The sequence below is a fragment of the Aestuariispira insulae genome, assembly GCF_003385955.1.
GTDB lineage: Bacteria > Pseudomonadota > Alphaproteobacteria > UBA8366 > Aestuariispiraceae > Aestuariispira > Aestuariispira insulae.
This window is the reverse complement of record NZ_QRDW01000005.1, coordinates 114368-172038: the sequence shown is the minus strand read 5'-3', so window position 1 is coordinate 172038 and position 57671 is coordinate 114368. Positions and strand designations below refer to the sequence as shown.

General features: G+C 55.4%; 60 protein-coding genes and 1 other RNA gene (1 of these 61 cut by a window edge). 29 read left to right on the top strand and 32 right to left on the bottom strand.

Annotated features, from left to right (window positions below):
- Positions 1–865 carry the 3' portion of a LysR substrate-binding domain-containing protein gene (locus DFP90_RS13610; RefSeq protein ID WP_181905350.1) on the top strand. The gene continues 56 nt to the left of window position 1, outside the view, so only the last 865 of its 921 coding nucleotides appear in the window; its start codon lies off the left edge, out of view; the stop codon is at positions 863–865.
- A gap of 54 nt (positions 866–919) precedes the next feature.
- On the opposite strand, the gene ftsH is transcribed toward DFP90_RS13610, so the two are convergent.
- From ftsH to DFP90_RS13540, 13 genes are all read right to left on the bottom strand, one after another.
- The gene (ftsH, locus tag DFP90_RS13605) at positions 920–2830 is read right to left on the bottom strand and encodes an ATP-dependent zinc metalloprotease FtsH (protein WP_115937043.1); all 1911 of its coding nucleotides are present in this window, start codon (positions 2828–2830) and stop codon (positions 920–922) included.
- 78 nt (positions 2831–2908) lie between these two features.
- Positions 2909–4258 (bottom strand): tRNA lysidine(34) synthetase TilS, encoded by a 1350-nt coding sequence (gene tilS, locus DFP90_RS13600; protein ID WP_115937042.1) that lies wholly within the window; start codon positions 4256–4258, stop codon positions 2909–2911.
- A 28-nt stretch (positions 4259–4286) separates the two neighbouring features.
- Complete coding sequence (locus tag DFP90_RS13595; protein ID WP_181905349.1) at positions 4287–5441, bottom strand: YbgF trimerization domain-containing protein; 1155 nt, start codon at positions 5439–5441, stop codon at positions 4287–4289.
- 146 nt (positions 5442–5587) lie between these two features.
- Entirely contained in the window at positions 5588–6118 is a 531-nt protein-coding gene (gene pal, locus DFP90_RS13590) for a peptidoglycan-associated lipoprotein Pal (RefSeq protein ID WP_115937040.1), read from the bottom strand.
- Between the two features lie 220 nt (positions 6119–6338).
- The gene (gene tolB, locus DFP90_RS13585) at positions 6339–7670 is read right to left on the bottom strand and encodes a Tol-Pal system beta propeller repeat protein TolB (RefSeq protein ID WP_115937218.1); all 1332 of its coding nucleotides are present in this window, start codon (positions 7668–7670) and stop codon (positions 6339–6341) included.
- A gap of 195 nt (positions 7671–7865) precedes the next feature.
- A complete protein-coding gene (locus DFP90_RS22900) occupies positions 7866–8804 on the bottom strand; it encodes an energy transducer TonB family protein (protein ID WP_181905348.1) in 939 nt (312 codons plus the stop codon).
- A 21-nt stretch (positions 8805–8825) separates the two neighbouring features.
- Positions 8826–9269, bottom strand: coding sequence for a protein TolR (gene tolR / locus DFP90_RS13570; protein ID WP_115937038.1), 444 nt, complete (start codon positions 9267–9269; stop codon positions 8826–8828).
- 3 nt (positions 9270–9272) lie between these two features.
- Positions 9273–9998: a protein TolQ gene (gene tolQ / locus DFP90_RS13565; RefSeq protein ID WP_115937037.1), complete on the bottom strand. Its 726-nt coding sequence runs from the start codon at positions 9996–9998 to the stop codon at positions 9273–9275.
- Between the two features lie 27 nt (positions 9999–10025).
- Complete coding sequence (gene ybgC / locus DFP90_RS13560) at positions 10026–10457, bottom strand: tol-pal system-associated acyl-CoA thioesterase (RefSeq protein ID WP_115937036.1); 432 nt, start codon at positions 10455–10457, stop codon at positions 10026–10028.
- Positions 10450–11484, bottom strand: coding sequence for a Holliday junction branch migration DNA helicase RuvB (ruvB, locus tag DFP90_RS13555; RefSeq protein ID WP_115937217.1), 1035 nt, complete (start codon positions 11482–11484; stop codon positions 10450–10452). The genes ybgC and ruvB overlap by 8 nt, the downstream gene beginning before the upstream one ends.
- 29 nt (positions 11485–11513) lie before the next feature.
- Complete coding sequence (gene ruvA / locus DFP90_RS13550; RefSeq protein ID WP_115937035.1) at positions 11514–12137, bottom strand: Holliday junction branch migration protein RuvA; 624 nt, start codon at positions 12135–12137, stop codon at positions 11514–11516.
- Positions 12138–12140: 3 nt separating this feature from the next.
- On the bottom strand, positions 12141–12662 hold the full coding sequence (ruvC, locus tag DFP90_RS13545; protein ID WP_115937034.1) for a crossover junction endodeoxyribonuclease RuvC: 522 nt from the start codon (positions 12660–12662) through the stop codon (positions 12141–12143).
- Positions 12663–12680: 18 nt separating this feature from the next.
- Positions 12681–13433: a YebC/PmpR family DNA-binding transcriptional regulator gene (locus DFP90_RS13540; protein WP_115937033.1), complete on the bottom strand. Its 753-nt coding sequence runs from the start codon at positions 13431–13433 to the stop codon at positions 12681–12683.
- Positions 13434–13739: 306 nt separating this feature from the next.
- On the opposite strand from DFP90_RS13540, the gene DFP90_RS13535 reads away from it, so the two are divergent.
- The 5 genes from DFP90_RS13535 (at position 13740) to DFP90_RS13515 (ending at position 18610) form a co-directional block, all read left to right on the top strand.
- Positions 13740–14618, top strand: coding sequence for a LysR family transcriptional regulator (locus DFP90_RS13535; protein ID WP_115937032.1), 879 nt, complete (start codon positions 13740–13742; stop codon positions 14616–14618).
- Between the two features lie 171 nt (positions 14619–14789).
- Positions 14790–15554 carry a putative hydro-lyase gene (locus DFP90_RS13530; RefSeq protein ID WP_245957074.1) on the top strand — a complete coding sequence of 255 codons (765 nt, stop codon included), beginning with the start codon at positions 14790–14792 and terminating at the stop codon, positions 15552–15554.
- Between the two features lie 33 nt (positions 15555–15587).
- Positions 15588–16664, top strand: a complete 1077-nt coding sequence (locus DFP90_RS13525) for a TRAP transporter substrate-binding protein (RefSeq protein ID WP_115937031.1) — start codon at positions 15588–15590, stop codon at positions 16662–16664.
- A 52-nt stretch (positions 16665–16716) separates the two neighbouring features.
- Entirely contained in the window at positions 16717–17313 is a 597-nt protein-coding gene (locus DFP90_RS13520; protein ID WP_181905347.1) for a TRAP transporter small permease subunit, read from the top strand.
- Positions 17276–18610: a TRAP transporter large permease gene (locus DFP90_RS13515; RefSeq protein ID WP_245957073.1), complete on the top strand. Its 1335-nt coding sequence runs from the start codon at positions 17276–17278 to the stop codon at positions 18608–18610. Before DFP90_RS13520 ends, DFP90_RS13515 begins: the two co-directional genes overlap by 38 nt.
- A 102-nt stretch (positions 18611–18712) precedes the next feature.
- Here the strand turns inward: DFP90_RS13515 and DFP90_RS13510 are convergent, their stop codons facing one another.
- The 5 genes from DFP90_RS13510 to DFP90_RS13490 all read right to left on the bottom strand — a co-directional run bounded on the left by DFP90_RS13510 (position 18713) and on the right by DFP90_RS13490 (position 20933).
- Complete coding sequence (locus DFP90_RS13510; protein WP_115937028.1) at positions 18713–19534, bottom strand: TIGR00282 family metallophosphoesterase; 822 nt, start codon at positions 19532–19534, stop codon at positions 18713–18715.
- The gene (locus tag DFP90_RS13505) at positions 19531–20103 is read right to left on the bottom strand and encodes a 5-formyltetrahydrofolate cyclo-ligase (RefSeq protein WP_115937027.1); all 573 of its coding nucleotides are present in this window, start codon (positions 20101–20103) and stop codon (positions 19531–19533) included. Before DFP90_RS13505 ends, DFP90_RS13510 begins: the two co-directional genes overlap by 4 nt.
- A 70-nt stretch (positions 20104–20173) precedes the next feature.
- Positions 20174–20330: non-coding RNA, 6S RNA (gene ssrS / locus DFP90_RS13500), on the bottom strand.
- 13 nt (positions 20331–20343) lie between these two features.
- The gene (locus DFP90_RS13495; RefSeq protein WP_115937026.1) at positions 20344–20685 is read right to left on the bottom strand and encodes a cell division protein ZapA; all 342 of its coding nucleotides are present in this window, start codon (positions 20683–20685) and stop codon (positions 20344–20346) included.
- Entirely contained in the window at positions 20682–20933 is a 252-nt protein-coding gene (locus DFP90_RS13490) for a hypothetical protein (RefSeq protein WP_115937025.1), read from the bottom strand. The genes DFP90_RS13495 and DFP90_RS13490 overlap by 4 nt, the downstream gene beginning before the upstream one ends.
- A 351-nt stretch (positions 20934–21284) precedes the next feature.
- On the opposite strand from DFP90_RS13490, the gene tkt reads away from it, so the two are divergent.
- Both tkt and gap read left to right on the top strand, forming a co-directional pair.
- Positions 21285–23261, top strand: coding sequence for a transketolase (gene tkt, locus DFP90_RS13485; protein WP_115937024.1), 1977 nt, complete (start codon positions 21285–21287; stop codon positions 23259–23261).
- Between the two features lie 85 nt (positions 23262–23346).
- Positions 23347–24354: a type I glyceraldehyde-3-phosphate dehydrogenase gene (gap, locus tag DFP90_RS13480; RefSeq protein WP_115937215.1), complete on the top strand. Its 1008-nt coding sequence runs from the start codon at positions 23347–23349 to the stop codon at positions 24352–24354.
- Positions 24355–24426: 72 nt separating this feature from the next.
- Here gap and DFP90_RS13475 read toward each other — a convergent pair whose 3' ends face one another.
- Complete coding sequence (locus DFP90_RS13475) at positions 24427–25203, bottom strand: substrate-binding periplasmic protein (protein WP_181905346.1); 777 nt, start codon at positions 25201–25203, stop codon at positions 24427–24429.
- Positions 25204–25495: 292 nt separating this feature from the next.
- Here DFP90_RS13475 and DFP90_RS13470 point away from each other — a divergent pair, with 292 nt between their 5' ends.
- The 18 genes from DFP90_RS13470 (at position 25496) to DFP90_RS13385 (ending at position 41334) form a co-directional block, all read left to right on the top strand.
- Positions 25496–26569, top strand: a complete 1074-nt coding sequence (locus DFP90_RS13470) for a hypothetical protein (protein ID WP_115937022.1) — start codon at positions 25496–25498, stop codon at positions 26567–26569.
- Between the two features lie 99 nt (positions 26570–26668).
- A complete protein-coding gene (locus DFP90_RS13465) occupies positions 26669–27325 on the top strand; it encodes a thiamine phosphate synthase (RefSeq protein ID WP_115937021.1) in 657 nt (218 codons plus the stop codon).
- Between the two features lie 122 nt (positions 27326–27447).
- Positions 27448–28017, top strand: a complete 570-nt coding sequence (efp, locus tag DFP90_RS13460; protein WP_115937020.1) for an elongation factor P — start codon at positions 27448–27450, stop codon at positions 28015–28017.
- Between the two features lie 71 nt (positions 28018–28088).
- Entirely contained in the window at positions 28089–28892 is an 804-nt protein-coding gene (locus DFP90_RS13455; RefSeq protein ID WP_115937019.1) for an inositol monophosphatase family protein, read from the top strand.
- Between the two features lie 194 nt (positions 28893–29086).
- Positions 29087–30325: an OmpA family protein gene (locus tag DFP90_RS13450; RefSeq protein WP_115937018.1), complete on the top strand. Its 1239-nt coding sequence runs from the start codon at positions 29087–29089 to the stop codon at positions 30323–30325.
- A 62-nt stretch (positions 30326–30387) separates the two neighbouring features.
- Positions 30388–31533 carry a flagellar motor protein MotA gene (locus DFP90_RS13445; RefSeq protein WP_115937017.1) on the top strand — a complete coding sequence of 382 codons (1146 nt, stop codon included), beginning with the start codon at positions 30388–30390 and terminating at the stop codon, positions 31531–31533.
- Positions 31534–31536: 3 nt separating this feature from the next.
- Positions 31537–32790 (top strand): peptidoglycan -binding protein, encoded by a 1254-nt coding sequence (locus DFP90_RS13440; protein WP_115937016.1) that lies wholly within the window; start codon positions 31537–31539, stop codon positions 32788–32790.
- A 129-nt stretch (positions 32791–32919) separates the two neighbouring features.
- Positions 32920–33138, top strand: a complete 219-nt coding sequence (gene rpmE, locus DFP90_RS13435; protein WP_115937015.1) for a 50S ribosomal protein L31 — start codon at positions 32920–32922, stop codon at positions 33136–33138.
- Between the two features lie 241 nt (positions 33139–33379).
- Complete coding sequence (locus tag DFP90_RS13430; protein WP_115937014.1) at positions 33380–35524, top strand: methyl-accepting chemotaxis protein; 2145 nt, start codon at positions 33380–33382, stop codon at positions 35522–35524.
- Positions 35525–35710: 186 nt separating this feature from the next.
- Positions 35711–36169 carry an Hsp20 family protein gene (locus tag DFP90_RS13425; RefSeq protein ID WP_115937013.1) on the top strand — a complete coding sequence of 153 codons (459 nt, stop codon included), beginning with the start codon at positions 35711–35713 and terminating at the stop codon, positions 36167–36169.
- Between the two features lie 188 nt (positions 36170–36357).
- Positions 36358–37002 carry an arylformamidase gene (kynB, locus tag DFP90_RS13420; protein ID WP_115937012.1) on the top strand — a complete coding sequence of 215 codons (645 nt, stop codon included), beginning with the start codon at positions 36358–36360 and terminating at the stop codon, positions 37000–37002.
- Positions 36995–37843 carry a tryptophan 2,3-dioxygenase gene (kynA, locus tag DFP90_RS13415; RefSeq protein ID WP_115937011.1) on the top strand — a complete coding sequence of 283 codons (849 nt, stop codon included), beginning with the start codon at positions 36995–36997 and terminating at the stop codon, positions 37841–37843. Before kynB ends, kynA begins: the two co-directional genes overlap by 8 nt.
- 299 nt (positions 37844–38142) lie before the next feature.
- A complete protein-coding gene (grxC, locus tag DFP90_RS13410; RefSeq protein ID WP_245957071.1) occupies positions 38143–38394 on the top strand; it encodes a glutaredoxin 3 in 252 nt (83 codons plus the stop codon).
- A 72-nt stretch (positions 38395–38466) separates the two neighbouring features.
- On the top strand, positions 38467–39018 hold the full coding sequence (locus DFP90_RS13405; protein ID WP_115937009.1) for a peroxiredoxin: 552 nt from the start codon (positions 38467–38469) through the stop codon (positions 39016–39018).
- 179 nt (positions 39019–39197) lie between these two features.
- On the top strand, positions 39198–39734 hold the full coding sequence (ahpD, locus tag DFP90_RS13400; protein WP_115937008.1) for an alkylhydroperoxidase, AhpD family: 537 nt from the start codon (positions 39198–39200) through the stop codon (positions 39732–39734).
- A gap of 102 nt (positions 39735–39836) precedes the next feature.
- Complete coding sequence (locus DFP90_RS13395) at positions 39837–40424, top strand: hypothetical protein (RefSeq protein WP_147301008.1); 588 nt, start codon at positions 39837–39839, stop codon at positions 40422–40424.
- Positions 40425–40451: 27 nt separating this feature from the next.
- A complete protein-coding gene (locus DFP90_RS13390; RefSeq protein WP_115937006.1) occupies positions 40452–40907 on the top strand; it encodes a metallophosphoesterase family protein in 456 nt (151 codons plus the stop codon).
- 52 nt (positions 40908–40959) lie between these two features.
- Entirely contained in the window at positions 40960–41334 is a 375-nt protein-coding gene (locus tag DFP90_RS13385) for a hypothetical protein (protein ID WP_115937005.1), read from the top strand.
- A 15-nt stretch (positions 41335–41349) separates the two neighbouring features.
- On the opposite strand, the gene DFP90_RS13380 is transcribed toward DFP90_RS13385, so the two are convergent.
- The 3 genes from DFP90_RS13380 to DFP90_RS13370 form a co-directional block, all read right to left on the bottom strand.
- Complete coding sequence (locus DFP90_RS13380; RefSeq protein ID WP_181905345.1) at positions 41350–42081, bottom strand: substrate-binding periplasmic protein; 732 nt, start codon at positions 42079–42081, stop codon at positions 41350–41352.
- A gap of 78 nt (positions 42082–42159) precedes the next feature.
- The gene (locus DFP90_RS13375) at positions 42160–42903 is read right to left on the bottom strand and encodes a substrate-binding periplasmic protein (RefSeq protein ID WP_218044674.1); all 744 of its coding nucleotides are present in this window, start codon (positions 42901–42903) and stop codon (positions 42160–42162) included.
- A gap of 170 nt (positions 42904–43073) precedes the next feature.
- Complete coding sequence (locus tag DFP90_RS13370; protein ID WP_218044673.1) at positions 43074–44045, bottom strand: GlxA family transcriptional regulator; 972 nt, start codon at positions 44043–44045, stop codon at positions 43074–43076.
- Between the two features lie 97 nt (positions 44046–44142).
- Between DFP90_RS13370 and DFP90_RS13365 the strand changes: the two genes are divergently transcribed.
- Complete coding sequence (locus tag DFP90_RS13365) at positions 44143–44751, top strand: DJ-1/PfpI family protein (RefSeq protein WP_115937001.1); 609 nt, start codon at positions 44143–44145, stop codon at positions 44749–44751.
- A gap of 11 nt (positions 44752–44762) precedes the next feature.
- On the opposite strand, the gene DFP90_RS13360 is transcribed toward DFP90_RS13365, so the two are convergent.
- From DFP90_RS13360 to DFP90_RS13340, 5 genes are all read right to left on the bottom strand, one after another.
- Complete coding sequence (locus DFP90_RS13360) at positions 44763–45200, bottom strand: hypothetical protein (RefSeq protein ID WP_115937000.1); 438 nt, start codon at positions 45198–45200, stop codon at positions 44763–44765.
- 16 nt (positions 45201–45216) lie between these two features.
- A complete protein-coding gene (locus DFP90_RS13355; RefSeq protein ID WP_115936999.1) occupies positions 45217–46122 on the bottom strand; it encodes a hypothetical protein in 906 nt (301 codons plus the stop codon).
- A 110-nt stretch (positions 46123–46232) separates the two neighbouring features.
- Positions 46233–47042 carry an alpha/beta fold hydrolase gene (locus DFP90_RS13350; RefSeq protein ID WP_115936998.1) on the bottom strand — a complete coding sequence of 270 codons (810 nt, stop codon included), beginning with the start codon at positions 47040–47042 and terminating at the stop codon, positions 46233–46235.
- Complete coding sequence (locus tag DFP90_RS13345) at positions 47042–48343, bottom strand: O-acetylhomoserine aminocarboxypropyltransferase (protein WP_115936997.1); 1302 nt, start codon at positions 48341–48343, stop codon at positions 47042–47044. The genes DFP90_RS13350 and DFP90_RS13345 overlap by 1 nt, the downstream gene beginning before the upstream one ends.
- Before the next feature lie 454 nt (positions 48344–48797).
- On the bottom strand, positions 48798–49673 hold the full coding sequence (locus tag DFP90_RS13340) for a LysR substrate-binding domain-containing protein (protein ID WP_115936996.1): 876 nt from the start codon (positions 49671–49673) through the stop codon (positions 48798–48800).
- A 107-nt stretch (positions 49674–49780) separates the two neighbouring features.
- Here DFP90_RS13340 and DFP90_RS13335 point away from each other — a divergent pair, with 107 nt between their 5' ends.
- On the top strand, positions 49781–52234 hold the full coding sequence (locus tag DFP90_RS13335) for a GcvT family protein (RefSeq protein WP_115936995.1): 2454 nt from the start codon (positions 49781–49783) through the stop codon (positions 52232–52234).
- Between the two features lie 87 nt (positions 52235–52321).
- Here the strand turns inward: DFP90_RS13335 and DFP90_RS13330 are convergent, their stop codons facing one another.
- A complete protein-coding gene (locus tag DFP90_RS13330) occupies positions 52322–52654 on the bottom strand; it encodes a DUF805 domain-containing protein (protein ID WP_245957070.1) in 333 nt (110 codons plus the stop codon).
- 552 nt (positions 52655–53206) lie between these two features.
- Between DFP90_RS13330 and DFP90_RS13325 the strand changes: the two genes are divergently transcribed.
- Positions 53207–54052 carry a LysR family transcriptional regulator gene (locus DFP90_RS13325; protein WP_115936993.1) on the top strand — a complete coding sequence of 282 codons (846 nt, stop codon included), beginning with the start codon at positions 53207–53209 and terminating at the stop codon, positions 54050–54052.
- Between the two features lie 600 nt (positions 54053–54652).
- Here the strand turns inward: DFP90_RS13325 and DFP90_RS13320 are convergent.
- From DFP90_RS13320 to DFP90_RS13305, 4 genes are all read right to left on the bottom strand, one after another.
- A complete protein-coding gene (locus DFP90_RS13320; protein ID WP_115936992.1) occupies positions 54653–55144 on the bottom strand; it encodes a chemotaxis protein CheW in 492 nt (163 codons plus the stop codon).
- 366 nt (positions 55145–55510) lie between these two features.
- Entirely contained in the window at positions 55511–56293 is a 783-nt protein-coding gene (locus DFP90_RS13315; RefSeq protein WP_115936991.1) for a 3-hydroxybutyrate dehydrogenase, read from the bottom strand.
- Positions 56294–56398: 105 nt separating this feature from the next.
- On the bottom strand, positions 56399–57421 hold the full coding sequence (locus tag DFP90_RS13310; protein ID WP_115936990.1) for an NADP-dependent oxidoreductase: 1023 nt from the start codon (positions 57419–57421) through the stop codon (positions 56399–56401).
- Between the two features lie 23 nt (positions 57422–57444).
- Positions 57445–57630 (bottom strand): DUF1192 domain-containing protein, encoded by a 186-nt coding sequence (locus tag DFP90_RS13305; protein WP_115936989.1) that lies wholly within the window; start codon positions 57628–57630, stop codon positions 57445–57447.
- Positions 57631–57671 lie beyond the last annotated feature (41 nt).

The following is a 57671-nucleotide window of genomic DNA, read 5'->3' as shown; positions in this document are numbered from 1 at the left end:
CAAGCATCTAAGCTTCACCCGTGCAGCGGAAGAGCTTTCAGTGACCCAGGGCGCCATCAGCCGCCATGTAAAAGGGTTGGAGGAATATCTGCAGCTTCCGCTGTTCCACCGACATCACAAGACATTGGAACTGACGGAAGAGGGACGCTATCTGCTGCAGGGCTTAACCGGAGCCTTTGAGCAAATCCAAGAAACCGTGCGTAGCCTCGGCAATAACAGGCCGGAATTGAATATCAAGTCACCGCCCTCTCTTGCCGCACGCTGGCTGATCCCGCGGCTGCACCGCTTTGAGGAAACCCACCCAGAGGTTCTGATCAATCTAACGACGGCCTGGCATTTCTATGATCCGGACAAAGAATATTTCGATGCCGGGATCGGCTATGAACGGGCAGCCGGGCCAGAGGAATATCTCGCCGCCAGCCTGATCAAAGAATTGATTTGCGAGGAATGGATGACACCGGTTTGTGCGCCCGGCTATCTGGAAGGCAAGCCGCCCTTACAATCGCCCGGCGATTTGAACCGGCATATTTTATTGAATTGCAAAGGCAAGCGCGGCTTTGACGATTGGACCGACTGGGCCGAAAAACTGGGTGTCAGGCCCTTCAATCCCCGACAGATCCGGCAGTTTGATTTCCTGGATATCGCATTGAATGCCGCAGCGGCGGGGCAGGGAATTGCCCTTGGTGACATCCGCTTCGTCCAAAATGACATCGAAGCCGGTCGATTGATCATCCCGCTGGATGCGCCGCCCCAAAAAATCGGCAGTTATTTCATGATCCGGAAACGCCGGGCCAATGCCCATCCGGGCCTGGTCAAATTCAAAGATTGGATGCAGGAAGAAGCGCGCTCGGATCTTCCAAAATAGTTAAAAAAAGCCCGGCATAAACCGCCGGGCTTTTTACTGTCTATTGGTTGGCTATCACGCCGGATCCGGCTCAGGCCCCATCTTGACCGGCCCTTCCGTGGTCGGCACAGATGTTTTGGATCCGCCGGACGGTTTTTCACCGCCTTCGTCCGATCCTTCGCGAATTTTCTCGCCACGGATCAAGGCGTCCACTTCCGCACGGTCCAGGGTCTCATATTCCAACAAACCCTGTGCGATCGCTTCCAACTCATCCTTGTGATCGGTCAGAATGTCACGGGCGGCACGCTCGCCATATTCCACCAGTTCACGGATTTCCTCATCAATCATCTTGGCGGTCGCATCCGAGATATTCTTCTTCTGGGTCACAGAATGGCCCAGGAATACCTCTTCCTCGTTATCGGAATAACGCAGCGGCCCCAATTTATCGGAAAAGCCATATTCGGTCACCATGGCCCGTGCAATACGGGTTGCCTGCATGATGTCGTTGGAGGCACCGGTAGTGACGTTTTCCTTGCCGAAAATCATTTCTTCCGCAACCCGGCCACCGAACATGCTGGCCAGCTGGGCCTTCAATTCGGTTTCTGACTGGGAAAGCTTGTCCCGCTCCGGCAGCCACATAGTGACCCCCAACGCACGACCGCGGGGAATGATTGTTACCTTATGCAACGGCTCATGGCCCTTGGCATGCAGCATAACCACAGCATGGCCGGCTTCATGATAGGCAGTCAGCTTCTTCTCATCCTCGGTCATGACCATGGAACGGCGCTCGGCCCCCATCATCACTTTGTCCTTGGCATCCTCAAACTCCTGCATGGAGACAACGCGGCGGTTGCGGCGTGCCGCCATAAGGGCCGCCTCATTCACCAGGTTGGCCAGATCCGCACCGGAGAAACCGGGGGTGCCGCGAGCAATGACCTTAGCGTCCACATCCGGGGCCAGAGGCACTTTACGCATATGCACCTGCAGGATCTTGGTCCGGCCCAGGATATCCGGGTTCGGTACCGTCACCTGACGGTCAAAACGGCCGGGACGCAGCAATGCCGGGTCCAGAACGTCCGGACGGTTTGTGGCCGCAATCAGGATCACACCTTCATTGGCCTCGAAACCATCCATTTCGACCAGCAACTGGTTCAATGTCTGCTCACGCTCGTCATTGCCGCCGCCTAGGCCTGCGCCACGATGGCGGCCGACCGCGTCAATCTCATCGATGAAGATGATGCAGGGTGCGTTTTTCTTGCCCTGTTCGAACATATCGCGGACACGACTAGCACCGACACCCACAAACATCTCCACAAAGTCGGAACCGGAAATGGTGAAGAAAGGCACATTGGCCTCCCCCGCCACCGCACGGGCGGTGAGGGTCTTACCGGTCCCCGGAGGGCCAACCAGCAAAACACCTTTGGGGATCTTGCCACCTAAGCGCTGGAATTTCTGCGGATCACGCAAAAACTCGACAACTTCCTGCAATTCCTGTTTGGCTTCCTCGATACCGGCCACATCTTCAAATGTCACACGGCCCAGCTTTTCGCTCAGCAGCTTTGCCTTGGACTTGCCAAAGCCCATGGCCTTGCCGCCACCGCCTTGCATCTGGCGCATGAAGAAAATCCAAACCCCGATCAACAGCAGCATCGGGAACCAACCCAGCAGAATTTGCAGGAAATTATTGTCCGTTTCGATCGGTTTCGCCTCAACCGTGACACCACGGGAGGTCAGTTTCTCGATCAACCCGGCATCATCCGGCGCATAGGTGCTGAACTCGTTTCCGCCATTATAGTTACCGGTGATGCTGCGCCCCTGAATGGTCACATTTTTCACCTGGCCGCTTTCAACACTTTCCAAGAAGCTTGAATAGGGAACAGCTTGGGAGGAACCCTGCGATGGGCTTTGCTGGAACGCTTGATAGAGGAAGACCATCAGCAGGAGAATGATAGCCCACAGCGCAATATTCCGATTAAATAAATTCACTTGCTTACAACCCTTCCGTTTTCGCAAGATCCTTGTCCGCAAACCGGGGAAGGGTTTGCAGACATCCCTGAACCACCATTACATAGTGCGCATATTCAAGCTTGAAAAGGCTGTTTTGCCAAACAATTCTCCCGCGATTAAGTGAATCTCTTCGATTCCATGGTCTTGCCAGTGATCACTTTTTTGCGTTGAGAGCGGACAAACCAGCTTATCACCGCGCCAAAGGGCAGGAATTCCGCGGCGGACAAATGCTGGCAGGATTGAAAATCCTGAGATCTCCCTGCCCGAATTTTGCCATTGCCGCCACCCATCAATCCCCAGGGCACCGATGAAAAAATCTGTTTCTTTTGGCCATTTCTTTGTGGCTGAGAGCATAATGCGGAAACGACGGTCCCAGATAAAAGAACCCACCCCCTCCAATGGAACAGGCCCCGAGACGGCCGAGGGTTCACGGGCCAACCAGATACGCCCGCCGCGTACCAGCAGTTGGCATCCGGACAAAGTGCCGGCTCCGTCAGCATCGGCTTCCAATCGTTTCATCAACCGTTGCAGCCGGTCGAAACGCGGCGGATAGTCCGCACCGCCCAGCGCGGATACCAGTTTCGACAAGGATCGCAGACGGATTTCCTCCGGCGCCTCCAGGAAGGTTGCCCGCTCCAACCGAACAAACCCGTGGGGATACAGCCTGCCGGACCGGTTCAGATGCTGGCTTGTATAGAATTCAAGGGATTGCCTGGCCCGGGAAAGATGCTTCGCCGTGTCGGCAAGCCGCCTTGCATCCATTCCCTCTTCCGCCAGGGTCGGCATCAGGCGGCGCAGCCGGTTCCGCGTGAAATGATCGCTCAGATTGCTCGGATCCTGCACAAAAGCCTGACCGGCCTGTTCCAGGGTGGCGACTAGGCGCGTTTTCGGAATATCCAGCAATGGCCGCACCAGCCGGATGCCCCCGCGCATTTCAATCGGTGACATGGCGGAGAGACCGTCCACCCCGCTGCCCCGCGCCAGTCTGAGCAGGAAAGTCTCTGCCTGGTCATCCAGATGGTGCCCCAGAAACAAATCCCCCGCACCCTGTTCCCGGCACCAGGACAGCATCAGTCCATAGCGGGCCAATCGTGCCTGATTCTGCAGGTCCCGCGTGAGTTTGGGCCCCTCTCGTACCAGTATTGCCACCCTGACCCCTAGTGCCGCCAATCTCGCGCCAACCGTTTCCGCCTCTCGTGCCGATTCCTGCCGCAACCGATGATCCACCACCAGTGCAGTCAGCCGCCGTCCGTTATCCCGGCACCAGCGGGACAAGAGAAATGCCAGCGCCATACTGTCCGGACCACCGGAACAGGCAACCGCCAAAGAACAGGCGGACCCGGCCAGAGCCGGATCCGCCATGATGTGCGAAAAAGCGTTGTCATCCAGGGGAGAGCTATCCGTCACTTAACACCCCCTGCCTCAAAGCGGCAGATTATTGGCAGCCAAGGTTTTTGCGCGCCGCACGGGCACGTTCCAAAATCCGGGGCTCCGCATCCTCATGCTTAAGCAGCAGCTCCTGATAGGCCACGCAGGACGAATCTTTCTGGCCAACCTGCTCCAGGGACATGGCAAATTTCAACAAACTGTGGGTCGCCTTGCTGGCTTTCCGGTCCCTGAGATAGGCATCGCTGAAAACCGCAGCCGCATCTTCAAACTGCTGGCGGGCGTAATAGGTTTCGCCCAGCCAGTACATGGCATTACTGGCAAGCTCGTGCTCGCCGTTTTGATCCAAAAATGCGCGGAAGGCTATCTCTGCGGAAGCAAAATCATGTTTCGGCAGGAAGGAATAGGCATAGTCATATTGTTCTTTGGGTGTGCCCCCCTGCAACACCGCTCCGCCAGACTGCTGGGCCGGAGGCGCGAGAGAAGCAACCGCCCCCGGTGTGGATGCAGCAGAAGGTGCCGGAGCCGGTACTTGCGGTTGTTGCGGCTGCCGGACCACCGGCTGCTCGCCAGACGGCTTCAAATCGCCACGTTCCAATGCCGCAAGATCCTCGGAAGTAATCTGGCCAAAGCCCTGCTGGCCTGCGGCCAAGTTGCCGGTCGTGCCGCCCGGCCCCTGAGCCCCCCGGGAAGTGATGATCGTTGTGCCACTGTCCGTGGCTTGTGCAGAGGCTGACTGTTGGGAGGACTGAAAGCTGCTACCCTGGCCCATGGAACTCGACATTTGTCCGGTGCCACCTTGCTCCAGCGCACGCAGACGGAAATCCACATCGGATACCAGCTTATCAAGGCGGGTTTCGATCCGGCGCATCTTGATATCAAGATCCTCAATCTTGCCATTGAGATCCCGGCGCTGTTCTTCCAGCAATTGGATCTGCGCCTGCAACTGAGCGGTGACCTGGCGGTCATCCACCAATCCTTCAGCCGCATTGGCCGGCGGAGGCGCGCCTTTATAGACAACTTTTTGAAGATCCGCGATTTCCTGGCGCAAAGAATTCACCTGCTGCTGCAGCTGATTGACAGAGCTTTGCGCCTGTGCCGGTTGCTCCAAACCAATAACCAGCAGTCCCGCCAGTATCAATGCCGCAGGAACCGCCACCAGGGATCTGTGATTGCCGGAACTGAAAGGAAAAGAAAACCGCATGATCATATTCACTACCGCTTTACCTGAAAAAATCGATTTCGGACGCTGGAATCGCCATTTTCATCCTAGTCCGCCTTTACGACAAGAATAAGGCAGGTTGCTTTCGCAACCTGCCTCACATCTTTCGTCACCTGTCGCAGGTCGCCTTAGCTGGCGGCACCGCTGACAATGCGGGTCACACCGCGACGGTTCTGAGCCCAGGCTTCGTCGTTGGAACCTTCAACGGCCGGACGCTCTTTACCGTAGGAAATGGTGGTGATCCGGTTTTCGGAAACACCCAGGCTGATCAGGTATTCGCGTACGGAATTCGCACGACGCTCACCCAAAGCCAGGTTGTATTCACGGGTACCGCGTTCATCGCAGTGACCTTCGACCTGGATCGTAACCTGCGGATATTTGATCAGCCAGGCAGCCTGTTTGGCAAGCGTGCTCTGAGCGTCACTGTTCAGGTTGGATTTGTCGAAACCGAAGAACACACGGTCGCCGACAGTAATGAAATCTTCCTCGGATCCCATAACCGGACCAGCAACGCCGCCGGAAACATTGTTGTTTTCCGCACCTGCGTTGGTGGTGTCACCGCCGCCAGTGCCGGAAGCACCGCTGGTGTTATCGGGATCGGTAGAGCAAGCGGCGACGAGAACCAACGCTGCAAGCAAACTGAGAATCTTAAAGCGCATTGAGCTTCCCCTGATTCTTAAGCGAAAAGCCGCCGCTTACGACGGCACTAGTTAAACCCCTTCCGCACATTCTTGGTGGTAAGCCCCCTATCGAATGTGCATCTGCACAATAATAAACACGTGCAGAGTCAATATTCAAGCTGTTATGACAGTTATTCAACCTTTATTTCATTCATTTTTCACACTTTTTTACTCGAATACTGGACAACTGAACCCTGGATCAGGGATTCAGCGGCGACCATGCCGGGTCCGAAGCATCACCCGGCGTCACCATCTCACGCAGGTTGTGTCCGGTCAGGTCCACTGAATATAGACGTGTGCGGCCTTTTTCGCCCGGTTCCTGGCGGAAGAACATCAAAACGCGCCCGTTGGGGGACCATGTGGGACCCTCATCCAGGAAGCTGTCGCTCAAGATACGCTCACCGGAGCCATCCGGCCGCATCACCCCGATAAAGAAGCGCCCGCCCAATTGTTTGGTAAAGGCGATCAAGTCGCCGCGCGGTGACCAGACAGGTGTATTATAGCTGCCCTCACGCTGGCTGATCCGGTGGTCATCCGTACCATCGGCATTGATCACGTAAAGCTGATTCTGGCGGCCACGGTCGGAACTGTAGACCACCCGCTTGCCATCAGGAGCGAAGGACGGGGAAATTTCGATATCCGGCCCCTTGGTCAACTGACGCGGGGTCTTGGTCCGCAGATCCATGATATAGATATCGGTATTGCCCTTTTCAGAGTGGCTCATGATCACCGAATCACCGTCCGGTGAAAAACGCGGCGCCAGGGTCATGCCCGGGAAAGTGCCCAGCAGTTGCTGGCGGCCGGTCTGGATATTGAAGATATAGACCCGCGGCTTGTCATTGAAATAGCTCATATAGGTGATTTCATGACGTTTCGGCGAGAAACGCGGGGTCAGCACCAGGGTGCGGCCATCGGTCAGGAATTCATGATTGGCACCATCCTGATCCATGATGGCCAGACGCTTGACCCGCTTTTTCTTCGGGCCGCTTTCAGCAACATAAACAATGCGCGAATCGAAATAGCCAGTTTCCCCGGTCAGCCGCTGATAGATCAGATCGGCAATCATATGGGAAACCCGACGCCAATTTTGCGGCTGGGTGGTGAAGGCCTGACGAATCAGGCTTTTTTCCGAAAACACATCCCAGACAAAAAACTCCACGCGAAGCTGGCCATCATCCCGAATGGTGGTCGACCCGGCTACCAAGACCTGGGCATTGAGCACCCGCCATTCGGAAAAACGCGGCTTTACCTTCAAGGAAGCGATGGTCTGGATGAAGGCCGACTTGTCGATCGGCCGGAACAGGCCGGATCTTTCCAGATCACTGGAAATCACCGCCGCCAGTTTTTCACCATAATCGGCGGCCACCACATCGGCGGAAAAGAAATCCGTGATCGCAATTGGCAGCGGTTCGGCATTGCCCCTGGTGATATCAATATTCACCTCGGCCCGTGCCGCCCCTGCCAGAGACAGGGCGGTAAGAGCAAAGATCGCCAGGCGAAGCATGCCACGAAACGTTCCAACTACAGTCATCATCAGCTAAACCACATTCCTGTTTTCACCGCCCCACCCTGGAGAGGCAGCCTGTAAATTTCTTGTTCCTGCCGGGACAAGGTCTACCCCGGACAAAGAGACGTCTCTCAATTTCATAGCGGGCTTCGCGACAACACGCAATCGTGCCATGAAAATGTCAAATTTGTCGTCGCACGCTTGAGCTGTCTCGCGGCATCACCCAAGCATCTCTTTTGGATCGAACGTGAAATTGATGATCTGCCAGACATCATATTTGCCCTGTGGCAGTTTCAGCGGACTGCATTTAAAGACGGCCCGGCGCGCACTTTCGGCCGCGGTGCGCCAAAACGGGCTGCCGTTATTAGAACTATTATCGATCTCAACCGAACGCACCGTCATGTCCGGGTTCATCAAGACCCGCAACCGAACCAGGAGATCCTCCGCATTGACGGCCCCGGCCGGCATGCTCCAGCAGCCGGCAATCTGCCGCTTGACCGCATCCATCTCGTTATTGGACAGCTTCGCACCCGGCGACAAGAAGGCGGATTTCTTCTGTTCAGTCGCGGTCGGTTTCTTCAAATCAAGCTTTTTCGTCATCTCGGCAAAGGCGTCGACTTCCTTTTCCGGTTTCTTTTCCGGCTGCTTGACCTGCGGTGTGATTTCATCACGCTTTTTCGCATAATCCTTCAGCAGGCTTTCGGCCTCATCCTTGCGCGGCGGTTCCTTTGGTTTTTTCTTCGGGCGCGGCGCCTTAACCACAGGCGTCGGTTTCGTGACCGTTTTCGGTTCCGGCTTGGGCTTTTCCACCTCTTTCTTTTCCGGTTTTGGCTTCGTTTTTTCCGGGATCACCTCCGCCTCCGGCTCGGGCGTGCGCTCTACCTTTGGCTCCGGCTTAGGCTCGGGCTGCGGTTCCGGTTTTGGTGCCGGCGGGGTCGGCTTCGGTTTTGGCGGCGGCGGCGTTTCCACCTTGGGCGGCTCCGGGTCCGGCTCATCTTTAACCGCCGTTTCGGGATCTTCATCTATTTCCGCCACCAACTGCATCTCATAGGCGGGCGGCTCCACATCCAGCGGCTCAAAAAACTGCGGCAGGCCAAAATAGGCCACCAACAGCAGCGCAATATGCAAAAGCGCGGATATGACAAGCGTGATACGCATAGCTGGTCCCTGACCGTCCGGTTACTTCTGGCCTGGCAGTTTTGCCAGCAGGGCCACCTTCTTGAACCCTGCCGATGTCATCAGCCCCATCACCTGCATAATCTCTCCATATGGCAATTCTTTGTCACCGCGCACAAAAATGCGGATTTCAGGATTATTGCCGGTGATAGCTTGCAAACGGGGCACCAGTTGTTCCAGACCGATTTCGGTCTCCTGAAGATAGATCCGACCGTCCTTATCAATGGACAGAACCAGCGGCTCATCCGTGTCTGTCAGCTGTGCGGCCTTGGTCTTGGGCAGGTCCAGCGGCACGCCGACCGTCATCAAAGGTGCTGTCACCATGAAGACAATCAACAGCACCAGCATGACATCAACAAACGGCGTCACGTTGATTTCCGACATGGCGCGATAGCGGCGCGAACCGCTGCCGCCATTGCCGTTTCGTCCCATCAATTGCCCGGCCATGGATCAATCCTCCTCGTCGAGCTGACGGGAGATAATGGCACTGAATTCGTTGGCAAAGGCTTCCAATCGGCCGGCATAACGCCCAAGATCGGTGGAGATTTTGTTATAGGCGATGGTCGCCGGGATCGCCGCCAGCAGGCCCAGCGCGGTCGCAAACAATGCTTCGGCAATGCCGGGCGCCACAACGGCCAGGCTGGTCTGTTTACTGGCCGCGATGCTGGTGAAGGAATTCATGATCCCCCACACCGTGCCAAGCAATCCGATGAAAGGCGCGGAAGAGCCAACGGACGCCAGGAAAGAGAGATATTTCTCCATCTTTTCCATCTCGCGGCTGACCGTCACATGCATCACCCGCTCGATCCGTTCTTGTAGGTTGGCACCATGCTTATTGCCAAGCCCGCGCGAGGCGGCACGACGCCATTCACGCATGGCAGCGGCAAAAACCGATGACATGGGATCGGCTGGATATTGCCCGACCCGGTCATAAAGATCGTCCAGTGCGCCCCCGGACCAAAAAGCATCTTCAAACTTGGCCGCCATCCGCTGCATCTTCCGGACACGGGTGACTTTTTCAAAAATGATCGCCCAGCACCAGATCGACGCGCCGATCAGGATGAACATCACCGTCTTGACCACCCAGTCTGCCTGAACAAAGAGATGCCAGATCGACAATTCTGCCGCATCCATCATGCCCTGGGCCGCGTCCAAATCCACAACAGTTGATTCCATGGTCTTTTTCTAACCCTCGTCCAATGTTCAGGCCGCCTCAGCGCCCTCGAATTCCTTCAATGCCGCCATGACCTCCGCCGGAAATCTGGCGGGCCGCATGGTTTCCATATTCACACAGGCCAGTGTAATATTGATGCCTACCAGCAACTGGCCGTCCCGGGTAATATCCTGGCGCAATGCCATACTGGCCCCTTTGAGTCCGGTCATCATCGTTTCCACCTGGATCAGATCATCCAGCACTGCGGGGGCCCGGAAATCCATGTCACAGCGCCGCACCACAAAAACATGATTAAGCTCGCGCACCATGCGGGCATGATCGTAAGAGCCCAGACGCATCATTTCGGTCCGCGCACGCTCCGCATAATTCAGGTAGTTGGCGTGATAAACCACGCCACCGGCATCGGTATCTTCGAAATAGACCCGGACGGGCAGCACATGCGGCGGGCGGTGATCAGTCATCCAGCTTCTCCGCCTTGCTCAAGAGATCCATCTGGGCGGCGATTTCCGCCGGCGGCTGCAGGCCGATATAATTCCAGCCCTGCGGGGTCAGCATGCGGCCCCTGGGCGTCCGGTGCACCATGCCCTGCTGAATCAGGAAGGGTTCGACCACTTCTTCCAGCACGTCGCGCTCATTGGCCAGCGCCGCCGCCAGGGTTTCAACCCCAACCGGCCCGCCACCATAATGTTCCGCCATACAGTTCAGATATTTGCGGTCCATCTTATCCAGGCCCCTGGCATCCACATCCAGGCGCAACAAGGCAGCATCGGCCAGTTTGGCATCAACCATTTCCGCATCACCCACAATGGCGAAATCCCGGACCCGGCGCAGCAGGCGGTTGGCAACACGCGGCGTGCCGCGGGATCGCCTGGCCACTTCGCGCGCGCCATCCTCGGACATCTCAAGACCCAGAATGCCGGCACCGCGGCTGACGATGAAAGTCAGCTCATCTTCAGTATAGAAATTCATATGGAGCGGAATGCCGAACCGTTCCCGCAGCGGGGTGGTGATCAGGCCCGCCCTGGTGGTTGCGCCCACCAGGGTAAAGGGCGGCAGATCGATCCGCACCGAGCGCGCGGCCGGCCCTTCGCCAATGATCAGGTCCAACTGAAAATCTTCCATAGCGGGATAGAGAATTTCCTCCACAGCCGGATTAAGCCGGTGGATCTCATCAATGAAGAGAACATCGCGCGGCTGCAAATTCGTCAGCAATGCTGCCAGGTCCCCCGCTTTGGCAATCACCGGGCCGGAGGTCGCACGAAAACTGACACCCAGCTCACGCGCGACAATCTGGGCCAAGGTTGTCTTGCCCAGGCCCGGCGGACCGTAAAACAGGGTATGATCCATCGCATCGCCGCGCTTGCGGGCAGCCTGGATAAAAATCGACAGGTTTTCCCGGACATCCTTCTGACCGGTGAAATCGTCCAGCGACACCGGACGGATGCCGCTATCGGCATTATCCTCGGGACGGCCGATGGTATCGACAATGCGGTCTGGGGCGGTGTCTGGAAAATCGGTCACTGGCTCAGCTCCTGCAAGCCAGCGCGGATCAGCCCCGCCACGTCAGAAGGTGCATCCTCGCGACCCGCGACACGGGCCACTGCAGAAAAAGCATCGGACCGGCCATAACCGAGATTGACCAGGGCGGACACCGCGTCATCGGTCGCACTGTCAGCACGCGGGGCCGCCTTGCCCGCATTCTGGGTTTCGGAAGCGATCGCAGCACCGCCAAGCGAGAAACCGCCAACCTTATCCTTCAATTCCGTCACAATGCGCTGCGCCAGCTTCGGCCCGACCCCGTTGGCCCTGGTGATCGGCGTTTTGTCTCCGGATGCAATCGCCTGGATCAATTGATCCGGTTCCAGCACCGAGAGGATCGCCAGACAGACCTTCGCGCCAACGCCCTGCACCGTGGTCAACAGCCGGAACCAGTCACGCTCCGCAATATCGGCAAAGCCAAAAAGATGAATATGATCTTCGCGAACATGGGTCTCGATCTCAAGGCGCACGGCCTCGCCCTGCCCCGGCAGGCGACCAAGCGACCGCCTGGAACAAAATACCAGATAGCCAACCCCGTTCACGTCAATGATGGCCCAATCGTCGCCGATACCGTCCACCAATCCTTTGAGTCTGGCGATCACGCGTTACACCCCTTTTGCATTGATAGCGGCCGTGCTGGCCGGGTTCCAACGGCGATTAACCGCCGCCTGATGGCCGTGACAAATCGCCACCGCCAGTGCATCCGCCGCGTCTTCTGACGGCGGGTTGCAACCGGGCAAAAGCGTGCGCACCATCATGCCGATCTGATCTTTGGTGGCAGAGCCGGTTCCCACCACCGCTTGTTTGACCGATTTGGCCGAATATTCAGCCACCGGAATACCGTAAATGGCGGGTGAGACCAGAACTACACCGCGGGCATGGCCCAGCTTCAACGTGGTGCCCGGATTCTTGTTCAGGAAGGTTTCCTCCACCGCCGCTTCATCAGGGCGGTGTGCTTCCAAGACCTGCATCAACCCGTCATGCAGGCATTTCAGCCGATCGGCCAGATCCAGATTTGTGGGCGGGCTCACCGTCCCGCAGGCCACGAATGAAAGGCGGTTTCCGTCGGTATCGACAACCCCCCAACCTGTGTGGCGCAAACCTGGATCAAAGCCAATCAACCTCATAGGCAAATCCCCGCCGGATCAACCGGCGAGTTTCTCCATCACCTCATCGGCGATGTCAAAGTTAGCGGTGACATTCTGGACGTCATCATTGTCATCCAGCGCATCAAGGAATTTCAGCAGGCCTTCAGCCTTGCCTTCATCTTCCACCGGCACCGTATTCTGCGGCTTCCAGGCCAGTTTGCAGGATTTCGCCTCACCCAGAGCCCCTTCCAGAACGGCTGCAACCGCATGCAGGTCATCCGCAGAACAGATAATTTCATGCCCCTCATCAGAACTGGCCACATCCTCAGCGCCCGCTTCCAGAGCCGCTTCAAAAATTGCTTCCGCTTCGCCCGCTTCGGCCGGGTAGACGATCTCGCCCACACGGTCGAACATGAAAGCAACCGATCCGGTCTCGCCCATGGAACCGCCCGCCTTGGAGAAAATCGCACGGATATCCGCCGCCGACCGGTTACGGTTGTCGGTCAGCACATCAACGATAACCGCAATGCCGCCCGGACCGTAACCCTCGTAACGGATTTCCTCCAGCAGGTCGGCTTCGCCACCGCCGGCACCCTTTTTAATCGCGCGTTCGATATTGTCTTTGGGCATGGAGTTGGATCGTGCGGTATTCACCGCCAGACGCAGCCTTGCGTTGGATTCCACATCCGGACCGCCCATTTTGGCGGCAACCATGATTTCCTTGCCCAGTTTAGCAAAGAGGCTCGCGCGTTTTTTATCCTGCGCACCCTTACGGTGCATGATGTTCTTAAACTTGGAATGGCCTGCCATGAGATCGACCTTCTTATAAATTCACGTAACTCAATAATTTCAGTTTAGCCCCGAAACCGGCCTGTCCCTGGCCTTGTTGCGACGGGGCGCTCTGAAAGCGTTTTACTCGTCAAAACCGGAATGTCGATCCTTTTAATCTGATTCGCCTGGTGATACAGCCTGAATTTGCCATTTGACGCCATTCAATTCAGACATTTGTTATCGCGGCAATATGGCAAGAATTTGACCATGTCGATTTCATGATCCGGCCAATATATGCTGATGGTCTGAATAGTTTCCCATACCTCTTCAAGGGCCAATCACCACATGCGACTGAAAAATCTGGAAACCTTTGTCACCGTGGTTAAGGCCGGTAGCTTCCGCGCTGCTGCCGAGCGCCTCTACACCACACAGCCAGCCATCTCCGCACGGATCGCGGCATTGGAGGAGAATCTGGGTGTGGAGCTATTTGACCGATCGAAAAGGCAGGTTTCCTTGAAACCTAAGGGGCTGGAGTTACTTTCCTATGCGGAATGTATCCTGAAGATGAATGCGGAAATGGAACTGGCGATCGCCGACCGCAGCAGTTACAGCGGCCTGATCCGGTTGGGCAGTTCGGAAACCCTGATCCATACCTGGGGGCCGACCTTCCTGGACAAGGTTCGACAGACCTATCCAAAAATCACCATTGAACTGGAGGTAGATACCACCCTTGGCCTGCGCAACAGCCTAGCCAATCAGGAGATTGATATCGCCTTCCTAATGGGGCCGGTCTCTGAACCCTCTATGCGCAACCGCGATCTGTGCAGCTATCCGCTTGTCTGGGTCGCCAGCCCTGAGATGAATCTTCCGGACAAGCCACTTTCGCTTTCCGAATTGGCCGGCTACCCCATGTTGTCCTATCCGCGCAAAACCATGCCCTATATCGCGCTGCGTGATGCCTTCCGGGAAGCGAGCCTGCCTTCGGTCCGGATTGATTGCTCCAGCTCCCTGGCCACGATCATCCATCTGGCCACCCATGGTGCCGGCATTTCTGTTTTACCGCGTGAGGTTATAGAGAAACCGATTTCCAGTGGAGAGCTTAGAATCATTGAGGTGGATTATGACTTCCCCGCTTTGGAATTCACAGTGACCTATCCGTCATCCGGCATGGTGCCAATCCTGGATTTGCTGGCGGACATGGCGGTAGAGATCGCCAATAATTGATAAATATTTTTTATCTTTTTTGATAAAAACATACAATTGGATTTAATTATTCAGCAATGCAATCCTTTGAATTCATCAGATTTCAGTTCGAAGGAAGCCATTGTGACCGGCCTATATCACCCAACACAGCCATCAATTTCAGATCCGATTGCAGGGATGGATTTCCCTCAGTTGCAGGAACAGATCCGGGCAAATGACTATGTGATCCCCACCGCAGGACAGGCCCCAGGCTATGTACAGGCAAACCTGGTTATTCTGCCCGCTGACTGGGCTCATGATTTCCTGCGTTTTTGCCAAATTAATCCGAAACCCTGTCCTTTGCTGGCGGTTAGTGAACCCGGTCAGCCATTGCTGTCCGATCTGGGTGTTGAGACCGCCGTTGATGTCCGGACCGATGCCCCCGCCTATTATATTTATCGGGATGGCCAGTTGGCGCGGGAACAGCTGGATATCCGGGATCTGTGGCAGGATGATTTTGTGGCTTTTGCCATTGGCTGCTCTTTCTCCTTTGAAGAAGCATTGGTCATGGCAGGCCTGCCGGTGCGACATCTGAACCAAGGCTGCAATGTGCCTATGTTCATCAGCAATATCCCGACCCGTGAGGCCGGTCCCTTTGGTGGCCCCCATGTGGTGACCATGCGGCCATTTTCACCACGCAATGCCATTCATGCCATCGAGATTTCCAGCCGCTATCCCAAAGTACATGGCGCTCCCATCCATATTGGCGACCCGAAACATATCGGCATCAAAGACCTACAAAAACCGGATTTCGGCGATGCTGTGAATATCAATGACAGTGAAATTCCGGTTTTCTGGGCCTGCGGAGTCACGCCTCAGATGGCCATGTTGGCGGCAAAGCCGCCCATCTGCATCACCCATAAACCGGGATGCATGCTTGTTACTGAGATCACCAATCAGACTTTGTCACTTTCTTAACGACATAAAGATAAGCTCATACAGGAGGCTATTATGAAACTGGGAAATCGAATCAGGCTTTGGACAGTAACGCTTGCCGTCACATTAAGCGCCTCAGCCGGGGCCATACTGACCCAGAAAGCACAAGCCGAAGAATATCCCGAAACCAAATTGCAGGTGGTGGGCACCTGGAGCCATCTCAGCCAATTCAAGAATTTTGAACAACCCTTCTGGGCAGAAGAAATTCCGGCGCAATCAGGCGGCGCAATCACCGCCAACGTCAAGGGCTTCAACGATATGGGTCTCAAAGGCGCAGAAGTAGTACGCCTGATCAATAGTGGTGCCCTGCATTTCGGCTCAACCGTATTAGGCTATCTGGCGGCAGACGACCCGATCAATGAGGCCATCGATCTGGCAGGCCTCAGCCCGACCATTGAAACCGCGCGCTCCGTCACAGACGCTTTCCGTCCCGTTCTGGCGAAACGCTACGAAGAACGTTACGGCATTAAGCTTTTGGGAATTTGGCCCTATTCCGCCCAGGTCCTGTTCTGTAACAGCCCGGTCAACAGCCTCGCAGACCTTAAGGGCAAGAAGGTGCGCACCGCCAACCGGACCCTGGCCGAGTTTGTTGAGGCCCTGGGGGGCACCGGTGTCACCATGGCCTTCAGCGAGGTGGTAATCGGCCTGCAGAATAACCTGTTGGATTGCGCCATTACCGGTACTTTGTCCGGCTATTCCGCCAAATGGCATGAGGTTTCCACCCATCTCTATGAATTGCCGGTGGGCTGGTCCCAGGTGATCCATGCGGTCAATATTGATGTCTGGAACAGTCTGGATGCCAAGGTGCAGTCCTTCCTGCAAACCCGGATTGAAGATCTGGAAAACCGGATCTGGACGTCGGCAGCGGAAGAAACCATCCAAGGTATCAACTGCAATACCGGTGCAGGCGAATGCCAATATGGCGATGCGGCAGGCATGACATTCGTCCCCATTTCCGATGCGGACCGGAAGCTGCTCAGCACTATCCTCAAGGAAACGGTCCTGCCGGTCTGGGCGGAGCGCTGTGGTGCCGATTGCACCGGTCAGTGGAACAACACCGTGGGCAAGGTCTTGGACATTAATGCCGGATAAGCCCGGTGGCGGCCGGCCCGGCCTTCTCCCCCGGGCCGGCTGCGGAGCTTGTATGATGAAAAATATTTTCCTGACATTCGAAAAATGGACCGAGCGGTTGGCTGAACATGCGGCGCTGGCCGGTGGCCTGTTAATGCTGGTCTGCTGTTTCATGGTTTCCGCGGAAATCCTGCTGCGCAAACTGTTCAATCATTCCATCGGCGGTGCGGATGAGCTGACCGGCTATGCCTTGGGCATCGCGACCAGTTGGTCTTTCGCCTATGCCCTCGCCTGCCGGGCCAATATCCGGATCGACAGTCTCTATATGATGCTGCCCTTACGATTTCGAGGCATGGTGGATCTGTTGGCCCTGTTGGCAATGGGGGCCGTGCTGGTCTTTGCCACAATCTTTGCCATCAAAGTGATGAATACCACCGCCAGCTTCGGTTCCCGCGCCAACACGCCTTTGCAGACACCGCTGATCATTCCCCAGGCCCTCTGGGTGGTCGGTTATGTCCTGTCCTGTCTGTTGCTGCTGAGCCGGATAGGCCGCGCCGCGACCTTGCTGATTACCGGTCAAACAACACAGCTGCATAGCCTACTGGCCGCCCGGACCGTCGAGGATGAAATCCGTGACGAAACGGCGGGCCGCCCCGCAGCCGGACAGTGAGGGGGGAGCACAGATGTTATTCGTAACCCTCATCATCCTTTTATCCCTGGTCGCGCTGAGCATTCCTGTCGCTGCCGCGCTTGGAATTCTGGGCCTCACCCTGGATCAGGTCTATGCCCCATTCCCTCTTTATCGGGCCGCGGGGGAAATCTTCTGGTCGGTTGGCACAGATTTTATCCTGGCCGCCATTCCCATGTTCATCCTGCTGGGTGAGCTGCTGTTGCGCAGTGGCATCTCCACCCGCATGTATTCCTCCATTGAACTATGGTTGGGCCGCATGCCGGGCGGGCTGATGCATTCCAATATTGCAGCCTCAGCCCTTTTCGCCGCTACTTCCGGTTCCAGCGTGGCCACCGCTGCCACGGTCGGCACAGTTGCGATCCCGGAAGGCCAGCGCAATGGCTATAATGAGCGGTTATTTCTGGGCACCCTGGCTGCCGGAGGTACTTTGGGCATCCTGATCCCCCCCTCAATCAATCTGATCATCTATGGCGTCCTGACAGAAACTTCAGTACCCCAGCTCTATCTTGCCGGGATTTTTCCCGGGCTGGCATTGGCTGGCCTGTTCATGGCCACCGTCGCTATCAGTTGTTTCCTATTCCCCAAATGGGGTGGACGTACAGGTCAATCCGGTTTCATGGATAGACTGAGGGCCCTGAAACATCTGGTGCCGCCCCTTGGAATTTTCCTGATTGTTGTAGGCTCGATCTATGCAGGGTTTGCAACCCCCACTGAGGCAGCGGCCCTTGGCGTGATGGCTGCCTTGGGCCTGGCCGCCTATCACCGTCGCCTCAATTGGCAGATCCTGCGCGAAACACTGTTGGGCACCATGCGCACCACCGCTATGGTCATGCTAATCATCCTCATGGCCTATTTCCTGAATTTCATCCTCAGCGCCATTGGCCTGACCCAACAGCTGACCGACTTCATTGCCTCCATGGGTCTCACCCCCTTCACCACTTTACTGGTCATCGTGGCTTTCTATCTCATCATCGGTTGTTTCATGGAGACCCTTTCCATGATGATTGCCACCGTGCCGATCATCGCCCCGATCATCATCTCGCTGGGCTATGACCCGGTCTGGTTCGGGGTTTTGTTGATGCTGTTGCTGGAAACAGCGCTGATCACGCCACCAATCGGGGTCAATCTATACGTGGTTCAAGGCGTACGCGGACGAGGCGCAATCACGGATGTGATTATCGGCACCCTGCCCTTCATCGCCACCATGTTTGTGATGATTGCCCTGCTGCTGGCCTGGCCCGGCATGGCCACATGGCTGCCTCAGCAATTCTATTAAGATCGCCAACAGGCTGCCCCCTAAAGAGGTACTTTCCCTCAAAATACACCTCTAAACTAAAAGACCCGCCATTTTGGCGGGTCTCTTTCTTCGTCTCAGGCGTTAAACACCCTCAGGCCAGGCCGCCCTCAGACGCCCCCCCACCCTTAAGGGGGAAATAGAGAGGGCCAGCCCGGTTTTGGGATCGGTTTCCACCAACACACCGCAAAGAGTGGCCTCACCTTCCGCCGGTGTCAGGCGCGGCTTAGGAATGCGCCCGGATGACCGCTCAACGGTATCTTCCTTATTCATGCCAATGACGGAATCATAAGTCCCGCACATGCCGGCATCGGTCTGATAACCGGTGCCGCCCGGCAGGATCTGATAATCGGCGGTCGGCACATGGGTGTGGGTACCTACCACCAGACTGGCACGACCATCACAATAGTGACCCACAACATATTTCTCAGATGTGGCTTCCGCATGCACATCCACCAGAACCGCATCCAACCCGTTGTCACCCGGCGTGCCCGGCGGCACCAGCCGATCCAGGGACGCAAAGGGATTATCCAGCGGTTCCATAAAGACACGGCCCATGACATTCACCACCAGCACCCGGTGCCCGGACGGGGAATCATACAAGACACTGCCCTTGCCCGGCGCGCCGGCGGGATAATTATCCGGCCGGATCACGCGACCATCCTGTTCCATATAGGGAATGATCTCGGCCTTGTCATAAACATGATTGCCCGTGGTCATGACATCAATCCCGGCGTCGAACAATTCGTCACAGATCTTGCCGGTAAGACCAAAGCCATGGGCCGCGTTTTCCGTATTGGCCACCACCATATCCAGCTTCAGCTGATCCCGCAGACGCGGCAGGTTTTCCAGCACAACGGTGCGGCCCGGCTTTGCGACTATATCGCCCAGAAACAATAATTTCATGACCGGATCACTTCCCGTTCGGTGACGATCAGATCCAGCGGCTGATCATGATGATCACGCGGCACTGCATCCACCTCCTGGGCGGCATAGGCGACCCCTACCGCCAGAACTTGTTTTTTGCTGCGCAGCTTTTCCAGGGTGCGATCATAGAAACCACCGCCATATCCAAGACGGTATCCCGCCCGGTCAAAAGCCAGCATCGGCACCAAAAGGATATCGGGATCATGTTCCGGCGCATCCTCACCGGGCGCGACCGTACCAAAACTTTCCTTAATCAAGACATCTCCCTCCCGCCATTCACGGAACAACAGCGGCTGGTCATTGCCCACAACACAGGGCAGCGCGGAAATGCCGCCATTTGCGGTCCAATGGCCGAGCAAGGCGCGCAAATCAACTTCAGACCCGATGGGAAGGAAACCGGAAATCACTGATTGGGGGGCAGGCTGCACGGCATCAAAAAACAGCGTTTCCAGCAACGGCATGGCCGACCCGTCATCCGCATTAAATGCCTGTTTGCGCTTTGCAGAAGCGTCTTTGCGCGCTTGCTTCTTGATCTCCACCAAATCCATGATCAGCCCTAAATCACTACCGGCACTTCAAGGAAAGAGTTCAAAGAAAGCGCCCAACAAAAAAGACGGGGCGTGGCCGCCACTGCCGTGACCAATGGATATCCTCTGGAGCCTGGTAAACCAGGTGGGCGCCGTATAACAAGACCACGATCCTGCCAGGGACAGCTCCCTAGAGAAAATTATAGCCCCCGGGATATTAGTTTGGTTCACGCACAGGGCAGCGCACGCCCTGACCTTTAATTAGGCTTCTTCGAGCCTCGCTGCAATAGCTTCGATGCGTTCCGCGACCGAATCCAGCATTTCCAGGGCCTGATTTTCATCTTCCGCCCCTGATTGAGACGTTGATCCGCCCCCATTCTGCCGCATCTCTTCCAGCTCACCATAGGCGTCGGACAATTCATCCGCGACCATCAGGCCCGCCATCAGCATCAACCGCGCTTCGCCAACCTGGCCGATCGAACCAACCAGTTCCTCCACACGTGAGGACAGAAATCCGCCCAATTTACGAAGATGCTCTTCCTGGCCATCGTCACAGGTCACCGCGTAAGTGCGGCCGTTGATGACAAGCTCCACCTGACTCATGATGCCGTACTTTCAAGAACGTTGCCCAAACGCGTTAACGCCACCTCAAGGCGGCTTGCAGTCTGTTCCGTCAGCTGGCGCAGCTCGCCGTTTTCAGCCCGCAATGTCTGGCAATCCTGTCGCAATTCCTGATGCCCGGCCTCGCCTTCACGCAGCCCGCTCAGATCATCAAGCCGTGCCGATACCGCCTGGTCCAATCGGGCCAACGCCGTCTCCAGCCGGTGTTTCGCTTCTTCCAAACTTGTCATTCAGATCAATCAGTCGTCGATATTTTCTAAGACACTCTCTCAAGAGGCCCATCTGTTCCCAGGAAAACTAGGCCCATCGGCCTTCATGGTCAACCAAGTCTCGCGCGTTGCCCGAAGATTGCCGCAATTGTATTTCGACACCCACATAGCCAATCCATCAACCCAGCTCCCCGGAATTGGCACTATGCATATCTTTTTGACGCCTTTGGACAAGAATCCGTTGACCAAACGGGCCTATGGCGGCATGTTGCGCCCGTTTCAAGACAGGCAACGTGCCGCTAAAATGCCATTGTAAACAACTGCCGGGATGAGCGTATTCCATCCCCAGATCAGACAAGAGCCGACAAATCTATGCCTTCTTCCGCTCATAAGGACATGGCCAACGCAATTCGCGCGCTGGCTATGGATGCCGTGCAACAAGCCAAATCCGGCCATCCGGGCATGCCGATGGGCATGGCCGATGTTGCCACCGTGCTTTTCTCGAAATTCCTGAAATTTGATCCGAAACAGCCGCATTGGCCAGACCGGGACCGTTTTGTCCTGTCCGCAGGCCACGGTTCCATGCTGCTTTATTCGTTGCTGCATTTGACCGGCTATGAAGACATGACGCTGGAAGAGCTGAAAAACTTCCGTCAGATGGGCGCGAAAACCGCCGGTCATCCGGAATATGGCTATGCGGGCGGCATCGAGACGACCACCGGCCCGCTTGGTCAGGGGATCGGCAATGCTGTTGGCATGGCGCTGGCTGAGCGCATGCTCGCCGCCCGTTTCGGCGATGATGTGGTCGACCATTATACCTATGCTATTGCCGGCGATGGCTGCCTGATGGAAGGCATCAGCCATGAAGCGATCTCCATGGCTGGCCACTGGAAGCTCGGCAAGCTGATCGTTCTGTTTGATGACAATGGCATCACCATCGACGGCAAGACCGATATCGCCGTTTCCGATGATCAACTGGCGCGTTTCAAAGCCAGCGGTTGGGACGTCCAGGCCATTGACGGCCATGACCCGGACGCCATTGAAGCCGCAATCGCCAAGGCAAAAACCACCAACACCCCGTCCCTGATCGCCTGCAAGACCACCATCGGTTACGGCGCCCCGACCAAGGCCGGCACCTCCGGCTCCCATGGCGCGCCGCTGGGTGAAGACGAGATCAAGGGCACCCGTGAAGCCTTGGGCTGGTCTCATGAGCCTTTTGTCATCCCCGAAGAGGTTCTTGGCGCATGGCGCGAAGCGGGCCTGCGCTCCCAGTCCGAAGCAGCGGCCTGGGCCGATCGACTGGATGGCAAAAATAAGGATCTGCAGGAAGCCTTCTGGCGTGGACAGAGCGGTGAACTGGCCGAAGGTTGGCAGGAAGCACTCAATGCCTTCAAAAAGCAGATTTCCGAAGATCAGCCGAAACTGGCGACCCGTGTTTCCTCCCAGAAGACGCTGGATGTGCTGACCGCGGCCATTCCGGAAATGGCGGGCGGATCCGCCGATCTGACCGGCTCCAACAACACCAAAGCCGGCGGCATGGCCCCGGTATCGGCGGAAGATTTCTCCGGCTCTTATATCTATTACGGTGTGCGTGAGCATGGCATGGCCGCCGCCATGAACGGGATCGCTCTGCATGGCGGTTTGATCCCTTATGGCGCGACCTTCCTAGTCTTCACCGATTATTGCCGCCCGTCAATCCGCCTGTCCGCCCTGATGGGCCAGCGGGTGGTTTATGTGATGACCCATGATTCCATCGGCCTTGGCGAAGATGGCCCGACCCATCAGCCGGTCGAGCATCTCTCCGCGCTTCGCGTGATGCCGAACACCTATGTTTTCCGCCCCTGCGACACGGTTGAAACCGCAGAGGCCTGGGCGGCATCGCTGGAAAATGACAAAGCGCCCTCCATTCTTGCGCTGACCCGCCAGGGCCTGCCGACAGTCCGCACCGCACATACGGAAGAAAACCTGGTTTCCAAAGGCGGCTATGTGCTGCGTGAAGCGGAAGGCGATCGCAAGGTCACCCTGATGGCCACCGGTTCCGAGGTTGAGATTGCCTTGGCCGCCCGCGAAAGCTTGCAGGCCGAAGGCATTGGTGCCGCAGTTGTTTCCATGCCTTGTATGGAACTGTTCGACGAGCAGGACGCGGATTATAAAAAATCGGTCCTGGGCAAAGGCGTCCGGGTAGCCGTTGAAGCGGCACTCAAGCAGAGCTGGGATAAATATCTCGGTTTTGACGGCGGCTTTGTCGGCATGACCGGCTTTGGCGAGTCCGCGCCGATCGATGATCTTTACAAACATTTCGGAATCACAGCCGAGGCCGTTGTTGCGGCGGCCAAGGAAAGGCTCTGATACCGGAGATAACAGGGGCGCCATTGGCGCCCCTTTCTTTTTCACTTTCGAAAATTTGAAGACGGTTTTTTTTACGGAGAAGAAAATGACGATTCGGGTAGCAATCAACGGTTTCGGTCGGATCGGTCGCCTGGTCCTGCGCGCCGCGCATGAAATGGGCCGGAACGACCTCGAATTCGTAGCCATCAACACCCCTGGTTCCGTGGAATGCGCCAGCCACTTGCTGCAGTATGACAGTGTGCATGGCCGCTTCCAGGGCGAAGTGACCCATGGCAGCGACTGGATGGATTTAGGTAAAGGCAAAATTGCCGTTTCCGCCCACCGTGATCCCCATAACTGTTCCTGGAAGGAACTGGGCATTGATGTGGTCCTGGAATGCACCGGCATTTTCAACACGCGCGAAAAATCCCGCGCACATTTGAAAGCCGGTGCCAGGAAAGTGCTGCTTTCCGCCCCGGCAAAGGATGATTCTCTGACCGTTGTTTACGGTGTGAACCATGACCAGATCACCGCTGAGCATGATGTGGTTTCCAACGCATCCTGTACAACCAACTGTCTGGCACCGGTCGCCAAAGTCCTGCAGGACAAAATCGGAATCGACCGCGGCTTCATGACGACCATCCATGCCTACACCACCGACCAGCGGATTTTGGACAATTCCCACAAAGACCTGCGCCGCGCCCGCGCGGCCGGCGTTTCCATGATCCCGACCTCAACGGGCGCTGCCCGTGCCGTGGGTAAGGTGCTGCCGGAACTGAAAGGCAAGCTGGATGGCTCCGCTGTACGGGTGCCGACCTCCAATGTCTCCCTGGTGGATCTGAAATTTGATGCCGCGCGTGACACCTCGGCGGAAGAAATCAACGCCGCCATGCAGGAAGCCGCCAATAACGAACTGAAAGGCGTGCTCGCAATCAACGAACTGCCATTGGTTTCCTGTGATTTCAATCACCACCCGGCAAGCTCCATTTTTGACGCCACGCAGACCCAGGTGTCCGAAGGCACCCTGGTTCAGGTCATGGCTTGGTATGACAATGAATGGGGCTTCTCCTGCCGCATGCTGGACACCGCCAAGGTCATGGGCGAATTGGCCTGATCAGCTCCAAGGCCAAACAGAAAACAGAAAACAGAAAACCCCGCTTTCCGGCGGGGTTTTTTCTTTGGCCACTTATTCCAAACGCCGATAGGTCACCAACTCAATCAACCGGTTGATTTCTTGAACCTCATCCAAGGTCACCGTTTTCCGGCTGAACAACAAGTGGAAAGGCCTGCGGTCGACTTCAATATCCAGTACCACCAAGCGCTGCGAAAGCCCGCGCTGGTTGATATCGAATACCAGACTGTCCCTGTCGTCGATGATGGCATCTGCCCGACCACTGAGCAGCATAGGAACCCGAAGAGACGTCTCGGCATATTCTTCGAACAGATCTGGATGTCCCTGTTTCAACTCATTCAGCCTGGGGCCGTTCCAGACTCCACGAACAACCCCTATCCTCATGGCGCGCTGCCCCAAGTCCTGCAGGGTATGAACGAATTTCAAGCGTTTATCATCACGACGCATCAAAACACCCGTCACTGCATCCCGATAGGGAATAGAAAAATGACCGTAACTTTCCCTTTTCTGGTTGAAGGCAATATACGGCAGGATATCAACGACCCCATGCTCCAGGGCAATTTGCGCACGGATCCAGGGCATGTTCCGGAAAACAACCTGACACCCCCGGCGATTCAAAACCGTCTGAAGATATTCGATATCCACACCGCGCGGCACGCCATTGTCACTGGGGATGGCATAAGGCGGAAACTCCGCCCATCCAACCGTGTATTTGCAGCCTTCATCAGCATTTGCCGGTAACGTGGTTGCAATGACGGCCAAACCAATCCCCGCCAACACCCCAAGGCGACACCCGCGACCCGCATTTTCCTCTTTTCGACGTCCAAACATTCCAACGGCCCCCATACACCAAGCCCTGCACATTGCCCGGCCAGATCAATAATTTGCTGCTCTTTTATTCAGGCCAAACCCGTCAGCATTCCGTTATCATAGCCTTATGCTCTTAAAAACATGTAAAAATTAACCAAAATCCTTAGCCAGCTTCTGAAGATAGGGCGCTGTGACAGGAATCACTCCCAATTCCAGCGGTCCTGTGCTATAGTCCCATAGTGCCAGAAGAATCTGGCAAGCTTTTTGCTTTGTAGAATCACCGATAGTTGAGCCAGAAAGGTGGAGAATTCAGGTGGTTAATTCAATCAGCGGATTTGTCGGCATACAGCACAGTGTTAGCACGCTGCTGGACAATATTACCAATCCCAAAAAACCCGGCGAATTCACCCCGAAAGCGACCGGGGTCATCAATATTCAGACCACCTTGGACAATGCCAAGCAGGATGCGACCAAGCAGTTGATCATCCGCGGGGCCCTTAACCGTCTCGAGGGCATCCGGCAGGGCCTCATTGATCCGTCGGAGGATTGGGAGACTACTGCGGGCTATCTGATGCTGACCGGCCAGCCTTTCCGCCTGCTGGTGGATGAGGTCGGAAACATCACCACCGAAGCACAGATTGAAGGCGACCTCGACGGCTACAACGATGTACAGAAAGCGGCCATTCGTCAGGCCGCTGAAGACTTCAAATCCATGGGCGAGGCCGTCGATCTGCAAAATACCCGCGAAGGTTTCCGGAGCAAACTGGTCGGTGCCGTAATCAAACTGGTGCAACTGGAACAGCATTTCCCGGCAATCGAACAATGGGAAAAGGATTTTCAGCTCTATGAAGATATCGGTGTTCCGGTCAAGGTTGCGTTGAACGCCGATGGCGAACTGATCGCGCTCAACCAGTTGGATCACGATTTTTCCGAATATGAAAATGAGGAAGACCAGCTAAAGCTGCTGGCGGCCCGGGATCGGCTTGAGCGAATTATCGATGGCACAGCCACCGCATCCCAGTTGTGGGAATTCACAGCCCTTGGTTATCACAGCGACCGCGACAATTATTTCTTAGGCCTGGACGATAATGGCGACGTGGCGGTCTTTTCCAATGTCCGGATCGACCCCGATACATCGCAATATACTGCGGACCATTTGATTCCGGATTTCCTCAAAGTCAGCAATGACGCCGAAATCAAGACCACGGCACAATGGCAGGATGACGCCATCAGCCTGTATCAGGACAACCGGCCCTTCATGTTCGATTTCGATTACACAGGCCAGTTGGTTACCCGGTCGATCGACTTCAACTCCGTCATGGGGCTGCATAAGCCCATTGATCGCAGCGATTTGATCCTCCAGGCGCAATTGAACCTTCTTGCCTGACCGTTTGGCCGCCCCTTGAGGAAACAGCCTCTCATTGCCTTGTTGCCCCTGATTGAGTAGACAAAGGCTTTCATTGCATCTTTTTGAGGCTAACACTCTGTGTCCGACGACCTGCCCCCTTGCGAATTTTATCTGATCAGTCCTGAAAAGCTGGATCCGGAATCTTTTGCCGCCCTCCTGGAAAAAACTCTAGCCGCCGGGTCGGTATCCTGTTTTCAGCTCCGGTTGCCGGACGCCGATGAAGACGAGATTCGTGTTGCAGCCAAAACTCTCGCCCCCCTTGTCTGGAAATATGATATCCCGTTCCTTCTTTGTGATCATGTGCAATTGACCAAAGAGTTGGACCTGGACGGCGTACATCTTGAAAATGATTTGAGCGCAAAGATGGTCAAGGCCGCCCGCAAGTTGCTCGGCAATGATAAATCCATCGGAGTCTCCTGCCGTAACTCCCGCCATCTGGCTATGGAACTGGGGGAAGCCGGCGCGGACTATGTCAGCTTCGGCCCGGTCTTCATGTCCCCGACCAAGGATCTGCCCCCAATGGAAGATGCCATGGAAGCGATCCGCTGGTGGGGTAGGATGATGGAATTGCCTCAGGTCGCCATCGGCGGGGTCAGCCCGGAAAATTGCGATATGGCCGTGGCTGCGGGTGCCGACTTTATTGCCGGCATTTCTTCCATTTGGTCCGCGGCGGAAGGACCAGAGGCGGCGATGAAGCAGTTTGCAAAGGCCTTATCTGAGGCAAATTCACGTTAAATTCCGCGTCTTTGGCCGGTTTTCCGGCCCTGCATTCATTGGCCCGCTTGTTCTTACCGGCTTATGCGAGTATAGAGACGCCAGATTTCATACTTTATAATTGTAAGCTAACGGTGGTCTCTATGAAGATTGACGGTAACGCTATTCGCCCGGGCAACGTGATTGAACATGAAGGTCGTCTGTGGCGCGCAGTGAAAACCCAGCATGTAAAACCCGGCAAGGGCGGCGCATTCCTGCAGGTGGAACTAAAAGATATCCGCTCCGGCACAAAGCTGAACGAACGCTTCCGCTCCTCCGAAACTGTCGAGCGTGTGCGCCTCGACCAGAAGGAGTTCCAGTTCCTGTTCAACGAAGGCGACGAATACACCTTCATGGACCAGGAATCCTATGAGCAGATTGCTGTGAATATCGATCTGATCGGTGAAGACCAGGCGATTTTCCTCCAGGACGGTATGGTTGTTACCATCGAATCCTTCGAAGACAGCCCGATCAGCGTCATGCTGCCCGATACTGTCACCATGGAAATCACCGAAGCCGACGCTGTTGTCAAAGGACAGACCGCATCATCGTCCTACAAACCCGCGATTTTGGAAAATGGTGCGCGCGTGATGGTTCCGCCCTATATTGAATCCGGCACCCGCATCGTGGTGAATACAGCAGATTCCACATTTGTGGAACGCGCCAAAGACTGATTAGACTGAGATTGACCGGTGGCGGAAAACCGCCACCGCCGATCCATTTGAATACTTAAGAAAGAAAAACCATGATTGTCCGCTCTGCCATCCTCAACGTTATGACCAAGGCCGTCGAAAAAGCCGGCCGTGGCCTGGTTCGCGATTTTGGGGAAATTGAACAGCTGCAGGTTTCCCGCAAGGGCCCGGCTGATTTTGTATCGGCAGCGGATCAGCGGGCGGAGCAGACATTGCTGCGCGAACTTGAAAAAGCACGCCCGGATTTTGGTTTCCTGATGGAAGAAAGCGGCGAGATCAAAGGCAATGATGATGAGCATCGCTTTATCATCGATCCCCTTGATGGCACCACCAACTTCCTGCATGGTCTGCCGCATTTTGCCATTTCCGTCGCTATGGAACAGCGCGGCGAAGTGGTCGCCGGTGTGATCTATGATCCGATCAAGGACGAGATGTACTGGGCTGAAAAAGGCAAAGGTGCCTACCAGAATGACCGGCGTTTGCGCGTCTCGGCACGCGCACGCCTGTCAGACAGCGTCTTTGCAACCGGTATCCCCTTCCTGGGCGTTCAAGAGGGCGAAGGCCATCAGCAATTCCTGCGCCGCCTGGAAAAGGTCATGGCAAAAACCGCCGGTGTTCGCCGCTGGGGCACCGCCAGCCTGGATCTCGCCTATGTGGCGGCCGGCCGTTTCGATGGCTTTTGGGAACGCGGCCTGAAGCCATGGGATGTGGCCGCCGGACTGTTGATGGTCAAAGAAGCCGGCGGCATGGTCTCTGATGCCCAGGCGCGCAAATATAAATTCACTTCCCAAGACATTGTTGCAGGCAATGAGAAGATTCATAAAAGCCTGCTGGATCTGTTGCGCAGCGCCGGTTAACCGGCGTTTTTGCCTGCGTCACAAAACCTTAATCTCATAAATACGACGCTGAATGGTTGTCCGCTGTTCGGGGCTGGGGTATGCTTCGCCCGGTCTGGGAGCAAAAAGTGATTCGGGAACAGGAATAAAACCCAAACACGAATCATCACTGGGGAAATAGCTGCCGGATCAAGTAATAAGAACAAGCGGTAAGCATGATGTCCGTTGCAAAAACACTACTATCCGGCACTGCCTTGGCTCTTCTGATCAGCACGGGGGCAAGCCTGTCCCTGTCCGGAAACGCGCAGGCTCAAACCAACTATTATTGGGGTACCGCCTCTTTTGGCGAGCCTGTCGAAGTGGACCTGCAGGCGCTTGAAACGCTGGGACCGGCACCGAATCTGCCTCAGCTTTTGCATCCGACGCAGCCTTTACCTGCCCAGCCCGGCAGCAAGACCAGCGCCCCGGAACCGCGCCGCGTTTTACCTGCGGCCCCCAGCGGCCAGCCAAAATCGTCGTTGATCGCGCCTTCCGCTCCGCGCGCCAGCCAACCGACCCCGGCCCGCCCATCGGTCGCAGCCAAGCCGCAATCCACACTGGTTGAACCATCCAGCGAGATGGTGAAGGTCTCGCCGAACCCCGCACAGCCGCCCAAATCCACTCTTGTCGGGGAACAGCCCAAAACAAAAGTCATGGCAAAACCCGCCAAGGCACCGCCGAAACCGGAATTGCCCGACGCGCCCGTAGTGGAAAAAGCGGCCCCACCGGCACCACAGCCGATGAAAGTGGAAGAGGCTCCTGAGAAAGAAGTTTCACAACCGGCGGAGACAACCACCGGGGAAACCAAGACCGCCGCAAAACCAATGCCCAAGCCGGCAAAGGTAGAACCGCCGAAGGCAGAACCTGCACCTGAACCGGAACAAAAAACCGAATCGGCTGCCCCCAAGCCTGCAGAGACTTCTCCGACCCCGGCCAAGGCAGAGCCTGCCGCGGAAGAGCCTACAGTTGCTGAAAATGCGCCCGAAAAGCCTGCTGAAGAATCACAGCCCGAGGCTGCTGAGGCGAAAACCGAGCCGGCAAAGGCGAATGTTGTCGAAGAAGAAACCCAGGTCGCCATGATCGACCCCAATCTCGTTTCCGAGACAGAAAACAGCCTGTCGATTAAATTTCCCGATGGGATCTCCGATCTGCCGGCCGGGGTGAAACCTGCGCTGGATAAACTGGCCCTTCGAATGGAAAGCGATGAGGATCTTCGGGTCCAGTTGCTGGGATATGCCGCAGCAAAAGGCGAGTCCCCCAGCCAGGCCCGGAGAATGTCTTTGTTCCGTGCGCTCTCGGTCCGTACCTATCTGATGAAAAAAGGTGTCAGAAGCACCCGAATGGATGTACGCGCACTGGGCAGCAAAGTTGAATCCGGCAATCCCGACCGGGTTGATATCGTCATTCCCGAGTAACCGTCCCCCAATAAAACCAAATCTTCATGAACAGGCAGTCTTAGACTTTACAGGAGGTCACGTTGACCCGGCCCAATCGCTACCTTCTTACCATGGTGCTCTTTCTGGTTATCATTGGGGCAGGCGTGGCAATTGTGTTTCCGTCCCTATCGCGGGCTTTCCTGGCCAATCCTGTTTTGAATGGCGGCATTCTGGGGACCCTGATCATCGGGTTGGCACACGCATTCCGGACCATATTGGCGTTGAACAAGGAAATCACCTGGATTGAGGATTTCAAACGCAGCGCCGAAGGTGGCCTGACCCTGACCGGCACGCCGCCGCGCCTGATGGCCCCGGCCGCCACCATGCTGGGCGAACGGTCCGGACGCACCGGTCATCTCAATCTCTCGCCCACTGCCATGCAAACCCTTCTGGACGGGGTGGCAACCAGGCTTGATGAAACCCGTGAAACCTCCCGCTATATGGTTGCCCTTCTGGTTTTCCTCGGCCTGCTTGGTACATTCTGGGGATTGATGGAAACCATCAACAGCGTCGGCGATGTGATCAGCAACCTTCAGATTGGCAGTGATTCCGACATAGCCGGCGCATTTGGCGCGTTGAAATCCGGGCTGCGCCAACCGTTGGAGGGCATGGGCACCGCTTTCAGTTCCTCCCTGTTCGGTCTGTCCGGGTCTCTGATCCTGGGTTTCGCAGCGCTACAGTCCGGCCAGGCGCAAAATCTTTTCTATCGCGATCTTGAAGACTGGCTCTCCGGGATCACACGGCTTGGCGGCGGCGGTGTCATGGCTGAGGGCGATCATGCGGTACCGGCCTATGTCCAAGCCCTTCTGGAGCAAACCGCCGATAGCTTGGAAGCGTTACAGCGCACTTTGATGCGTTCTGAAGAAGGTCGCCAAGCGGAACAGCAGAACCTGGCCATGCTCACCGATAAGCTGGCAGGCCTTGCCGATACGATGAAAGTGGAGCAGGACCTGCTGCTCAAACTGGCCCAAAGCCAGCAGGAATTGAAAACTGTCCTTGGCAAAGGCGGCCAGGGCGGCGGCATGGATGAGGCCAGCCGCAATCATCTGCGCAGCATGGAGAGCCATCTCAGCCGGTTGGTCAGCGACATGCCCAGAGCCCGGGCCGAAACGGTCCAGGATATTCGGAACGAGATTAGGTTGCTGGCCCGCACCATTGCGGCGCTGGCGGAAGGTGGCGAGGCCTAACCCATGGCACTGGCCAGGCGCAACCGGAACAATCAGGATATATGGCCGGGCTTCGTGGATGCCCTGGCCACATTGCTGATGGTGGTCATTTTCCTGCTGATGATCTTTGTGATCTCACAACTTTATCTGAACGAAGCCCTCGTCGGGCGGGACAAGGCGCTGGACAAACTCAACCTCCAGGTCAGCGAGCTGGCGGAAATGTTGCAACTGGAGCGCTCCTCCAATGCGGATTTGCGATCCAATGTGGAACGGCTGTCAACGGATCTGCGGGCCTCTCTTGCCAAACAGGATAGCCTGGAAAACCAGCTGGCCAGCCTGCGCGGTGAAAAAGCATCCCTGGCCGCCAATCTGGATGAAGAGGAAAGCGAGCTTGAAAAGCTGCGCGCTGACTATGCCACCCGCACGGATGAGCTGAACAAGGTCCGCGCGGAGCTTGAAGATGCCTATAAGGTGGTTGAGGCCAGCAAGGAAAAAATCGAGCTGCAACTTGGGCAATTGGCTGATCTCAATCACCAGCTCGAAGCGCTCCAGGCACTCAAGGAACAGATGCAGGCGGAACTGATCGAAACCCAGTCAGCCAATGCCAACCAGGAAAAGAAACTGGTTGAAGCGAATGACGAGCTTTTGGCCGCCCAAGCGGAGGCCGCCCTGCTGAACAAGCAGTTAAAAGAACTGGGGTCCCAGCTCGCCGAACTGAATGCCCTTCTTGATGCATCGGAAGCCAAAGATGAAGAATCCCAGGCCACCATCAAAGCGCTTGGGCAACGGCTGAATGCGGCACTGGCCAGCAAGGTCCAGGAATTATCACGCTACCGCAGCGAGTTTTTTGGACGCTTGCGCCAGTTGCTGGGTAATCGACAGGGCATCCAGATCGTCAATGATCGATTCGTTTTCCAGTCGGAAGTCCTCTTTTCGTCCGGCTCCGCGGATCTTGGCCTTTCCGGCCAGGAACAGTTGGGCCAGCTGGCCGCGACCTTGAAAGAGATTGCCGCCGATATCCCGCCGGAGATTGAATGGATCCTTCAGGTCGAAGGTCATACTGACAATGTGCCGATCGCATCGGCCAGATTCCCTTCCAACTGGGAATTGTCAGCCGCACGTGCGATTTCAGTGGTGAAATTTCTGATCAGCCAGGGTATTCCGGCGGAAAATCTGTCGGCCGCCGGCTATGGTGAATTCCAGCCGCTGGATCCACGCAATGACGAAATTGCCCATCGACGGAACCGCCGGATCGAATTGAAGCTGACTCAGCGCTAATGCGGCCCTTCCCGGCATACTTAGAAAGAGGTTGCATCTCGCCGCTGCATCCCATATAAGCCCGCAAGCTTTATGATTATTTCGAACACGTCGCAGCCCGGTGGCGCGACGGTTTGCTGGAGAAAAGACATGAAAACCGATATCCATCCGGAATACCACATGATCACCGTTGAGATGACCGACGGTACCACCTATCAGACCCGCTCCACCTGGGGCAAAGAGGGCGATACCCTGAAATTGGACATCGACCCGAAGGTGCATCCGGCATGGACCGGTGGTCAGCAGAAACTGATGGAAGGCGGCCAGCTGGCACGCTTCAACAGCCGCTTCAAAAACTTCGGCATCTAATTTTCCGAAGATTTTTCGCGAATCTGCACGAAAAAGAGACCCAATCGGGTCTCTTTTTTTGTTTGTCTCCAACTGTTAGCTGATAAACTTTCTCTTAAGACCATGACGTTATCCTGAGGCACACTGTCGCTGTATCATAAACGATACTGTGCGAATGGATGGATAATCAGGGGATATAAGTCCGGCAAAACGGACATTTCGGAAGGCATCAAACCTGCCTTCGATAGCTTGGGAGAAAAACATGCTGGGTGTGTTCGGCAGTCTGCGGATCTCACATAAGATTCCGCTGCTCGTTATCATATCTTCACTTCTGTTGGCACTGGCCATCGGCCTGACCACCTATTTTCAGGCACAGGAACTGGCCCATGAATCGAACCGACAGAAACTTTCAGGTGTCTTGGCTGCCAAGGAGCAGGCGGTTTCAGACTATCTCGGCGGGGTTACCGCCGATCTAAACTCGCTTGCCACAAATAAGACAGTCAGCCTGGCGCTCGCTAAGCTGACACGACATTTGAAGAAAGAGCTGAAAGCCAACAAGATTGATGCCCTTCGGCAGGCTTATGCGACCTCGGCACCGGTCGAGGAACGCAAGAAAGTTGAATTTGCCGAAGACGGATCCAGCTATTCCAAGACCCACCGGTCCAATCATGAATGGTTCCTAAACCATATCACCGCGAACAGTTATGAAGATCTGTATCTGTTCGATGATGATGGCAATATGGTCTACAGCGTTATCAAGGAGCCGGATTTCGGGCATAACTTCGTCAATGGCCCCTTCAAGGATACCAAACTTGGCGAGGCTTACCGCAATGCCTTTTCCGCAGCAGACGGCACACAATTCTTTTTTGATTTTGCCCCTTATGACGGCAGCGGCGGCCAAATGGCCGCCTTTATGTCCCAACCGATTTACCGGGCGGATGACGTTATCGGCGTGATCGCGATCCGTTTGAACGTGATCAATCTGGACAAGATCATGACCAATGTGGTCGGCCTGGGGCAAACTGGCGAAACCTATCTTGCCGGTGCCGACGGCCTGTGGCGCAGTAATTCCCGCTTATCCTCCGAACCGGCCTTCATGTCTTTCCAGGCGGCGCCCGCCATCGTCGAAGCGGTCCGGGCGAATGAAGGCGGCTTCGGAACTTTCACCAATTGGCGCGGGAATCCGGTCGAAGCTGCCTTTGCACCGATTGATTTCCTAGGTGCCAAATGGGCATTGGTCGCCGAACAAGCCTCGGAAGAGGTCGAGGCCCCAATTGACCACATGCGGAATTTGATGGTGATCATCACGCTGGTTCTACTGCTGATCGTGATCGCCATCGCCTTCCTGGTATCACGCGGCATTACCCGCCCCCTGACAGCCATGACCACTTCCATGGGTGCGCTGGCCGAAGGCAGTCTTGACGTAGAGATCCCCGATCAGAACCGCCAGGATGAGATTGGGGCAATGGCACGGGCGCTGCTAATCTTCAAAGAAAATGCTGAAGAACGTCGGCGTTTGCGTGATGAACAGGAAGAGGAAACCAAAAAACGCGTTGAGCAGGCCAAGGCCCTCAATGATTTGGTCAACCAATTCAGTGTCACCATGCAGCAATCGGTCGAGACGGTGGCCGCATCCGCAGGCACCATGAGCGATACGGCGACTGACATGGCCCGCAATGCCGAGGATGCGGAACGCCAGGCAAAAGAAGCCGCAAATGCCTCCAACAGCGCCTCCAGCAATGTGCAGACTGCCGCTGCGGCGGCAGAAGAGCTGTCCGCTTCGATCCAGGAGATCAACCAGCGGGTTTCCAGTTCCACCAACATATCCTCCCAGGCGGCAGGCGAAGCTAAATCAACCAATGAGCAGGTTAACGGTCTGGTGGCGACCGCGGAACGGATCGGCGAGGTGGTGAACCTGATCTCCGACATTGCGGAACAGACCAACTTGCTGGCGCTCAATGCCACCATTGAAGCGGCCCGTGCGGGCGATGCAGGCAAGGGCTTTGCCGTTGTCGCCAACGAGGTGAAAAGCCTTGCCACCCAGACCGCCAAAGCGACAGAGGAAATCTCGGTCCAGGTCAGCAGTATCCAATCGGCCACATCCACATCCGCCAAAGCCATCCGGGGCATTTCCGATACTATTGGCGAATTGGACGCGATCGCGGCCTCCATCGCCGCGGCGGTCGAGCAACAAGGCGCTGCCACATTGGAAATTGCCCGCAATGCCCAACATGCTTCAGGCAGCACCAGTGCGGTGTTTGAAAATGTCACTGCCGTGTCCGATGCCGCCAGCCAGACCAGCACGGCTGCCAACAGTGTGATGACGGCCTCCAAGGATTTGAGCGACCAGGCTGAGTTGATGCGCCGCGAGCTGGAAAATTTTGTCGGCAAAATCAGATCTATTTAAACTCAATACCTTACACAAAGAAAAATATGAAAAAGCGGGTCTTGAAGCCTCAAGGCCCGCTTCCTACATCTAGGGAGCAGCCACATATTGCTGCTTCCGGAATGCCACTTTCGGGTTCCGGAATTTGAAATCCAGGATCTTGCCAATTGGAAGATCCAAGCACCTATCGCTCAATGGAGGATAATTATGCGTGATTTTGATTTCACCCCCCTGTTCCGGACCTCAGTCGGTTTCGACCGCATGGCCCGCCTGCTGGACAATATCCAAACCGAGAACACCTCAAGCTATCCGCCCTATAATATCGAAAAACTGGATGAAGACTCCTATCAGATCTCCATGGCCGTTGCCGGCTTTGCCGAAAGCGAGCTTGATGTCGAGATTCAGGACAACCAGTTGAAAATTACCGGTCGCCGGGATGTTGATGAAGAATCCGATGCCAATCGTTCTTTCCTGCATCGCGGCATTGCCCAGCGCGCTTTTGAGCGTCGCTTCAGCCTGGCGGAACATATCAAGGTAACCGGTGCCAAGCTGGAAAACGGCCTGTTGCATGTGAAGCTGGAACGGGAAGTCCCGGAAGCCATGAAGCCGAAGTCCATCCCGATCCAGGCCTCTTCGTCCCAGAAGAAACTGGCCGGTAAATCCTAATACACCCTTTCCCGATCTCCCTTGATGGCCGGCGCGTCCCTGGTGACGCGCCGGTTTTCGCCTATCTGAATTAGATTTTCTTACCCTTGTGGCCATAATTTCTTGCTTGCCCGATTTAAAGGGATTTTCCAAAATCGATTAAATAATTTAAGCTTAAAATAAATTCGGTCAGGGAAGTAAAAAAGCACATGCCTCGGAAAGTTTGGGATATCTCCCCCATGATCAGACCCGGCATACCGGTCTGGCCCGGCGACACGCACTATAGCGAAGAACGCACTTGGGCCTTGGATGAGAGCTGCCCGGTCAATGTCTCGCGCTTTGCCATGTCGACCCATACGGGGGCTCATACGGACGCGCCCTTGCATTATGATGCCGCTGGCGTTCCGATCGCCGATGTGCCGCTGTCTCATTATCTGGGCCCCTGCCAGGTGATGGATGTCAGGGGCTGTGGCCCGGCAGTCCGGCCCAGTGACTTTGCCGACCGCCTGCAGCCCGGTATCCGCCGCGTTCTCTTCCGCACCTATGATCAAGCCCCGCAGGATCAATGGGATGATGGTTTCACCGCCGTGGATGCCACAAGTATTCGCTTACTTGCAGAGGCTGGCGTTATTTTGGTGGGGCTGGACACGCCCTCACTGGATCCCCAGACATCCAAAACCATGGATGCCCACCATGCAGTGCGCGATGCCGGCATGATGATCCTGGAAGGGGTCGTTCTCGATAATGTGGCGGAGGGTGTGTACGAGTTGATCGCGCTTCCCTTGAAATTGGCCAATATGGATGCCGCCCCGGTCCGGGCAATCCTGCGTGACTTGGAGACAATAAATGACTGAGACCAAATCAAGCCGCCCAGGCGTCTTCCCCGAAGGAGCCCATGGTGATTTCTCCGGCGATATGTCCTATGGCGACTATCTGGGCCTGGACAGTCTTTTGTCATCCCAGCATCCGCAGTCTTCAGAGCATGATGAGCCGCTTTTCATCATCATTCACCAGGCAACCGAATTATGGATGAAGCTGATCCTGCATGAAATGGGTGCAGCGATCCGGCTGATCCGGGAAGACAATCTGCAACCGGCCTTCAAAATGCTCTCGCGGGTATCGACCATCCAGAATCAGATGATCCAGTCCTGGACAGTCCTGGCCACCATGACACCGGCGGATTATTTGAGCTTCCGGGACAAGCTGGGCCATTCTTCAGGCTTTCAATCCTATCAGTATCGGGAGATCGAATATCGCCTGGGCAACAAGAACCCTGCCTTGCTGAAGCCCCACGCACATCGCGAGGACATCCATGCCAGGCTCAAGCAGGCGCTGAGCGACCGCAGCATTTATGACGAGGCCATCGCCCTGCTCGCCCGGCGCGGCTTTGCCATTGATGATGCCATCCTGAACCGGGATTTTTCCGAACGCCATCAATCCAACCGCTCGGTCCATGATGCCTGGGCCACCATCTACCGCAACACAACTGAGCATTGGGAGCTTTATGAGTTGGCCGAGAAACTGGTGGATCTGGAAGATTCCTTCCAGCAATGGCGCTTTCGCCATCTGAAAACGGTCAGCCGCATCATCGGCATGCGCCGGGGCACCGGCGGCACCAGCGGGGTCAACTATCTGGAAAAAGCGCTCAGCTATTGCTTCTTCCCTGAATTGTGGGAATTACGCACGGATCTGTAAGTGCCCTTGGCGGCAATATATCCAATGTACCTCTTCGTCATCCCGGCTGCACAGCCGGGATGACACCCGCTGTCGCGACATCTGGACACCTTTTGGAATCACCGTTAAAGAGTGAATTCTGACCATCGGCAATTGATTTCCCTGGAAATCTATTTAATCTATTACCTCACTATGTTTCAGAAATATAAATCGGTAAAATCGATTACAATATCCAGAATTAAGAATTAGATTTATTCCAGATCCCTCCCTATATTCCTTTCAGACAACGAAACACCAGACATCAGGTTGGGTATCAGATCATGCAGGTTGATATTTATGTCAAACAGGACTGCCCCTTTTGCCAGCGGGCGGAAAAGCTGCTGAGCAAGCGCAATGTCAGCTATTGCAAGATCGATGTGGAAGGCGAGCCGGACAAGTTCGATGTGATGAAGCAGCGATCCGGCGGCCGCACCACCGTACCGCAGATTTTTGTCGGTGACACCCATATTGGTGGTTGTGACGATTTCTCAATGATGCCCCGCGCCGAATTTATGCAACTGCTGGGGCAATAGATCAGGATCCCGTAACCGGGGTTTCCCGAGTTTTAGTTTTTCCCTTTCAACCCAAGTTTAAGGAGATATCACATGTTGGGTATTGGTGACGTACTGCCGGAATTCGAAGTAACGGGCGTAAAGCCGGGCTTCAACAGCCACGAAGAAAACGGCGAGAGCGCGTTTGAAACCATCACCGAACAGTCTTTCGAAGGTAAATGGAAAGTCATCTATTTCTATCCGAAAGACTTCACTTTCGTCTGCCCGACCGAAATCGCTGAATTTGCCAAACTGGCGGAAGATTTCGAAGAGCGTGACGCCGTTGTTCTCGGTGGTTCCACCGACAACGAATTCTGCAAACTGGCCTGGCGTCGCGACCATAAAGACCTGGACAAACTGAACCAGTGGTCTTTTGCCGACACCAATGGCTCCCTGGTTGACGGCCTGGGCGTTCGCGCACCGGAAGGTGTTGCCCTGCGTGCAACTTTCGTTGTCGATCCGCACAATGTGATCCAGCATGTTTACGTCACCAACCTCAATGTTGGCCGTAACCCGCAGGACACCCTGCGTGTTCTGGACGCGCTGCAGACCGACGAGCTGTGCCCGTGCAACCGCGCTGTTGGCGGTGACACCCTGGCTGCCTAATCGGTATCCGGACAAGGGGCCACCGTTTCGGCGGTGGCCCTGACCGGGTCGCTGGCCGCCCGGACAAAAAGCAGCCAGACCTTTACCCCTTTTAGTTTATCCGCAGAATCCTGCGCGCCAATTTTTCCGCGCCACAGGGAAATTGCGCCCTACATCATCCGTTTTTTAGGAGCAAAACCATGAGCCTCGACTCACTCAAAGCCCTGCTTCCCGATTATGCCAAGGATATCAAACTGAACCTGGGCGCCATCTCCCGCGAGACCGCACTCTCCGAACAACAGCTTTACGGCACCCTGCTCGCCTCAGCACTTGCCAGCCGCAATGCGGCTGTGATCAAGGCCGCCGCTGCAGAGGCCGATCCGCATCTCTCCGATGAGGCCAAAGCCGCTGCCAAAGCCGCCGCCGCCGTCATGGGCATGAATAATATCTATTACCGCTTCATTCATCTAGTTTCCGACAAGACTTACCAGACCCTGCCGGCGAAGCTGCGTATGAATGTCATCGCCAATCCCGGCGTCGACAAGGTCGATTTCGAGTTGTGGTCCCTGGCGGTTTCCGCGGTCAATGGCTGCGGCCTGTGCATCGATTCCCATGAACAGGTCCTGCGCAAGGCCGGCCTGGGCGCCGACGCGGTCCAGGCGGCTGCCCGCATTGCTGCCATCATCCATGCGGTCGCCGCCATCCTGGACGGCGAGGATGCCCTGAACGCCGCCTGACCCGCACTTCCCCTTTGATGCGGCAGGGGCATTCAGACAAGACAAAGGCCGGGATATCCCGGCCTTTGTTGTATATGATCGGTTCACAACGCATATACATATGTGAAGGAGGGCATTTACTCTCCAACTCGCACAGTTGTCGACCTGGAAATGAATATTTTTGATGAAGCAAGAACATGCGATGCCAAAAATCTCATTACAACCTCACCTCTCGTCCCGCAACCGCCCCAGAACTCCATGACTGAGATAGGCCTGTTAACACCAGTTCGAATAAGCCCCCAGGAACCCTGTATATCCGGCAGTAAAGAAGGTGAAACTGTCATATCCTATTGGTTGAACGTTTACGCACCTAGAAAAGAACACACAGAATTCATTATCCATCTTCTCTCCAGAACAGAAGGAGAGTGGCAAAAGATTTCCGAACTGTATCCACAAGTAACAAACCTTTCCTGCGTCCTGGAAATTGCTGGGGAAATCATCTTCATCCTGTTGGATGATTTTAATAAGTTTCCTTCTCAGATTGTCGCCATCTCCCGGGGGGATTTGATCAGGGTTTTGCGGGAATATGACCGTTGCCTTACCATGGGAATCAAGAACGCCTCTCCATTCTTGTTTGAATATATTTCCGATGGCACAGAGGCTTTCACATTGTTTCAAAGCCATTTTCCCGGAAAATACCTGTCGGATTAGTGAATTCTGGAGAGATGGAAAGATGCAATGAGAGTCCTTGAACATGGACGGGAAGAGGATACTGAAGTTTACAGAATCCTCTGGAGAAATGGTAAGCGCTATTACTCTGTTATATTTTATCCCGGTTATCCCGGTCTCAGCGACTTGTGCGAGGATGAATGTGAAATTGTCGATCCCTCAATCAAGGATCAATTTATCCTGCATCGATATGACGATGGCACTGAGGCTCTCATTCATTGGATCATTATGCATGGTAACCTGCACGATGATCTGTTGAATCACGAGCCTGGTGCAGTGTTTGAACTCGGCCGGAGGCTTAAGATAAATTATCGGAAAAATGAACGTTTTCCGGGCTCTCCACCTCTGGATAAGTTGCATAAGTCAAAACGCTTTCCCGATGCGGCCGATCATGAGGATGATTATTTCTATTGTCCCCGCTGTTATGAGGCCAATCAGAAAAACGCGATTATGATAAAGCCCTGAGATGCCCATCCTGCGACCTGCTGTATAATTGCGAATGATCGGGACTGAATGAATGACGGCCTCTAACAATCTGTGCTCCACGTGCGGGACAATAACCCAATATCGGATAGAAGGCAGGATCCAGGGTCAGTATTGTGAAATCTGTTCAGCTTGGCAGGTTGTCACCACGTATTTTTCAGCTCTGGAGCTTGACCAAACACTCTATCGTCTCAAAATCATGGTAGAGCACAGGCTTAAACCGGAACAACTAAAAGCCCTGAGCGCAATGCTGAATTTGAACTACCTTGAAATCCGGCGCGCAATCGATCAGCAAAAACCGCTAACGCTATCAGGAAAAGCCAAGGATATCGGTGAAACAATCAAAACACTGACATCGGTCAATCTCGCCTTTGAGTGCCAACCGCCTTTTCCCCAGATAATCGATTAATATCTCGGTCGGAATTCACCGGTATTTTGCGACGATTTCCTCTATCACGCCCTCTTCATGCAAAGAGATAATCACTTGATTCAACTCATCAATTCGTGAAATCAGGGGCGATTTCCTGGAAATGGCAAAATAGACCGGAACATCCGCTTCCGGCTGGTAGGGTGCCAGTTCCAACCTGTCTTTGAAACCTCTGGTCAGCACATCGTAAGAAGCGTTCGGATTGGTGCCCACATAGGTATCGATCCGTCCAGCCGCCAACATGGCCGGAAGCTGTTTTTCCTCGGGCACTTCAATCTTAATCAGATTTTCATCATGGTTAAACGGATCGAAATAGTGGGATTTCGCCACGGCACCGATGCGCAAACCGCGCAAATCCTCATACCGGGTGAGGCGCTCGCCCTCGCCTTTGCGCACATGGAACACCACTGACACATGGTGATAGGGCGTTTCCGCATAATGCATGTATTTTGCCCGCTCTTCGTTCCGGGCGATTCCTGCCTGAAGGTCCAAAAGCCCAACTTCCATCTCCGTCAGACAGCGTTTGAACGGACATTTGCGTACATTCAGCGTGAATTGCATTCTTTTGGCGATTTCACGACCGATGTCGATATCAATGCCCGCCTCCTGATCCCCCTCGGTCAAGCCAAAAGGCGGCCAGTGATTCAATGCAAAATGAACCTCCTGTGCCTTGGCCGGCAGGAAGTTCAAACAGAGACTTAAAAACAGAATCGCGGTTAAAATCTTCACTGGCTTCTCTCGGATGGAAATTCAGTACGAAGGCCAGTCTACCGAGAAAAAGTTTGCCAACTATTAATTTTACATTGATCAATCCGTCTGCAGAACCGCATGGGTGAGTCCATGCTTCTGCCACAATCGGAAAAGCTGGCCGGTGGTAACGATATCTGCCAACGCCCGATTGAACCGATCTTGCATTTCCGGCTCGGCATTGGCTTTGGAAAATGCAAAATAGCCCTGCATCAAGCAGAAAGGCGGATCCAGGAAAATAACTTTCTCATCTGCGAAACTTTGCTGAATCGCTTCCATGGCGTTGCGCTCGTTGCCGGCGATCAAGTCCCCGCGCCGGTTCAACAGCATCTGCATGGCGAGGAAAATATCGTTAGTCACATGCGGCTTCATCAGATCGAGGTTATCTTCAAACCGCTGACCATAAGCCCAGCCGCGGATGGTGATAATCTTTTTTCCCTGAACAGCCTGGAAATCACCACGCCAGTCGAATGCCTCTCTGGCACGGGCGATGAAGACCATCCGGTCTTCATAAAAATGGTTCTGTGTATAATTGAGGAACGCTTCGCGTTCGGGAGTTTTATAGGGACCGATCAAGGCATGGGCATTGCCCTTCTGGACCAGGGTTAGCGCCCGTTTCCAAGGCAGAATGCTAACCAAGAAACGATCACCGGTGCGCTGCTCAATCAAATCCAGCACTTCAACAGCCAGTCCCTGTGGCTGACCACCGGGGTTGGCCTCCAGAATTTCGGCAAAATGCGTCCCGACAAAGAGATATCTCTTCCCTAAGCTCGCGTCATCCGCCCAGGCCAATTGATAAGCCAAGAGATAAAACGGCAAGAACAGCAACAAGCAAGTTTTGAGTTTAAGTCTTTGATAAGAAAAATATTTCACATGAATCTCATTAAACCAGCCCTTATCATTAGGCGCTATAATACCGCAATCCGTCTATCTTTTTTCCGCCCGTTTTTCGTTTTTTTTACCGCTTTTCAACGTTAGGCCACACTGGCCTGGAAGCGCTGCCGGTATTCTCGGGGCGCCACGCCAAAAACCCGGACAAAGGCGCGCCGCAAGCGTTCATCATCCCCGAAGCCGCACGTTTCCGCCACACGCGCCACGCTTAAACGACTTTCGGACAATAGCTGGCGCGCCGCTTCCAGACGATAGTTTTCCACTGCCTTGGCCGGGGTTTGGCCGGTATCTTCAACATAAAGCCGGTTGAAGGTGCGCAAAGACATATTCATCCGATCCGCCAGAGACTCCACCCGTAGATCCGCCGTCAGATTTTCAAGGATCCAGTCATGCAGCGCATCAAAACGCCCCGTCGCATCTTTCACCTGCTGTTGCAGGGGGATGCTGAATTGCGATTGTCCGCCCGGTCGCCACATGAAGGTGACCAACTGCCGCGCCAATCGCACGGCTTCCGACCGTCCCAGATCCTCCGCCACCATGGCCAAGGCCATATCAATGCCCGAAGTGACACCGGCCGACGTCCAGACCCGCCCGTCGCGCACATAAATCGCATCCGCCTCCACCGTGACATCCGGATACCGTCTCTCTAACCAGCGGCAGCTATCCCAATGAGTAGTAGCACGGCATCCCGCCAGGAAACCGGCTTCCGCCAGGAGAAAACTGCCGGAACAGATGGACCCCACGCGGCGGCTTCGGGCCCCAAGGGATGTAATCGCCCCAATCAGCGCACTATCTTGCATGGCAACGGTCGTGCCGATCCCCCCCGCGACCAACAACGTATCAATCTCACGCCCCTGCCAAGTTTCAAACGGTTCGCTTTCCAGCCGAATAACGCTGTCGGTTGCGACCATCCCACCCGCCTGTGAAAGGATCGAAATATCATAGACATCCTCCCCCTCCTCCTGGTTTCCGGCATCGGCAAACACCTGCAAGGCCCCCGTCACATCGAGCAGTTTAACCTCCGGGAAAATCACAAAGACCACACTTCGCTTCAAGTAACGTCTCCTCATGGCATGATATGCGTCTTTATTGTCATTTATGCCAACTCTCTCAGAGATAGTCTAGAAACTCATGCAAATGAGGAGATGACAGATGACCAAACTGGCCGCGCTGGTTTTTCCGGGATTTGAACTGCTTGATCTCTTTGGTCCCTTAGAGCTGTTCGGTTCAGTGGATGCCGATATCAACATTGCGATCACAAGCGGACAGCAAGGTCCAGTCGGCAGCACCCAGGGCCCCCGTGTGATGACCGATTGTTTGTTGAAAGAAGCCCTTGATGCAGAATTGTTTTTGATCCCAGGCGGTCCCGGTATCCGCAATCAGATCCGGAATGAAGATCTGCTAGGTTGGTTAAACGAAAGCGCAAAAACCGCTGACATGATGATGAGTGTCTGTACCGGTTCCGCCCTGCTGGCCGCTGCCGGGCTGTTGGATGGCAGACGCGCCACCACCAACAAGCTTTCTTTCTCCCGGGTGGCCCGCACGGGAAAAAACACCCAATGGATCAAGCAGACAAGATGGGTCGAGGACGGAAAATACTGGACCTCATCCGGGGTCTCTGCCGGGATGGATATGGCACTTGCGGTAATAGAACGCAAATTCGGCAGGGATTGCGCCAAGAAGGCCGCTATTTATGCCGAATATGACTGGCACAATAATCCAGACTGGGATCCCTTTGCCGAAATCCACGGGCTGGTGTAATCAGCCTGCTATCAGATCATGGATGCCAGATAGACAAAACCTGCGATGACCGTGAGCAAAATTACGACGAACGCGCTGATGCCGAATATCGCGATGCCACCAAACAGCCGCGGCACCAGAGAGGATTGTTTTTCCGGGCGCAGGACACTGTTGTTCAGGGAGACATTCACCAGGTGATCAGCATGCAGGACCCCTTCGCGCATTTCGCCAAAAACCTCGACAATATGCCCATTGCCCACCTGACCGCTGAATTCCAACAAACCTCCCATCTGTACAGGAATTTTCCGGCGTTCCCCGGTTTTGCGGTTTTGCTGTTCCAACAAAAATTCAATCCTGCGATGACCGCCTTTACCAAGATAGAAGCGATCCTTCATACCATCCACAACACCTTTGAAACCGGTTAAGGTATCTACCGTCGCCATCGTCTGGCTTTCCGAGACATCAGCCATAGCCCACTTCTCCCGCTCAATAGCTCATTGGTTCATCATCTAGGCAGATATCATCCGTGCCGGAAAAATCATCATCACCGCCATCACACAGGCCGCCATCCAGCCCGCCACCGGTCTCCGGCAGGTCCTGAGACATGACTTCTTCACTGAAATCGGCCTCTGCCTGGTCCGGTACATCATAATAGGCCTCGCCCCCACAGGGATCGGACAAACCTTGCTCCTGCTCATGATCATGGCTCATGCCTTCGGCGGAACCGTATCCTTTTTCCCCGGAGACCGGTATCTCGCCATCACAGAGGTTCTCCGCCCCCGTATCACCTGTTGCGCCAATCCCGGATTTGTCCGCCGAAGACTGGTGGCTCTCTACGGCGTCTTGCCAGCCGCTGGATAGGTTGCCGGGGCAATCGTTCAGATCATTGCCCTGCTCGTCGCGGGAATCCTCAAAGCGTGCATGTTCCTCACCACCGAGCTGCCCCGGACCACGCACCATCTGATATCCGTCATTGGTCACATCAAACCGGGCATCGCCCCCGTCGACAGACACCGTTCGGCTCTCTGCCGGGGCCTGATCGCAATTGGGTCCTTGCGGTTCCGGCTCCGATGCATCCACGGAAGTATCCGCCTCGCCCCAGTCTGCCGCATCGACACCAAAATCGGCGGAGCCATCCGTGACACCCCAATCCGTTTCCCCGTCACCAAGATCAAATTCTCCGGCATCGGCAAAACCGGCATCGGCGGCACCGGAAGCATCAGCTCCTTCAAGGCCCCAATCATCTTCCGATTCAGGGCCTTCCAGCCCGGCATCATCCAAGTCTGTATCATCCAGGCCCGCATCACCAAACCCGGCATCCGCATCGAAATCATCTATCTCCAATGGATCATCGTCATCGACATCATGTGGATCGTCTTCGCGGACTGTCATGATATGCCCCCTTGATGTTAAAAACACAACCATCAAAGGGGCATGATACTATATTTCGCGCATAAGGTGCAGTTGGAATTGCGCCCCTCGTTCAGGGAAGCGATCGGGGCTTAACCCTGCTGGCTCATTTCGCCGACAAAATCAAAAATCGCCTCACGCGTCGCATCCGGGGCTTCGGCCATCATCATGTGGCCGGATCCTTCAATGATCGCCCGATCACAATGCTCAAAGGCTTCCAAAAGCGGCTGTGCCGCCTTCGGCGGGGCCATCTTGTCCAACGTCCCCTGGATCATCAGCACCGGACAGGAGACCTGTCCAGCCGCGGCAATCGCGCCCTGATAGGCATTGCAGGCCGCCATGTCCGCAAAAAGCACACCCGGCTTCGACTGGTCGATCAGACGGATTGCCGCCCCGATCATCCAGACACCATGGGCGATATTGCCGCCCTTATGCGCAGGACCGCCATGGCCCCAGCTGGCAACCAGTTTCGCCGCCCGGATATCGTTGGCTTCCGCCGCGGCCAGCAGGTCCGGATGCACCGGCATGCTTGCCGCCATCCCGCACAGGATCAACCCCGCCACCTTGTCACCGTGGCTTGAAGCCGTCTGTAGGCAGGCCAAAGCGCCCATGGAATGGCCACAAATCACAGCCTTCTCGGCACCGCTCTCCTGGATGAGCTCAGCGATAAAATCCCCAAGACCTTCGATGGAAGCAATCGCCTCGCCTTCGCTGCGACCATGGCCCGGCAGATCAATCGCCAGCACGGAAAATCCGTGATGGGCCAGGAATCTCGTTTGCTGGCCCCAGACTGCATGGCTCATGCCCGCGCCATGGACCAGGATGATCACCGGCTTGGCCGCATCAAATGCCTGACCGCCGGTATTGGCGAAAATCTTCGTTCCCTGGATAGTGAGTTCCATCAGCCGGCCCTCTTCGATGCTTTATACAATGCCTTGCCCAGATCATTGATCAGATCATCCACATCCTCCAATCCAACCGACATGCGAATCAGGTCCTCGCCGATCCCGGCGGAAGCAAGCTGTTCCAGGCTCAGCTGTTGGTGGGTGGTGCTGGCCGGGTGCAGAACCAGGCTCTTGGCGTCGCCCACATTGGCCAGATGGCTGAACAATTCCACGCTCTCGATAAAGGCCGCCCCGGCGGCCCGCCCGCCCTTCACGCCAAAAGAAAGGATCGAACCCGGACCTTTTGGCATATATTTCTGGGCCAGTGCATGGTCAGGGTGGCTTTCAAGCCCCGGATAATTAACCCATTCCACCGCGTCATGACCTTCCAGGAAGGCCGCGATCTTGCGCGCATTGGCCACATGGCGGTCCATGCGCATGGGCAGGGTCTCCACTCCTTGCAGAATATAGAAGGCATTGGCCGGGCTCATAGCCGGACCAAAATCGCGCAACCCTTCGGCACGCGCACGCATGATAAAGCCGGCCGGACCATATTCCTCGGCAAAGACAATACCGTGATAGCCCGCATAAGGTTCGGTCAGGGTCGGAAATTTGTCGGACGCAGTCCAGTCGAACGTGCCGCCATCAATCAGCGCCCCGCCCATGGCAACACCGTGTCCACCAAGCCATTTGGTGGCGCTGTGCATGATGATATCCGCGCCATGCTCGAACGGACGGCAAAGGTAGGGCGTATTGAAGGTCGCATCAATCATCAGTGGCAATCCCGCCTCATGGGCGACCGCCGCGACCTTTTCGATATCCAGAACATCCAGGCCCGGGTTACCCAGGATTTCAGAAAACACCAGACGGGTTTCAGGCCGGATTGCAGCCCGGAAGGCTTCCGGGTCCCGCGGATCGACAAAGGTGGTGGTAATGCCAAAGCGCGGCAATGTGTGGGTGAAAAGATTGATCGACCCACCATAAAGCGCCTTGGACGCCACAATATGCGCCCCCTGCCCCATCAGGGTGACAATCGCCAGATGCAGTGCCGCATGGCCGCTGGCACAGCAGAGCGCGCCGACCCCACCTTCCAGGGCAGCCAAGCGTTCTTCAAGGACCGAAACCGTGGGGTTGGAGATCCGCGAATAAATATGGCCTGACCGTTCCAGATTAAAGAGTGACGCCGCATGATCGGTATCTTCGAACACGTAGGATGTGGTCTGGTAAATCGGCACTGCCCGCGCGCCGGTCACCGGGTCCGGCTGTTGGCCCGCATGCAGGGCAAGCGTATCAAATTTAAGGAAATCCGGATCGATCATGGCCTTAGCTCTTTGTCGTTCGATTTATCATTCGGAACAAGAGGGTAACGGCTGAAAGGTCGGTCTACAACATCGCTTTTGAGGAATAAGGCACCCGACCGGCAAACAGGCGGATTAACCTGGTTTTCGAACGAAAAACCGCAATAGATCATATGTTTGAAATAAAATCACGTGAGGGCTAATCACTGTTAAAAAAGTAAAGGGGTCGCCGCAGCGACCCCCTCCCTCAAGCTCTTTTGAACACGAACCTCAGCTCTTTGATGAGCTGTTAAGTTCGTTCCCCTGTTCAACTTGCTTACCTGCGAGAGGGACGTTAGCCGTGATCTCTTCGTGCGTCAAAGCAAAAAAGCGAACAATTCGCATATTTTTTTTCTTGATTTCGGTAATTTTCAGAGTCACTTAGCGCCCCCGATTTCGATCCTCTGTTACAAATTTATTACTTTTCAAGACATTATCAGATCACTCTGCCCGGCCAATTATCCAACTGTTCAAAAAGGGCATTGATTACTTTTTCCGAGCGTCTTTCTCTCAGACATACAATATATTCGAGAATTTCCATTTCCGACCCTCGTATTGCGATAGATTTCAGCCGCTCATCCTGCCCCAATTCGGTGTCGGCGATAATTCCCACACCAAATCCCGCGGCCACTGCTTCCTTAACAGCTTCCCGGCTGCCGATCTCCATCATGTCGGAAAATGTCAGCCCTGCAGAATAGACGAATTGTTCAAAGACCGTCCGGGTGGCTGAATCCCGTTCCCGGACAATCAGTCGTCGCCCGACCAGATCTGAGAGCTCCACGCTGTTTTTCCGCGCCCAGGGATCATCCACACTGACAAAGGCAATCAGATCCGCCCGCTGTAAAACTTCGGAAACCAGCCGTTCCGAATATCCGGCTTCTGATCGAACCGCCACATCCACCCGCCCCTCCAAAAGATCCCGCTGGATCTGGGCGGTGTTACCGGTTTTCAAGGCCACTTCGATCCCCGGATAATGGCGGCTGAAGGCGCTCAGCAGCGGGATGATGTTATGGGGGGCGTCCGCGCCGACCGTCAGATGGCCCGTGGCCAGATCGCCAGCCTCCCTCAGCATTCGGTCTATGGCCGCTTCCTGCGCCATTAATGATCGGCTTTTCTCCAGCAGCCTCGCGCCCAGGGCCGTTAATTCAACGCCCCGCCCTTTGGGTTTGAAAAGCTTCACCCCGTAATCCGTCTCCAACGCCTTCACATGATCGGACAGCGTCGGCTGGGAAATATTCACAGCCTGGGCAGCCCTTGTATAGCTGCCATGCTGGGCTACCGCGTGGAAAGCGCGCAATCGAGAATAATTCATCGGTGATACCTATATTTTCTATCCAATATATCGATTAGATGAGAAAGAGGAAATGGACTTATCCTGGAAACCGGTACTGAATTTTTAAAATCCAGGGATTTTGAGAGATGAGCCTGCCCAATCAAGCAGATGTGGTCATTATCGGCGGCGGCGTCGCCGGCTGTTCCATAGCCTACCACCTGACCAAGATCGGCATCACCGATGTGGTCCTCTTGGAACGCAAACAACTCACCTGCGGCACCACCTGGCATGCAGCGGGTCTGGTCGGGCAACTGCGCGCCACCCGCAACATGACCGAGCTGGCGAAATATACCGCTGAATTATTCAAGGGCCTGGAAGAGGAAACCGGGCAGGCAACCGGCTTCAAGCAAAACGGCTCCATCTCGCTGGCTTTGAATGACGAGCGGCTGGAGGAATTGAAGCGCGGCGCCTCCATGGCCAAGAATTTCGGACTGGAGGTGAATGTCATCTCCACCGGCGAGATCGCGGAACGCTATCCGGAATTAAATGTGGAAGATGCCGTGGGCGGTGTCTTCCTGCCGGCCGATGGTCAGGTCAACCCGATCGATGTCACCCAGGCCATGGCCAAGGGCGCGCGGTCCCAGGGGGCCAAGGTGCTGGAAGGTGTCACCGTCACAAGGATCCTGAAAGAAGGTGGCAAGGCGGTTGGCGTTGTCACCGACCAGGGCGAGATCCGCGCCGACAAGGTGGTGATCTGCGGCGGCATGTGGAGCCGGGATCTGGCCGCCCGGATCGGTGTGAATGTCCCCCTTCATGCCGCCGAGCATTTCTACATCGTCACCGAGCCGATGGAAAAACTCAAAGCCAATCTGCCGGTCCTGCGCGTGCCTGACGAATGCGCCTATTACAAAGAGGATGCGGGCAAACTGTTGCTGGGCTGTTTCGAGCCGGTCGCCAAACCCTGGGGCATGGACGGCATTCCTGAGGATTTCTCCTTCGATTCCCTGCCTGAGGATTTCGATCATTTCGAACCGATCCTGGAAGCGGCGCTCAACCGCTATCCGCCGCTGGCGGAAGCCGGCATCTCGCTTTTCTTCAACGGGCCGGAAAGCTTCACCCCGGATGACCGTTATCTGCTGGGCGAAACGCCGGAAGTGGACAATCTTTTTGTCGCCACCGGCTTCAACTCCATCGGCATCCAGTCCTCCGGCGGGGTTGGCAAGGTTCTGTCCGAATGGATCCGCGACGGCCATCCCCCTGTGGACTTGTCCGATGTGGATATCCGCCGGACCACATCTTTTCAGTCGAACAAAAATTATCTGCATGACCGAACGGTAGAGGGGCTGGGCCTGCTCTATGCCATGCATTGGCCGTTTTACCAGTATCAAACCGCTAGGGATGCCCGCAGAACCGCCCTGCATGACAGGATCACCGCCCAGAATGCCTGTATGGGCGAGACAGCGGGCTGGGAACGGCCTATGTGGTTCGCGCCGGCCGGTGTCGAAGCAAAGATGGAATATTCCTACGGCCGCCAAAACTGGTTTGACTATACCGGAGCTGAATGCCGGGCAGTCCGTGATGCTGTCGGCCTGTTTGATCAATCCAGCTTTCACAAATTCCTCTTGCAGGGGAAAGACGCCTGCAAGGTGCTGAACCGGATTGCCGCCAACGAGGTCGATGTCCCCATCGGCAAAATGGTTTATACCCAGTTTCTAAACGAACGCGGCGGCATAGAATCCGACCTGACCGTCACCCGCATTGCCGAGGATCAATATCTGATCGTCACCGGCGGCGCGGTCCAGACCCGCGACTTCACCTGGCTAAAACGCCATATCCCCGATGACGCCCATGCCTTCCTGACCGATGTCACCTCCGGCATGCCGATGATCGGCCTGATGGGTCCGAACAGCCGCGCATTATTACAGGACCTGACCGGTGCGGATCTATCCAACGAGGCCTTCCCCTTTGGCTCCTCACAGGAGCTGGAGCTGGGTTACGCCAAAATCCGCGCCAGCCGCATTACCTTTGTTGGCGAATTGGGCTGGGAGATTTATATGCCGGCCGAATTTGCCACCCATGTCTATGACCGGGTGGTTGAGGCGGGCGGTGCCCACGGCCTCAAACATGCAGGCTATTTCGCGCTCAACGCCTGCAGGGTCGAAAAAGGCTACCGCCATTGGGGCCATGACATCGCGGACGAGGATAATCCCATTGAGGCGGGCCTTAGTTTTGCCGTCGCCTATGAAAAAGAAGGCGGCTTCATCGGCCGGGATGCCATGATGCGCGCCAGAGATCAGGGCACGCCCGCCCGCCGCCTGGTCCAGATCTGCATGGAAGAGGACGGGGCGGACGCGCCGTTGCTGTATCACGAAGAGCCCATCTACCGGGATGGCGTCCTGGTGGGATCCACTACCTCCGGCATGTGGGGACACCGATTGAACAAATCCCTCGGCATGGGGTATGTCCGCTGCGACGAGGGTGTCACCAAGGACTGGCTTGATAGTGGCATTTTTGAAGTGGAAGTCGCCTGGCAGCGCCACCGGGCCAAGGTTCAGTTCGCACCTTTCTATGATCCCAAGATGGAGCGGGTCAAAAGCTGACCCGGATCTTCATAACCCAGGTGAAACTGGAAAGGGGCGCGATCAATCGCGCCCCTTTTCCCGACTTTTCAGCGGCAATTCCTGCATTTAACCCGCAGCAACCCCGGTCGCAGTCATCCCTTTCGGGTTCTCGCCAAAACGGTTGGGATCTTTGCTGTCCGTACAACAGAAAATGATAAATACGATCCAGCCAATCAACGGGACAATACCGATCAAAACCCACCAGCCGCTGCGATCAATATCGTGCATGCGGCGCACCGACACGGCAAGGCTTGGCAGGAAGAATGCCAAACCAACGATCAGGCTGAGAATCTGGGTTTCAATCGCCGATTCCACCACGCCCAGAATGACAGAGATGATGACGTAAAAGAGAGTAAAATACCAATATTCGCTGCGGCGGGCACGGCCCGAAAAATCCACATATTTCCGAAAACAGGTGCTGATAGCTTCACCAAACCCCATGAGAAAACCCCTTCTGGCTTATTAATTTCAATAATGTCCCGTACCAACATGATCTTTGTTTGGCAACAGCAATATCCATAGCCCCCGCCAACAAAGAAATGAGCCGCCCGAAGGCGGCTCAAGTGAACAGGGGTCTTAGAGTGTCACTAGGCCCGATGGGTAAGGGTGGGATTCGGGCCTTGGGGTAGACAGTTATTTTTATAAAGTAGAAAAGCTAACAACAGGTTAAGAGTGGGAAATATTATTATTCACGCTAAAACCGGTACGCATGGCGAGACTGGATTCCAAAACGGAATGCCTGGCAAAAACCAGGCATTCCATGCTCCCAGACTTGGCTTCATCTTGTGATTTTTTTCTGCTGATGAAGCAGCCGATTATGGTGGCTCCCCTCGCGAGGGATCGGCTCATCGCCGAGCCAACGCTGTGATACACCGCCCGGATAAATTCCACTAACGAATTTTATTCGTGTATGATATTCGAAAATCAAATAGATAAAGAGAGAACTAGCCGATGGATGTCACCCTGGCCCGCACCTTTCTCGCGGTCGTGGAAACCGGCAGCTTCATGGAGGCGGCCAATCATGTCCATGTGACCCAGTCCACGGTCAGCATGCGGATCAAAACCCTGGAAGAACAGCTGGGCCAGAGCCTGTTTGACCGCAGCAAGGCAGGCGCCAGCCTGACCGCGGTCGGACGCCGTTTTCAGCGCCATGCCCTTTCCATGGTGCGGGTCTGGGAACAAGCCCGGATCGAAGTCGCCCTGCCCCCCGGCTATCAATCAGCCTTGACGGTGGGCGGACAATTCAGCCTTTGGGACGGCTTTTTGTTGAAATGGCTGGCGCTCAGTCGGACTGACGCGCCCGAAATTGCGATTCGGACCCAAATCGGTTTTTCCGACGCGCTGATGCAGCGCCTGATCGAAGGCAACCTCGACCTTGCCATCATCTATACCCCGCAAAGCCGACCGGGTTTCAGGATTGAGAAACTGTTCGAAGAGGAACTGGTACTGGTTTCCAGTGCCCCCCAGACAACCGAACCGCCCGGTCCCAACTATATTTATATTGATTGGGGGCCGGAATTTCAGGCGGACCACAGCCAGTTTTTCCCGGAAATCTCTATTCCCGGGATCTATATGGAGCTTGGCTCGCTGGGCCTTAAATATCTTTTGGAAAATCCCGCATCCGGCTATTTCCCCCACCGCCTGGCTAAGCCGCTCTTGGATCAGGGACGCCTCCAACTGGTTGAGGGCGCGCCTCGTTTTAACTATCCGGCCTACGCGGTATATCCCAAAGACAGTGAGCAAAACGCCCTTGCCAAAATCCTGCCCCCCCTGCGCCAGGCAGCAGGGGAAACCTAAGCTTGATAAGTCTCCATCCATTTGAAAAACGGATGATATCCATCGATGAAATTCGTTATGCATCGTCTCGCCAATCCCCCTAGCATGCTGGCGCGCATAGCCCTATCCATTGCGACGGATGGTTATTCATTATCATGGCAAGAGCCGCCTCAGCCCGCAGCCGCCCCTTACCGGCATCGCCCTGCCCGCCGGACTGTCATCCCGGGATCACCAGTCTCTTTTATCTCTGGCAGCGGAAAACCGCCTTCAATGACATCCCCCGCCAGCAGGATTTCGCAGAACAGGAACTGGCTGGCTTTGTCGACCGGCTCTCCCTGCTGGCGTTTGACTATCGGTTAGAACAGCTGACGTTTGTGCGAGCTGCCCCTTTCCTGCAGCAGAAATTTGGGCGCGACCCATCCGGTTGTCCTGTTCATACCTGCTACCGAGGGGCCACCTGGCTGGCAGTCTGGAAGGATTACCGACAAGTAATCGACAAGGAAAACCCGTCTTCAGCCGAACCGAAGACGGGTTGGAAAATCTCTATCTGCCGGTCCAGGCCGACTTGCAAAGCGCCAGCCGGATTTTCAGCTTTTCAATCTGAGCCCGCCGTCTGCTGGATTATCCCTCGATCAAAAGCGGCTCCAGCTCTTCACCGGTCCCGTCGATATTGACCAGCAGCTTGCCCAGATCCAGCAAAATGATCAGATTGTCTTTTTCTTCAAAAACACCTTTGGACACGGCTTTCAGGGTCTGAGGCACCGTGAAGGGCAAACGTTCAATCGCTCGGGGCGCGATATTGATCACCCGGTCCACCTCTTCGACCAAAAACCCGCACAGCGCGCCTTTCCAGACCACCGTCACGCAGTGATCCGGATCGCCCTGGGGAAGTCCAAGATAGCTGGCGGGGTCAATGACCGTCGCCACCCGCCCGCGCATATTGGCGATCCCGCGCACATAAGAAGGCGCGGTCGGCACCGGGGTCACCGCATGCAGCCGAACCACATCCTGGATATCCAGGGTGGGAATGCCAAAACTATGACCGCCAAAACGGGCAACCACATAGCCTTCCTGGACAACATCAACCGAGTTACGGGATACAAGACCACTCATGGGTTTTCTAACCTATCTGAGAGAGGGAAATCGGCGCATAAATGGCATGTTTCCAGCAAATTACAATCGAATTAATCCAATGGATGTCATCGGTCACACCGATAGAAGGAAGGGGTTGATAATCAACTGATTTCCTAGTCGAAGACAAGGAAATTAGGCCGTTGGCGCAAAAAGAAATGAGCCGCCCGAAGGCGGCTCAAGTGAACAGGGGTCTTAGAGTGTCACTAGGCCCGATAGGGTAAGGGTGGGATACGGGCCTTGGGGTAGACACTCATGTTATACCGCAAACTTCCTAACGGGATGTTAATGCGTGAAAAAAAGTTTCATCCCGCCCAATTTTCCTTCCAGTCCATGCCGGACACCGCCTTATTGGGCGAACCAGCCGCCATCCATCGGCAGGCTCACACCGGTCATCTGGCTAGCGGAATCGGAACAGAGGAAGATCAACAGACCGGCCAGCATTTCCGGAGTGACAAATTCCTTCGACGGCTGTTTTTCGGACAGCAGATCACGGGCAGCCTCTTCCTGGGTTAGGCCTGTTGCCTTCGATCGGGCCTCAATCTGTTTTTCAACCAAAGGCGTTCGCACCCAGCCGGGGCAAATCGCATTACAGGTGATCGGCTCTTCCGCGGTCTCCAGCGCGGTAACCTTGGTCAGGCCGACAATGCCATGTTTAGCCGCCACATAGGCCGCTTTATGGATACTGGCCGCCAGACCATGGACCGAGGCCGTATTCACAATCCGGCCCCAACCCTGTTTGCGCATCAGGGGCAATGCCGCCTTTGTGGTATGGAAGGCGGAAGAAAGGTTGATTGCCATGATCTTGTCCCAGGCATCCTCCGGGAAATCTTCAATCGGCGACACATGCTGGATACCGGCATTATTGACCAGGATATCAAGGCGACCGAATGTCTCGGCCGTTTCGGCCACAAGGGTGCGGATCTGTGCCGGGTCGCTCATATCCGCATCACTCAACCCCACCGGCACGCCAAAATCCTCTTCCAGCCGGGCCCGAGTCTCTTCATTCTCGGCCTTATCCCCCAGGCCGTTGAGCATTACCGCACAGCCTTCCGCCGCTAGCGCCTCCGCCATGGCCAGGCCGATCCCGCTGGTCGATCCTGTCACCAATGCCGCCAATCCCTGTTTCATCCCTTAAATCTCCCTGTTGAAAATATTCTTCTGACGTGAACTCTACCGGAATCTGCGCTCCTCGCAATCGCAACAATTTGGTATCGCAACTGCGAGATATCTGCATCACAAAAACGGGTCATCCCGGACCCGGACCAGTTGCTTGCCAAAATTTTCAGAATTCAGCAGGCGCAGGAAGGCTTCCGGCATATGTTCGATCCCGTCGATCACATCCTCGCGATGCCGGATCAGCCCCTGTTTTTCCCAATCGGAGACCTGTTTTCTGGCAGCCGACACCTTGTCCAGATGATCAAAGAACAAAAATCCTTCCATACGCGCCCTGGCCACCAGGATATTGCGCATGAAGCGCAGGCCAGTATCCGGCTCATCAAATTTACCCGCCAGAGAAACCGTGCCGCATATGATGATCCGGGCAAAAGGCGCCAGATTCTGCATCACCGCGTCATGGATCGGACCTGCGGTATTGTCGAAAAACACATCCACCCCATCGGGACAGGCACGCCTAACCGCCGCCGCCAGATCCGTCTCCTCGCGATAATTGATGCCATCGGCAAATCCGAGATCCCGGCAATAATCCAGTTTCTCTTGAGAGCTGGCCACCGCCACGGCCCGCGCGCCCCGGATCGTTGCGATCTGGCCGGCGATCTGGCCGACTGCACCACTGGCCGCTGAAATTAGCACGGTTTCGCCTTGCTTCGGCTCGCCGATGGTCTCCAGCGCCAGATAAGCGGTCAGCCCCGGCAGCCCCAGATATCCCAGCGCCGAATGGATCGGACCCAGGGTTGGGTCCACCTTATGCAGGCCGTCCCCTTTCAAACAGGCAAAATCCTGCCAGCCAAAATTGATGGTTTCCACAATGTCACCCGGCTGGAACCCCGGATGCTTGCTCTCGACCACCTCCGCAACTGCGCCGCCATGCATGCATTCCCCGATGGCAACCCCAGCGGCATAATTCTTGGCCGGGCTGATCCGCCCGCGCATATAGGGATCGACAGAGAGATAGATAGAGCGGGCCAAAACCTCCCCCTCTAGCGGGCTGGGACATACTCCCTCTTCCAGACGCCAATTGGTCCGTTCCGGCATCCCGTTCGGATAAGAGGCCAATACCCATTGCCGATTGCTTTCCATTACCCGTCTCCCCGCTTCATAATCTATTTCTTAAAAAACGCGTCCGCCGCGCCCCTGGCCGCTTCCTTGGACGTGATCATGCCCCGGACCCTGGCTATTTCCGCTTCCAGTTCTGTAATATAGTCCCCCAACGCCTCAATCGACATGACATCAAGATCCTTGGGCGCGCCAAGGGTCGGCCGTTTCGGCTCCAGATCGTCGCTATCCATTCATCCCTCCCAGCAGGCCATGTTCATTGGCCCTTTCCAAT

Bases quoted from the DNA above. Each gene is read 5' to 3' on its own strand.
- DFP90_RS13475 (WP_181905346.1), bottom strand. From the start codon at position 25,203: ATGTTTGGACGTCGAAAAGAGGAAAATGCGGGTCGCGGGTGTCGCCTT.
- tolB (WP_115937218.1), bottom strand. From the start codon at position 7,670: ATGACTGTAGTTGGAACGTTTCGTGGCATGCTTCGCCTGGCGATCTTT.
- DFP90_RS13345 (WP_115936997.1), bottom strand. From the start codon at position 48,343: ATGATCGATCCGGATTTCCTTAAATTTGATACGCTTGCCCTGCATGCG.
- pal (WP_115937040.1), bottom strand. From the start codon at position 6,118: ATGCGCTTTAAGATTCTCAGTTTGCTTGCAGCGTTGGTTCTCGTCGCC.
- DFP90_RS13390 (WP_115937006.1), top strand. From the start codon at position 40,452: ATGAGAGTCCTTGAACATGGACGGGAAGAGGATACTGAAGTTTACAGA.
- DFP90_RS13425 (WP_115937013.1), top strand. From the start codon at position 35,711: ATGCGTGATTTTGATTTCACCCCCCTGTTCCGGACCTCAGTCGGTTTC.
- DFP90_RS13335 (WP_115936995.1), top strand. From the start codon at position 49,781: ATGAGCCTGCCCAATCAAGCAGATGTGGTCATTATCGGCGGCGGCGTC.
- DFP90_RS22900 (WP_181905348.1), bottom strand. From the start codon at position 8,804: ATGCGTATCACGCTTGTCATATCCGCGCTTTTGCATATTGCGCTGCTG.
- DFP90_RS13535 (WP_115937032.1), top strand. From the start codon at position 13,740: ATGCGACTGAAAAATCTGGAAACCTTTGTCACCGTGGTTAAGGCCGGT.
- DFP90_RS13520 (WP_181905347.1), top strand. From the start codon at position 16,717: ATGATGAAAAATATTTTCCTGACATTCGAAAAATGGACCGAGCGGTTG.
- DFP90_RS13490 (WP_115937025.1), bottom strand. From the start codon at position 20,933: ATGACAAGTTTGGAAGAAGCGAAACACCGGCTGGAGACGGCGTTGGCC.
- DFP90_RS13455 (WP_115937019.1), top strand. From the start codon at position 28,089: ATGATTGTCCGCTCTGCCATCCTCAACGTTATGACCAAGGCCGTCGAA.
- DFP90_RS13510 (WP_115937028.1), bottom strand. From the start codon at position 19,534: ATGAAATTATTGTTTCTGGGCGATATAGTCGCAAAGCCGGGCCGCACC.
- gap (WP_115937215.1), top strand. From the start codon at position 23,347: ATGACGATTCGGGTAGCAATCAACGGTTTCGGTCGGATCGGTCGCCTG.
- DFP90_RS13440 (WP_115937016.1), top strand. From the start codon at position 31,537: ATGGCACTGGCCAGGCGCAACCGGAACAATCAGGATATATGGCCGGGC.
- ybgC (WP_115937036.1), bottom strand. From the start codon at position 10,457: ATGACTGATCACCGCCCGCCGCATGTGCTGCCCGTCCGGGTCTATTTC.
- DFP90_RS13305 (WP_115936989.1), bottom strand. From the start codon at position 57,630: ATGGATAGCGACGATCTGGAGCCGAAACGGCCGACCCTTGGCGCGCCC.
- kynB (WP_115937012.1), top strand. From the start codon at position 36,358: ATGCCTCGGAAAGTTTGGGATATCTCCCCCATGATCAGACCCGGCATA.
- grxC (WP_245957071.1), top strand. From the start codon at position 38,143: ATGCAGGTTGATATTTATGTCAAACAGGACTGCCCCTTTTGCCAGCGG.
- tkt (WP_115937024.1), top strand. From the start codon at position 21,285: ATGCCTTCTTCCGCTCATAAGGACATGGCCAACGCAATTCGCGCGCTG.
- DFP90_RS13405 (WP_115937009.1), top strand. From the start codon at position 38,467: ATGTTGGGTATTGGTGACGTACTGCCGGAATTCGAAGTAACGGGCGTA.
- rpmE (WP_115937015.1), top strand. From the start codon at position 32,920: ATGAAAACCGATATCCATCCGGAATACCACATGATCACCGTTGAGATG.
- DFP90_RS13525 (WP_115937031.1), top strand. From the start codon at position 15,588: ATGAAACTGGGAAATCGAATCAGGCTTTGGACAGTAACGCTTGCCGTC.
- DFP90_RS13365 (WP_115937001.1), top strand. From the start codon at position 44,143: ATGACCAAACTGGCCGCGCTGGTTTTTCCGGGATTTGAACTGCTTGAT.
- DFP90_RS13325 (WP_115936993.1), top strand. From the start codon at position 53,207: ATGGATGTCACCCTGGCCCGCACCTTTCTCGCGGTCGTGGAAACCGGC.
- tolR (WP_115937038.1), bottom strand. From the start codon at position 9,269: ATGGCCGGGCAATTGATGGGACGAAACGGCAATGGCGGCAGCGGTTCG.
- ahpD (WP_115937008.1), top strand. From the start codon at position 39,198: ATGAGCCTCGACTCACTCAAAGCCCTGCTTCCCGATTATGCCAAGGAT.
- efp (WP_115937020.1), top strand. From the start codon at position 27,448: ATGAAGATTGACGGTAACGCTATTCGCCCGGGCAACGTGATTGAACAT.
- DFP90_RS13450 (WP_115937018.1), top strand. From the start codon at position 29,087: ATGATGTCCGTTGCAAAAACACTACTATCCGGCACTGCCTTGGCTCTT.
- DFP90_RS13385 (WP_115937005.1), top strand. From the start codon at position 40,960: ATGACGGCCTCTAACAATCTGTGCTCCACGTGCGGGACAATAACCCAA.
- DFP90_RS13340 (WP_115936996.1), bottom strand. From the start codon at position 49,673: ATGAATTATTCTCGATTGCGCGCTTTCCACGCGGTAGCCCAGCATGGC.
- kynA (WP_115937011.1), top strand. From the start codon at position 36,995: ATGACTGAGACCAAATCAAGCCGCCCAGGCGTCTTCCCCGAAGGAGCC.
- DFP90_RS13505 (WP_115937027.1), bottom strand. From the start codon at position 20,103: ATGGATTTGGTGGAGATCAAGAAGCAAGCGCGCAAAGACGCTTCTGCA.
- DFP90_RS13595 (WP_181905349.1), bottom strand. From the start codon at position 5,441: ATGCGGTTTTCTTTTCCTTTCAGTTCCGGCAATCACAGATCCCTGGTG.
- DFP90_RS13315 (WP_115936991.1), bottom strand. From the start codon at position 56,293: ATGAAACAGGGATTGGCGGCATTGGTGACAGGATCGACCAGCGGGATC.
- DFP90_RS13360 (WP_115937000.1), bottom strand. From the start codon at position 45,200: ATGGCTGATGTCTCGGAAAGCCAGACGATGGCGACGGTAGATACCTTA.
- DFP90_RS13310 (WP_115936990.1), bottom strand. From the start codon at position 57,421: ATGGAAAGCAATCGGCAATGGGTATTGGCCTCTTATCCGAACGGGATG.
- DFP90_RS13320 (WP_115936992.1), bottom strand. From the start codon at position 55,144: ATGAGTGGTCTTGTATCCCGTAACTCGGTTGATGTTGTCCAGGAAGGC.
- DFP90_RS13540 (WP_115937033.1), bottom strand. From the start codon at position 13,433: ATGGCAGGCCATTCCAAGTTTAAGAACATCATGCACCGTAAGGGTGCG.
- DFP90_RS13355 (WP_115936999.1), bottom strand. From the start codon at position 46,122: ATGACAGTCCGCGAAGACGATCCACATGATGTCGATGACGATGATCCA.
- DFP90_RS13430 (WP_115937014.1), top strand. From the start codon at position 33,380: ATGCTGGGTGTGTTCGGCAGTCTGCGGATCTCACATAAGATTCCGCTG.
- tolQ (WP_115937037.1), bottom strand. From the start codon at position 9,998: ATGGAATCAACTGTTGTGGATTTGGACGCGGCCCAGGGCATGATGGAT.
- DFP90_RS13495 (WP_115937026.1), bottom strand. From the start codon at position 20,685: ATGAGTCAGGTGGAGCTTGTCATCAACGGCCGCACTTACGCGGTGACC.
- ruvC (WP_115937034.1), bottom strand. From the start codon at position 12,662: ATGAGGTTGATTGGCTTTGATCCAGGTTTGCGCCACACAGGTTGGGGG.
- DFP90_RS13350 (WP_115936998.1), bottom strand. From the start codon at position 47,042: ATGGAACTCACTATCCAGGGAACGAAGATTTTCGCCAATACCGGCGGT.